The sequence below is a fragment of the Mesorhizobium sp. WSM2561 genome, assembly GCF_000513915.1.
Taxonomy (GTDB): domain Bacteria; phylum Pseudomonadota; class Alphaproteobacteria; order Rhizobiales; family Rhizobiaceae; genus Mesorhizobium; species Mesorhizobium muleiense.
The window spans coordinates 1-54,401 of record NZ_AZUX01000042.1 but is presented as its reverse complement, the minus strand read 5'-3'; the positions used below and the strand labels follow the sequence as shown (position 1 = coordinate 54,401).

Annotated in this window: 50 protein-coding genes and 9 pseudogenes; 44 read left to right on the top strand and 15 right to left on the bottom strand. The window is 62.8% G+C overall.

Features of this window, described 5'->3' with window-relative positions:
• Positions 1-608, top strand: a 608-nt coding sequence (locus tag M727_RS37620) for a CBS domain-containing protein (protein ID WP_036263606.1), incomplete at its 5' end; no start/stop codon positions are given.
• 485 nt (positions 609-1,093) lie between these two features.
• On the opposite strand, the gene M727_RS37615 is transcribed toward M727_RS37620, so the two are convergent.
• Both M727_RS37615 and M727_RS43255 read right to left on the bottom strand, forming a co-directional pair.
• Complete coding sequence (locus tag M727_RS37615; RefSeq protein ID WP_036263604.1) at positions 1,094-1,303, bottom strand: cold-shock protein; 210 nt, start codon at positions 1,301-1,303, stop codon at positions 1,094-1,096.
• 498 nt (positions 1,304-1,801) lie between these two features.
• Positions 1,802-2,179 carry a hypothetical protein gene (locus M727_RS43255; protein WP_027155237.1) on the bottom strand — a complete coding sequence of 126 codons (378 nt, stop codon included), beginning with the start codon at positions 2,177-2,179 and terminating at the stop codon, positions 1,802-1,804.
• A 518-nt stretch (positions 2,180-2,697) separates the two neighbouring features.
• Between M727_RS43255 and M727_RS41810 the strand changes: the two genes are divergently transcribed.
• Positions 2,698-2,811: a DUF1419 domain-containing protein gene (locus tag M727_RS41810; protein WP_245269017.1), complete on the top strand. Its 114-nt coding sequence runs from the start codon at positions 2,698-2,700 to the stop codon at positions 2,809-2,811.
• Here the strand turns inward: M727_RS41810 and M727_RS0126945 are convergent.
• Both M727_RS0126945 and M727_RS0126940 read right to left on the bottom strand, forming a co-directional pair.
• Entirely contained in the window at positions 2,780-3,079 is a 300-nt protein-coding gene (locus M727_RS0126945) for a hypothetical protein (protein ID WP_027155236.1), read from the bottom strand. The genes M727_RS41810 and M727_RS0126945 overlap by 32 nt on opposite strands.
• A complete protein-coding gene (locus M727_RS0126940) occupies positions 3,076-3,738 on the bottom strand; it encodes a hypothetical protein (RefSeq protein ID WP_027155235.1) in 663 nt (220 codons plus the stop codon). The genes M727_RS0126945 and M727_RS0126940 overlap by 4 nt, the downstream gene beginning before the upstream one ends.
• A 1,403-nt stretch (positions 3,739-5,141) precedes the next feature.
• Here M727_RS0126940 and M727_RS43250 point away from each other — a divergent pair.
• The 20 genes and pseudogenes from M727_RS43250 to M727_RS37600 all read left to right on the top strand — a co-directional run bounded on the left by M727_RS43250 (position 5,142) and on the right by M727_RS37600 (position 28,249).
• On the top strand, positions 5,142-5,366 hold the full coding sequence (locus M727_RS43250; RefSeq protein WP_245269016.1) for a hypothetical protein: 225 nt from the start codon (positions 5,142-5,144) through the stop codon (positions 5,364-5,366).
• Positions 5,367-5,528: 162 nt separating this feature from the next.
• Entirely contained in the window at positions 5,529-6,578 is a 1,050-nt protein-coding gene (locus tag M727_RS0126925; protein WP_027155234.1) for a class I SAM-dependent methyltransferase, read from the top strand.
• Between the two features lie 627 nt (positions 6,579-7,205).
• Entirely contained in the window at positions 7,206-8,378 is a 1,173-nt protein-coding gene (gene ssuD / locus M727_RS0126915; protein ID WP_027155233.1) for an FMNH2-dependent alkanesulfonate monooxygenase, read from the top strand.
• A complete protein-coding gene (locus M727_RS0126910; protein ID WP_027155232.1) occupies positions 8,375-9,793 on the top strand; it encodes an FAD/NAD(P)-binding protein in 1,419 nt (472 codons plus the stop codon). The genes ssuD and M727_RS0126910 overlap by 4 nt, the downstream gene beginning before the upstream one ends.
• Positions 9,794-9,953: 160 nt before the next feature.
• Positions 9,954-11,057, top strand: a complete 1,104-nt coding sequence (gene sfnG, locus M727_RS0126905; RefSeq protein WP_027155231.1) for a dimethylsulfone monooxygenase SfnG — start codon at positions 9,954-9,956, stop codon at positions 11,055-11,057.
• Between the two features lie 114 nt (positions 11,058-11,171).
• A complete protein-coding gene (locus M727_RS0126900) occupies positions 11,172-12,107 on the top strand; it encodes an ABC transporter ATP-binding protein (protein WP_027155230.1) in 936 nt (311 codons plus the stop codon).
• Positions 12,107-13,003, top strand: a complete 897-nt coding sequence (locus tag M727_RS0126895; RefSeq protein WP_027155229.1) for a branched-chain amino acid ABC transporter permease — start codon at positions 12,107-12,109, stop codon at positions 13,001-13,003. The genes M727_RS0126900 and M727_RS0126895 overlap by 1 nt, the downstream gene beginning before the upstream one ends.
• A 3-nt stretch (positions 13,004-13,006) precedes the next feature.
• The gene (locus tag M727_RS0126890; RefSeq protein WP_027155228.1) at positions 13,007-14,047 is read left to right on the top strand and encodes a branched-chain amino acid ABC transporter permease; all 1,041 of its coding nucleotides are present in this window, start codon (positions 13,007-13,009) and stop codon (positions 14,045-14,047) included.
• 91 nt (positions 14,048-14,138) lie between these two features.
• The gene (locus M727_RS0126885; protein WP_027155227.1) at positions 14,139-15,476 is read left to right on the top strand and encodes an ABC transporter substrate-binding protein; all 1,338 of its coding nucleotides are present in this window, start codon (positions 14,139-14,141) and stop codon (positions 15,474-15,476) included.
• Between the two features lie 73 nt (positions 15,477-15,549).
• Positions 15,550-16,341 (top strand): ABC transporter ATP-binding protein, encoded by a 792-nt coding sequence (locus M727_RS0126880; protein WP_027155226.1) that lies wholly within the window; start codon positions 15,550-15,552, stop codon positions 16,339-16,341.
• Between the two features lie 23 nt (positions 16,342-16,364).
• Entirely contained in the window at positions 16,365-17,612 is a 1,248-nt protein-coding gene (locus tag M727_RS0126875; protein WP_027155225.1) for an SfnB family sulfur acquisition oxidoreductase, read from the top strand.
• Positions 17,613-17,712: 100 nt separating this feature from the next.
• The gene (gene msuE / locus M727_RS0126870; protein WP_027155224.1) at positions 17,713-18,273 is read left to right on the top strand and encodes an FMN reductase; all 561 of its coding nucleotides are present in this window, start codon (positions 17,713-17,715) and stop codon (positions 18,271-18,273) included.
• A gap of 88 nt (positions 18,274-18,361) precedes the next feature.
• Positions 18,362-18,739 (top strand): annotated as a pseudogene (locus tag M727_RS41800) (ATP-binding cassette domain-containing protein); the annotation flags it as partial.
• 574 nt (positions 18,740-19,313) lie between these two features.
• Complete coding sequence (locus M727_RS0126855) at positions 19,314-19,604, top strand: DUF982 domain-containing protein (RefSeq protein ID WP_027155223.1); 291 nt, start codon at positions 19,314-19,316, stop codon at positions 19,602-19,604.
• A gap of 302 nt (positions 19,605-19,906) precedes the next feature.
• Positions 19,907-20,068, top strand: a complete 162-nt coding sequence (locus M727_RS41790; protein ID WP_156941642.1) for a hypothetical protein — start codon at positions 19,907-19,909, stop codon at positions 20,066-20,068.
• A gap of 411 nt (positions 20,069-20,479) precedes the next feature.
• Entirely contained in the window at positions 20,480-20,662 is a 183-nt protein-coding gene (locus M727_RS0126850; RefSeq protein ID WP_027155222.1) for a hypothetical protein, read from the top strand.
• Between the two features lie 295 nt (positions 20,663-20,957).
• On the top strand, positions 20,958-21,920 hold the full coding sequence (locus M727_RS0126845; protein ID WP_027155221.1) for a DUF3991 and toprim domain-containing protein: 963 nt from the start codon (positions 20,958-20,960) through the stop codon (positions 21,918-21,920).
• 143 nt (positions 21,921-22,063) lie between these two features.
• Complete coding sequence (locus tag M727_RS0126840) at positions 22,064-22,666, top strand: DUF1419 domain-containing protein (protein ID WP_027155220.1); 603 nt, start codon at positions 22,064-22,066, stop codon at positions 22,664-22,666.
• Positions 22,667-22,676: 10 nt separating this feature from the next.
• The gene (locus M727_RS0126835; RefSeq protein WP_027155219.1) at positions 22,677-23,075 is read left to right on the top strand and encodes a DUF3085 domain-containing protein; all 399 of its coding nucleotides are present in this window, start codon (positions 22,677-22,679) and stop codon (positions 23,073-23,075) included.
• A gap of 86 nt (positions 23,076-23,161) precedes the next feature.
• Positions 23,162-28,249 (top strand): annotated as a pseudogene (locus M727_RS37600) (DEAD/DEAH box helicase family protein).
• A 243-nt stretch (positions 28,250-28,492) separates the two neighbouring features.
• Here the strand turns inward: M727_RS37600 and M727_RS0126800 are convergent.
• Together M727_RS0126800 and M727_RS0126795 are read right to left on the bottom strand one after the other, a co-directional pair.
• Complete coding sequence (locus M727_RS0126800; protein WP_027155213.1) at positions 28,493-28,990, bottom strand: RES family NAD+ phosphorylase; 498 nt, start codon at positions 28,988-28,990, stop codon at positions 28,493-28,495.
• A gap of 8 nt (positions 28,991-28,998) precedes the next feature.
• Complete coding sequence (locus M727_RS0126795; protein WP_027155212.1) at positions 28,999-29,349, bottom strand: MbcA/ParS/Xre antitoxin family protein; 351 nt, start codon at positions 29,347-29,349, stop codon at positions 28,999-29,001.
• Positions 29,350-29,419: 70 nt separating this feature from the next.
• On the opposite strand from M727_RS0126795, the gene M727_RS41785 reads away from it, so the two are divergent.
• Positions 29,420-29,665 carry a hypothetical protein gene (locus M727_RS41785; protein ID WP_156941641.1) on the top strand — a complete coding sequence of 82 codons (246 nt, stop codon included), beginning with the start codon at positions 29,420-29,422 and terminating at the stop codon, positions 29,663-29,665.
• A gap of 442 nt (positions 29,666-30,107) precedes the next feature.
• On the opposite strand, the gene M727_RS0126790 is transcribed toward M727_RS41785, so the two are convergent.
• Complete coding sequence (locus M727_RS0126790; protein WP_027155211.1) at positions 30,108-30,311, bottom strand: hypothetical protein; 204 nt, start codon at positions 30,309-30,311, stop codon at positions 30,108-30,110.
• A 589-nt stretch (positions 30,312-30,900) separates the two neighbouring features.
• On the opposite strand from M727_RS0126790, the gene M727_RS0126785 reads away from it, so the two are divergent.
• The 7 genes and pseudogenes from M727_RS0126785 (at position 30,901) to M727_RS43850 (ending at position 37,377) form a co-directional block, all read left to right on the top strand.
• On the top strand, positions 30,901-32,601 hold the full coding sequence (locus tag M727_RS0126785; RefSeq protein WP_027155210.1) for a ParB N-terminal domain-containing protein: 1,701 nt from the start codon (positions 30,901-30,903) through the stop codon (positions 32,599-32,601).
• 81 nt (positions 32,602-32,682) lie between these two features.
• Positions 32,683-33,138: pseudogene (locus tag M727_RS40565) on the top strand (hypothetical protein); the annotation flags it as partial.
• 3 nt (positions 33,139-33,141) lie between these two features.
• Positions 33,142-34,029: a hypothetical protein gene (locus M727_RS0126780; RefSeq protein ID WP_027155209.1), complete on the top strand. Its 888-nt coding sequence runs from the start codon at positions 33,142-33,144 to the stop codon at positions 34,027-34,029.
• Positions 34,026-34,426, top strand: a pseudogene (locus tag M727_RS40560) (hypothetical protein). The gene M727_RS0126780 and the pseudogene M727_RS40560 overlap by 4 nt, the downstream one beginning before the upstream one ends.
• A gap of 401 nt (positions 34,427-34,827) precedes the next feature.
• Positions 34,828-35,415 (top strand): hypothetical protein, encoded by a 588-nt coding sequence (locus tag M727_RS0126770; RefSeq protein WP_027155208.1) that lies wholly within the window; start codon positions 34,828-34,830, stop codon positions 35,413-35,415.
• 309 nt (positions 35,416-35,724) lie between these two features.
• Positions 35,725-36,651 carry a zincin-like metallopeptidase domain-containing protein gene (locus tag M727_RS0126765; RefSeq protein WP_027155207.1) on the top strand — a complete coding sequence of 309 codons (927 nt, stop codon included), beginning with the start codon at positions 35,725-35,727 and terminating at the stop codon, positions 36,649-36,651.
• A 186-nt stretch (positions 36,652-36,837) separates the two neighbouring features.
• On the top strand, positions 36,838-37,377 hold the full coding sequence (locus M727_RS43850; RefSeq protein ID WP_198032704.1) for a cold shock protein: 540 nt from the start codon (positions 36,838-36,840) through the stop codon (positions 37,375-37,377).
• A 192-nt stretch (positions 37,378-37,569) separates the two neighbouring features.
• On the opposite strand, the gene M727_RS41780 is transcribed toward M727_RS43850, so the two are convergent.
• From M727_RS41780 to M727_RS0126740, 3 genes are all read right to left on the bottom strand, one after another.
• Positions 37,570-37,773, bottom strand: a complete 204-nt coding sequence (locus M727_RS41780) for a hypothetical protein (RefSeq protein WP_156941640.1) — start codon at positions 37,771-37,773, stop codon at positions 37,570-37,572.
• Positions 37,774-38,574: 801 nt separating this feature from the next.
• A complete protein-coding gene (locus M727_RS42505) occupies positions 38,575-38,751 on the bottom strand; it encodes a hypothetical protein (RefSeq protein WP_198032703.1) in 177 nt (58 codons plus the stop codon).
• A 521-nt stretch (positions 38,752-39,272) separates the two neighbouring features.
• On the bottom strand, positions 39,273-39,674 hold the full coding sequence (locus tag M727_RS0126740; protein ID WP_036263598.1) for a hypothetical protein: 402 nt from the start codon (positions 39,672-39,674) through the stop codon (positions 39,273-39,275).
• 535 nt (positions 39,675-40,209) lie between these two features.
• Between M727_RS0126740 and M727_RS0126735 the strand changes: the two genes are divergently transcribed.
• The 5 genes and pseudogenes from M727_RS0126735 (at position 40,210) to M727_RS40540 (ending at position 42,545) form a co-directional block, all read left to right on the top strand.
• The gene (locus M727_RS0126735; RefSeq protein WP_027155204.1) at positions 40,210-40,506 is read left to right on the top strand and encodes a DUF736 domain-containing protein; all 297 of its coding nucleotides are present in this window, start codon (positions 40,210-40,212) and stop codon (positions 40,504-40,506) included.
• Positions 40,507-40,616: 110 nt separating this feature from the next.
• Positions 40,617-40,930 (top strand): annotated as a pseudogene (locus M727_RS40555) (DUF736 family protein).
• 157 nt (positions 40,931-41,087) lie between these two features.
• The gene (locus tag M727_RS43240; protein ID WP_245269015.1) at positions 41,088-41,495 is read left to right on the top strand and encodes a hypothetical protein; all 408 of its coding nucleotides are present in this window, start codon (positions 41,088-41,090) and stop codon (positions 41,493-41,495) included.
• A 453-nt stretch (positions 41,496-41,948) separates the two neighbouring features.
• Positions 41,949-42,256: pseudogene (locus tag M727_RS37585) on the top strand (type II toxin-antitoxin system RelB/DinJ family antitoxin).
• Positions 42,250-42,545, top strand: a pseudogene (locus M727_RS40540) (type II toxin-antitoxin system RelE/ParE family toxin). The pseudogenes M727_RS37585 and M727_RS40540 overlap by 7 nt, the downstream one beginning before the upstream one ends.
• A gap of 500 nt (positions 42,546-43,045) precedes the next feature.
• Here the strand turns inward: M727_RS40540 and M727_RS0126710 are convergent.
• Positions 43,046-43,300: a WGR domain-containing protein gene (locus tag M727_RS0126710; protein WP_027155202.1), complete on the bottom strand. Its 255-nt coding sequence runs from the start codon at positions 43,298-43,300 to the stop codon at positions 43,046-43,048.
• A 471-nt stretch (positions 43,301-43,771) separates the two neighbouring features.
• On the opposite strand from M727_RS0126710, the gene M727_RS0126705 reads away from it, so the two are divergent.
• Both M727_RS0126705 and M727_RS39310 read left to right on the top strand, forming a co-directional pair.
• The gene (locus tag M727_RS0126705) at positions 43,772-44,071 is read left to right on the top strand and encodes a DUF736 domain-containing protein (RefSeq protein ID WP_027155201.1); all 300 of its coding nucleotides are present in this window, start codon (positions 43,772-43,774) and stop codon (positions 44,069-44,071) included.
• 333 nt (positions 44,072-44,404) lie between these two features.
• Positions 44,405-45,190: a hypothetical protein gene (locus M727_RS39310; protein ID WP_156941639.1), complete on the top strand. Its 786-nt coding sequence runs from the start codon at positions 44,405-44,407 to the stop codon at positions 45,188-45,190.
• A 103-nt stretch (positions 45,191-45,293) separates the two neighbouring features.
• On the opposite strand, the gene M727_RS0126695 is transcribed toward M727_RS39310, so the two are convergent.
• On the bottom strand, positions 45,294-45,818 hold the full coding sequence (locus tag M727_RS0126695) for a helix-turn-helix transcriptional regulator (RefSeq protein WP_036263596.1): 525 nt from the start codon (positions 45,816-45,818) through the stop codon (positions 45,294-45,296).
• A 743-nt stretch (positions 45,819-46,561) separates the two neighbouring features.
• Here M727_RS0126695 and M727_RS0126685 point away from each other — a divergent pair.
• Together M727_RS0126685 and M727_RS39305 are read left to right on the top strand one after the other, a co-directional pair.
• Positions 46,562-46,876 carry a single-stranded DNA-binding protein gene (locus M727_RS0126685; protein ID WP_027155198.1) on the top strand — a complete coding sequence of 105 codons (315 nt, stop codon included), beginning with the start codon at positions 46,562-46,564 and terminating at the stop codon, positions 46,874-46,876.
• Positions 46,877-46,878: 2 nt separating this feature from the next.
• Positions 46,879-47,250: a hypothetical protein gene (locus M727_RS39305; protein ID WP_051505758.1), complete on the top strand. Its 372-nt coding sequence runs from the start codon at positions 46,879-46,881 to the stop codon at positions 47,248-47,250.
• A gap of 251 nt (positions 47,251-47,501) precedes the next feature.
• Here M727_RS39305 and M727_RS0126675 read toward each other — a convergent pair whose 3' ends face one another.
• On the bottom strand, positions 47,502-47,933 hold the full coding sequence (locus M727_RS0126675; protein ID WP_245269014.1) for a hypothetical protein: 432 nt from the start codon (positions 47,931-47,933) through the stop codon (positions 47,502-47,504).
• A 285-nt stretch (positions 47,934-48,218) separates the two neighbouring features.
• Between M727_RS0126675 and M727_RS0126665 the strand changes: the two genes are divergently transcribed.
• From M727_RS0126665 to M727_RS0126650, 4 genes are all read left to right on the top strand, one after another.
• A complete protein-coding gene (locus M727_RS0126665; protein ID WP_027155195.1) occupies positions 48,219-48,899 on the top strand; it encodes a ParA family protein in 681 nt (226 codons plus the stop codon).
• Entirely contained in the window at positions 48,896-49,306 is a 411-nt protein-coding gene (locus M727_RS0126660) for a hypothetical protein (RefSeq protein WP_027155194.1), read from the top strand. The genes M727_RS0126665 and M727_RS0126660 overlap by 4 nt, the downstream gene beginning before the upstream one ends.
• A 467-nt stretch (positions 49,307-49,773) precedes the next feature.
• Positions 49,774-50,187 (top strand): hypothetical protein, encoded by a 414-nt coding sequence (locus tag M727_RS0126655; RefSeq protein WP_156941638.1) that lies wholly within the window; start codon positions 49,774-49,776, stop codon positions 50,185-50,187.
• A gap of 524 nt (positions 50,188-50,711) precedes the next feature.
• Positions 50,712-52,433: a relaxase/mobilization nuclease domain-containing protein gene (locus tag M727_RS0126650; protein ID WP_198032702.1), complete on the top strand. Its 1,722-nt coding sequence runs from the start codon at positions 50,712-50,714 to the stop codon at positions 52,431-52,433.
• A gap of 577 nt (positions 52,434-53,010) precedes the next feature.
• Here M727_RS0126650 and M727_RS43230 read toward each other — a convergent pair.
• Positions 53,011-53,178, bottom strand: a pseudogene (locus tag M727_RS43230) (TrbI/VirB10 family protein); the annotation flags it as partial.
• Positions 53,178-53,669, bottom strand: a complete 492-nt coding sequence (locus M727_RS37570; RefSeq protein WP_245269013.1) for a Mu transposase C-terminal domain-containing protein — start codon at positions 53,667-53,669, stop codon at positions 53,178-53,180. The gene M727_RS37570 and the pseudogene M727_RS43230, both read right to left, overlap by 1 nt.
• Before the next feature lie 464 nt (positions 53,670-54,133).
• Between M727_RS37570 and M727_RS37565 the strand changes: the two are divergent.
• Positions 54,134-54,401 (top strand): annotated as a pseudogene (locus M727_RS37565) (IS110 family transposase); the annotation flags it as partial.

The window sequence follows — 54,401 nt, the reverse complement described above, 5'->3', positions numbered from 1 at the left end:
TTATTTTTCACGTTCTGTCACGGCGCAACTATCCGCATTTCCACGTGGCCGCCGCAAACAGTCACGGCACCGCGGACCGGCGCCCGGTAGAGCGCGTCGGATTCTGGCCCGAAGATGTCGATGCTGCGCTTTCCGCGTTGGACGAGACTTTCGATATCGGCCGCGACGACCTCGAAAGACTACTGCGCCAGGTCGAGCTGCAGGCGGCGGCGCGCTCGCAGCGAACGCTGCTTTGCCAGGACATCATGTCCCGCGACGTAGTTTCGGCCTCCGAAAATGCCTCGGCCGATGAGGCCAGAAAGCAGCTGCTCGATCACAACATCCGCACCTTGCCGGTGACCGACGCCGAAGGCCGGCTGGTGGGTGCGGTTGGCCTGCGCGAGCTGACGAAGGCAACCGATACGGTGAAGGGCATGATGTCGAAGGCTGACACCGCCTCTCCCGACAAGCCGGCGATGCGCCTGCTTCCCGTGCTCACCGACGGCCGCAGCCATGCCGTGGTCATCGTCGATGCCGAGCGCCGCATCCTTGGCCTGATCACCCAAACCGACCTGCTGGCGGCGGCAGCGCGCGTGCACATGGCAGACACAACGCTGTCAGCGGCGTAAAATAGTGCTCTGATTTGCTCATTCCGGGAGCCTTTCGCTGACAAACGCATCCAATGCATGAAAGACCGTCTGGTCGCAGGGCCGCGGTGAAGAAGCCAGCAACGCAAGTCGTGCGCTCCCGCCGCCGACACGATTGCGACCGCGGCTCGAGGTGCCGGACTGAGGAGTTCGCGCAGGAACTCCTGCATCCAAATGAGTACGGCGGAGGGCCTGCGCGAAGGTTCTCGCGGATTGCCTCGCCGTGCTTGGGGCGGCAATCAGTCGGCGCAACACCTTTTTGATACGCTGCCGTTCGTCCTCTTGGGTAGCGCGCCCTGAGTCCAGTTTGGAACTGGCACAGGTCACTGTGGCACTGCCGCCCTTGGCTTGGCTGCGAGAACGGGATCGCAACTGGGGTTGGCGCCGGCCTGGATACTCAGCCGCCTACCGGCGCGGAGGTTGATAATGCAAATGCCGCCTGCAAATTGTGTGCGGCCTTGAACAACTCAGATCGCCCGGAGAGTGCCAGCAGACGATTTGCCAGTGCGCCGGTCCTGTTCGACCTCATAGCTGACCTTTTGGCCATCGGCGAGGCTCCTTAACCCGGCACGTTCAACGGCAGATATATGAACGAAAACGTCCGCTCCGCCGGCGTCCGGTTGGATGAACCCAAAGCCTTTTGTTGCATTAAACCACTTCACCGTACCTGTAGCCACGCGCCATTCCTTATCTTGACAAGGCGGGCAATCCTCACCCGCGCGGAGGCAATCTAGCCATGACCCTGAACACGTCAATGACTGTTGTCTTCCTCAACCTCTCGCCGATGCCATCTCGGCCGAGGCGTGGCCGAGCTGCTTCTGGAGTGGCGCTCTTCGGGCGACCAGGCGAGGCATGACCGTAGCGAGTGGCCGGCGGACTGCTCTCCCGTTCGCCCTCGGCCCGGATGCACCGTAGCCTCTCATGGCAGTTGTCACCCGTGAGATGCGCGCGCAATTTCGAGGAGTGCATACGCTATCTCGTCATTGGTCCACCCGGCCGTCGCGGCGCTCTCACCAATTCCTGGACAGCCGGTTCCAGCGCGCGTTGGCAATGAAGCCCGCGATCCGGATGATCAGCCGCGCAGCCTGGTTCCGCGATTGTGATCGATCGCTTCATCGCAGGCCAGGGGCTTTTGCCCATCTCCTTCAGGCACACCAGGCGTACGAGCTCACGAATCATTGGCGCTTGGGATTACGCTGAATGCGGTCAACAAGCTGTTCCAGCGAACCCGCGCGCTGCAGCTCCTTGAAAAAATGGTGTGGCGCGACGCTCCCGAGCCGGTGCGTCTCAGCCAGGCTCCACACGAACGGATAGGCCGCCATGAAATCGGATCGTGGCTGGGCCTCAGACAGTTCGGCCTTGGTCACGATACCCCCGCCCACGAGCCGATCGGCCTTTTCGATGATCTGGCGCGCCCTTGTTTTCGAAAGACGATGTTCCTGCGCCAACTCGGCAATGGTTTTGCCATTCAGAAAGCCGTCCACCAGGGCGACATTTCGATCGACATTCGGACTGAAGCCCCAGCAGGCCCGCAGCCGGTCCAGTATCGTCATCGCACCACTTCCCTCAACGATCCCGCTTTGAGATAGATCCCATGATCCGCGACAGCTACCTGCACCGATCACCTCCCAAAAATGGCGGGCGGGCCCCGGAATCGAGCCGCCGTCGCGAGATTTCCGCGGCCGCGGCGGCTTCGCTGTCTGCTGCCCGCAGGGCGAAGCGCGCAGCAGATGAGAGCCCGTGGTGTCGCGATGTGCGTGCGCCATGCCCTGATTTGCCGGGGGCGAGTGTTGTCCAAAACGGTCTTTACCGCAACAGCGACAATCGAGGCATGCCGAGGCTCACCATTTTTCGGCAGGCCGGCAGCACGAAATTACAGTTCGCGTTTGCGACCTGCGAACCAAACTTGCTGCTGCGTTCTGAGAGACGCGGACCTTGAACAGATCCGCCTCCGCCGCAACCCGCAGCGCGGGCTTGGCTTTGCAGTGCAGCTCTTGCCCGACCTGCGCGGCAGGACCTATGAACTCATCGCCGCTGCGCAGTAGTTGGCGGCACCGGATGGAGAAGGGGTATGGACCCCCATCGCTGGCAGAACGACGACAGCGCGCTGTTCGCCGGCGAATGGTTCGAGATCGCCCGGCCCGAGCACGACCCTAGTCGTAGAGGCGCAACGCCGCTTCGTTGACGTTGAGAAAGATGCCGGTCGACTGGCTGCGCACGAACATCGGTACCGGATTATCGTCGAAAAGAGAACGGAACAGGGTCTCGCGCGCCTTCAGGTCGCGAATGTCGGTCAGCGTGACCGCCAGCACGCCGCCGGCGATGTCGACGCCGACCTGCAAAGCGACCCTGTGCGGTCCCAGCCGGTAGGCGAGCTCGAAGCTCGATATGCGCCCCCCGGAACCGGCGTGCAGCAGCTCCTGTGGTATCTCGCTTATGCCGACCTTGGTCAACGCGTCCGAGAGCGGGTGAACTGGAGGCTGTCGATGCTCGATCCGAGGAAGCCCGCCGCGGCCTCGTTGATGCTCAATATGTAGAAGTCAGACGTTGCGCCATGCCCATGATCGATCGGGCTCAGCCCGATGATGGCTTCCTGAGTGGAGTTGATGAGCAGACTGGCAAGGTCGACCTGGCTCGCGCGCGGGCGAAGGAATAGAAGGAAGTATTCGCCCGGCCAGCGGCACGACAACGGCAGCGCGATGATCTCGATCGTGGAAACCTTGCCGTCGACGACCAAGTGGCAAACTGTGAGCCGCGGCTCGCCTGCGGAGCAGGCCTCGTCGATGGCGGAGCCGATCGCCAGATTGAAGGCATATGGCAGTTCCTCGAGGCTGCGCGCGGACTCCGCAAAGCCCACGATCGCGCGGAAGCGCTGGCCGCAGCGCAACAGGAAAGGTGGCTCGTCCCCCAAACGACTGACGACAGCGATCTGATCCGAGAAGCGGCCGACGCTGCCCAACGCGATCTCCTCATAGGGCGGCAGCGTGCCTGCGCCGCAGGCGGATTGCCAGCGGCGCAGGATGAGCCTCACGTAGTCGAACTCCGTTTGGGCCGCTACGCTCTGCCCCGAAGGGTCGACCGTGCCGAGGCCCGTATGATCCAGCCCGACCATCGAGTTTGCCCTCGCCTTGGCAGGGAAAGGTTTCTGAGAGCCGCAATCATCCTCGCATCTCGCCGGTCCGCAGGTCCAATCGGGTCGAAGGCGAAGAGCCTCGGCCGGTTAACAAGCAATCTGAGGAGCGCAGCTCCGGTCGTCCGCAGCATCCGGCATTCTAGGCGAGCCCGTAGATCTGACGGTCTACCGCGGTGCGGCCGCGCGCCTGTCCGATCCCGTGCCCACCCGTCGCGGAACCTATGGCGAGGACCCTTAACGTTCGACTAAACGAAGCGTCACGATCCTGTTACATCGAGTTGCCGCGCAGAGGCATTTGGTTCGTCGGCCTGCTCGTCGACATCTCGCCCTGGGACGCCACAGAAAGCCTGTCCCGAGTGCGCTCACAACCTAAGGGCCCGCATGATTGTGAAGCCTGCTAACCGCGCGACGAGGCGGCCGAATAAGTCTCATACGAGGAAAAACGAAAAGTCGCCAACAAACAAGGGCCGCATCCGCGGCCCTTGTTTGGTTTGACAATATTTTGTCGTTCCCTTTGCTCTCCAAGGCAGGAGCAAAGAGAAACGCCGCCTTCTCTTAGGACGGGCTAGATCGTGAGCTGTGACGCATTTTGGAGCGCGTCGATTGTCGGTTCGGGACCAAAAAGGTCGGCAAATTGTCAATGCCGACGGTCAGACAACGCGCAAAATCAGTAATTTCAGGTTGGTACGCCACTTGCTTGTTCACGGTATCATAACCAGAGCGTGACGGGTGCTTGGCAACATTGAGCAAGGTGGGAAATTAGCTATGCCGCGAGAACGGCCGTTTAGCGCAACAAAACGCAACGGCATCGAAGTTGACCCAATGGAGATGCTGCCGCTCTGGCGCGGTGACTACCTCCAACACCGCTACAAGCCGGCGTCTGCCCCGTGGCCGCTGGCTATGATGTGGGACCAGTTATGCGCGAGATGTTGCGCTATCACAAGGCGCGTGCTCGGACTTTTCAATCGTCACGGCACTTCGATGAAGGGGGAGCCGACCGCGAAGGCCTTGACCGGGCGCGCGCGTACGCGGAAGGAGAAGCTTAGGGTCGCCACCAAAGATGATGCAATCGCCTTGCCGGAGGGCTATCAAACGACGATCGCCTATATTTTCAGGCTTCCTCGTAAATATGCGCCAGGGACGCTTACAATTGGTGACGCCGGTACCGGGCGACGAACGGTGGCATCTCGGGTACCGCATCGTGGGTCAACGTTTCTTCAGGATGCCTGCCGAGTTCCAGGAGGCGCTGCAGAGCTGATGGAGATCAGCATTTGCTCGAGAGCCCAGCCTCCGACCCGCCGATCCGCCGCTTCCGCAGAGAGCTGCAATACAACGCAGGGAACGGGTACTTCGATCTCCGCTCGCGAAGCATGGCACACCGGATGCTCGACGACGTCGCTCCGATATCCACTGACCATCTAATCGCATGCGGCAACAGCACAGCTGCGGAGCTGGTTACGCAAATCACGACAGACGGGACGAGCGTCCTTGCAGTCGCCGACCTGCTCGATCAGTTATACGCGGCCGGGGTGATCGAAGAGGAAGTCGATGACAGCGTCGCTTGGCAGAGCAGCGACGGGATGAAGAGCCGGGTCAAAGGGGTGTGACTGGTGGACTGCTGCCACGTGGATCAAGACCAGCGGAGGATCGATCCTGTAGCGCATCGAGTGTTTCCGCCCATTCGCTCGATGCGTTCGCCTCTGTCACATTCACCGGGCCCAGAGGTCCCTTGCACTGACGCGGCAAGACGCCGTAGGAGGAATCCCGACATGCCACAACTCGACGAAGCAACACTCAATGAGCTCGTGGACCGCGTCCTTAGCGACGTAGGAGGAGCAGTCAGCGTTCCGCTCGTGCGGATTGGAGACGCGCTGGGCCTGTACAAGACCCTCAAGAAAATTGGGCCGGCGACACCCGACGAGCTTGCCGCCGCCGCCGAATGCGCGCCGCGCTACGTGCGCGAATGGCTATCGGCTCAGGCGGCCTCCGGCTACGTACATCATGATGGTGGCCAGTTCTCGCTGACGCCCGAGCAGGCATTTATCTTTGCGGAGCCCGACAGCCCAGTTCATCTGATCGGCGCCTTCGACACAGCGGCAGCGATGGTCGAGAACCAACAGAAGGTTCAGGTGTCGTTCAAGACCGGCAAGGGCGTTGCCTGGGGAGACCAGGCTGGGTGTATGTTCTGCGCCGTGGCGCGGCTGTTCCGGCCAGGCTATGTCAACGCGCTGGTGCAGGATTGGCTGCCGGCGCTCGAAGGAGTGACGGAAAAACTGAATGCGGGCGCAAAGGTGGCCGACGTCGGCTGCGGACACGGGCTGTCGACGATCCTCATGGCGCAGGCGTTCCCCAAGTCCCGCTTTACCGGCTTCGACTTCCACCCAGCTTCGATCGCTGCAGCAACCGCGCATTCGCGGGCGCACGACGTAACGAACGTGACTTTCGAGGTCGGTCGGGCGCAGGACTTCGCGGGGCGGGATTTCGACTTGATCACCTGCTTCGACTGCCTTCACGACATGGGGGACCCGGAGGCCGCCGCGGTGCATATCCGCAAGGCGCTAAAGGACGACGGAACCTGGATGGTGGTCGAACCCATCGCGGGGGACACACTGGAAGAGAACATCAACCCGGTCGGACGATTGTACTACTCAGCCTCGACGATGATCTGCGTGCCGACCTCGCTAGCGCAGGAGGCCGGGCTCGCGCTTGGCGCACAAGCCGGAGAAAAGCGGCTGGCCCAGGTAATCCGCTCAGGCGGCTTCCAGCATGTCCGGCGAGCGGCCCAGACCCCGCTCAACATGGTGCTCGAAGCGACCTAGCAGACAAATGGCGGCGCCCGTGTTGCAGCTGGCGAAGCCTTGTTGCTCGGGCCCGTGAGCGCGCCGTCGGCGGCGCGCGAAGCGCGCTGCCACGATCGCGCACGGGCGAGCATGGGCTGTCCGCTTCGCACCATTGGAGCGCTACCGGTCTCGCAGGGGAGCAGCCTGGCTCTGGAACGAGTTGCCGTCCTCCCATTTGCCGTGGAATCCAACCGCGTGCCCCGACAGAACAACTTGATCGGGCGCTTTGGTACTCTCGCTACTCTCTATAATCAGACTAGGCGCGGCCTGCATCCAACGAATCAGATGATTTCGCCAAATTCATTTGGATGACCTTTGAAAAAGGAAGATTCTCCGATGCCAGTGAACGTGAGACTGGCCAGGGTCGCCGAAGGACTCTGGCCGGATTGAAACCCGCGAGAAAACCAAGAGATGCTTTATCCCGCAAAGCGAAGTTAGGAGCCAAACAAGCCTAGAAAGCGCCCGCTTCCTTTTAGCACGAATTTCCAAAGCCAGGCCCCGAATTAAAACAAAACAATCTCTACAGGGTTAGTAGAATAATGTTTCGTGGCATGGTTCGTGCCGTCACGCGTGAACGCAATCTGGCCTTCCCAGGGACAAACAGGCATGGCTCACGATATTCCCGACCAAATTAAGGTGCTGTGGTTCCTGCCGACCCATGGCGACAGCCGCTATCTCGGCACATCGGAAGGGGGCAGGGCGGTCGACCTGCCTTATTTGACGCAGGTGGCGCAGGCTGCCGACATGCTCGGCTACTACGGCGTGCTCTTGCCGACCGGCAGGTCGTGCGAGGATTCCTGGGTGATCGCGTCGGCGCTGGCGCCGCTGACCGAACGGTTGCGGTTCCTGGTTGCGGTACGGCCAGGTCTGCAGTCGCCGACGCTCGCAGCGCGCATGACGGCGACGCTTGACCGTATCTCCAACGGTCGGCTGCTGATCAATGTCGTCACCGGCGGCGACCCGCTGGAAAATAAGGGCGATGGCATTTTCCTTTCGCATGCCGAGCGCTACGAGGTGACGCAGGAGTTCCTGCAGGTCTACAAGCGGCTGCTGGGCGGCGAGACGGTCGAGCATCAAGGCAGGCATTTCCGCATCGAGGACGGCCGGCTGCTGTTCCCGCCGGTGCAGACGCCTCATCCGCAACTCTATTTCGGCGGCTCGTCCGACGCGGGGTCGGCTGTGGCGGCGCAGGAGATCGACAAATACCTGACCTGGGGCGAGCCGCCGGCCGATGTCGAGCGCAAGCTCGACGGCGTGCGCGAACTCGCGGAGAAGGCCGGCCGCAAGCTCTCCTTCGGCATCCGCCTGCATGTCATCGCCCGCGAAACCACAGAGGAGGCCTGGGCGGCCGCCGACAGGCTGATCAGCCGGCTCGGCGACAAGACCATCGCCTCGGCGCAGAAGGTATTTGCCCGTATGGACTCGGTCGGCCAGGCGCGCATGAGCGCGCTGCATGGCGGTGACCGGTCGAAACTCGAGATTGCTCCGAACCTCTGGGCCGGCGTCGGCCTGGTGCGCGGCGGTGCCGGCACCGCGCTGGTCGGGGATCCGGCCACGATTGCCGAACGCATCGACGAATACCGGCGGCTCGGCATCGATACCTTCATCCTCTCAGGCTATCCGCATCTCGAGGAGGCCTACCGCTTCGGCGAGCTTGTGCTGCCGCATCTGCCGACCGACCATCCGGTCAAGGTTGCAGGCTCGTCCGTCAATACCGGACCATTCGGCGAGACCATCGCCGGCGACCATCGGCCGAAATCGCTCGCCAGCGCTTCGTGAACGCGCTGCCGCCCCGGCCACGCAGCCACGTCGTCATTCTCGGCGGCGGCTTCACCGGAGCCGCCTTGGCCTGGCAGCTTGCCCGTCAGCCTGCGCGGCCCTCCATCACCGTCGTCGAGCCGCGTCCGTTCCTGGGCGGCGGGCTGGCCTACTCGAGCGAGGAGCCGTCGCATCGCGTCAACGTCCCAGCGGCCCGGATGAACCTGGCACCGGACGAGCCCGAGCATTTTTCGCGCTGGCTGGCCGCCAGCGGAGAGATCGAGCGCGATCCGGACGCCGTTTGGCGCAACGGCGATATTTTTCCGAGGCGGCGGGTATTCGGCCGCTACGTCGCCGAACAACTGAGGCCGCATCTCGAAAGTGGAGCGATCCGTCATATCCGAGGCCAGGCTCACGAGGTGAGGCGCAACGGCGACGGTTGGATCGTGGCCACGTCCGGTCAGCCGATCGCCGCCGACGCGGTCGTTCTCGCTATGACGCATCCGTCGCCCGATGTTCCATCCGCGCTCACACCGATCGCCGAAGCGCATGGCTTCGTTGCCGATGTCTGCGCCGCGGATGCGCTCGGTCCCATTGCTCCAGAAGCATCGGTGCTGATCGTCGGCTCTGGGCTCACATCGGCCGACACCGTCGCCGAACTCGACCGCCGTGGCCATCGCGGCCGCATCCTGGCGGTGTCGCGTCATGGGCTTCGCTCGCGTGGGCACCCGGAGGTGCGCGGCGCGCCCTTCGGCGATTTCGTCTCTATGCCGGCCGCGACCGCGCTTCGCCTGCTGGAGCGCGTTCGTTCGACACTGGCCGCGGCGGACGCCGAGGGCGTCAACTGGCAGTCGGTCTTCGACCAGCTGCGGCTGCAAGGAGCGGTGTTATGGTCCGCGCTATCCCATAATGAGCGCACACGGCTGGTGCGGCGGCTGCGTGTCTTCTGGGACGTGCATCGCTTCAGGATCGCGCCGCAGGTCGAGGCTGTGCTTGATCGGCGCCGCGCCGAAGGCACGTTCGACAACATTGCGGCAAGCCTGGTGGACTCGCGCCGCGCTGGAAATCGCCTGGCTGTCCGCCTGCGGCGACGCGGACGGAAGCAGATCGAAACGCTGCATTTCGATACGGTGATCAACACCACGGGACCGGCGCATGGCAAGGCGCTTCGGACCAATCCGGCACTGCGCTCGCTTGCCGATGCTGGCCTAATCCGGATCGATGCGCATGGGCTCGGAATAGCAACTGGCCTGGACAGCCGCGCCGTCGGCCCGGATGGCGGGCCAGTACCCGGGCTGTTCGTTGCCGGCCCGTTGGCGAGGGGCACGTTTGGGGAGCTCATGGGCCTGCCAGAGGTCGCCCGCCACGCTCAGGCAGTCACCTCGGAGATAGAGAGCCAGCTTGGCGCCCAGCCGGCGGTCGTAGTCGCGCGCTGAAAATCCGCAACGAATCCGGGCACGCGAAATTGGTATTTCCGTCCGGGCTCCGAAAATGGAATATTCTACTTTGTATATGTAATCAGTAGACTAATAATTAGCGACAGATTCCGGCCACGGCCGGATCGATCGTTGGGACAGGCCAAGCCGGGAGATTTCCATGCCAAAGATTGATCGCGACGCAGTCAAATTCGCCTATTGGGTGCCGAACGTCTCGGGCGGGCTGGTCATCTCGAATATCGAGCAGAGGACCAATCATTCGGCGGAGTACAATCGCAAGCTGGCGCAGATCGCTGAAAAGGCCGGCTTCGACTACGCGCTGAGCCAGATCCGCTTCACCGCCGGCTACGGTGCCGACGAGCAGCACGAGTCGGTGTCGTTCAGCCACGACCTGCTTGCCGCCACCACGACCCTCAAGGTCATCGCGGCGATCCTGCCCGGGCCATGGAACCCGGCGCTCGCCGCCAAGCAGATTGCCACCATTAGCTACCTCACCAACGGCCGAGTCGCGATCAACCTCGTTTCCGGCTGGTTCCGCGGCGAGTTCCACGCCATCGGCGAGCACTGGCTCGACCATGACGAGCGTTATCGCCGGTCGGAAGAATTCATTCGCGCGCTACGCGGAATCTGGACCGAAGACAGCTTCACGTTCCGCGGCGATTTCTACCGCTTCAACCAGTATTCGCTGAAGCCGAAGCCACTCAAGCCGCTGCCCGAGATCTTCCAAGGGGGCTCGTCCCGCGCCGCACGCGACATGGCTTCGCGTGTTTCGGACTGGTACTTCACCAACGGCAACACGCCGGCCGAAATCGCCAGGCAGGTCGATGACATCCAGGCCAAGGCCAGAGCCAACAACCATTCGGTCAAAGTCGGCGTCAATGCCTTCGCCATCGTGCGCGAAACCGAGGAAGAAGCAAAGGCCGTCCTTGCCGAGATCATCGCCAAGGCCAATCCGGAGGCAGTCAACGCCTTCGGCCACGAGGTCAAGAACGCCGGCAAGGCCTCGCCGGAAGGCGAAGGCAACTGGGCGAAGTCGTCCTTTGACGATCTGGTGCAATACAACGACGGCTTCCGCTCAAACCTGATCGGTACGCCGCTGCAGGTCGCCGAGCGCATCGTCAACCTGAAGCGCGCCGGTGCCGATCTGATCCTGCTCGGCTTCCTGCACTTCCAGGAAGAGGTCGAGTATTTCGGCAAGCATGTCATCCCGCTCGTTCGCGAGTTGGAAGCCGCGCAGACCGAAACGGTTCTCGCCGCCGAATAATCAATCGTCACTGGCCGGAAAGACCGGCCCGCGAAATCGCGATTGCCCTGCGCGCTAGAGCCTACGGGCGGCAACGGGACTTTGCGCGCCAACGAACCATCGAGGACGCCCGGAATGCCGTTGGCCAGTTCTGCCTTGGGAGCCATGGAGGCCTCTGTTTACGCGCCAGAAGTCTTTGCACGGGGCTTGCTGGCAAGCCTGCGGTCGGAGCAGTCGTCCGAAGATCCTGATACGCGGAGAGGCCGGGTCGCGGCGGCAGCCGTACCGCTTCTTTCGCTCAAAGCCATCGGCCTATCGTTTGGCGGCGTCGTCGCGCTGGCAGATGTCGATCTGTCGGTCTTACCCGGCGAGATACGTGCGATCATCGGGCCGAACGGCGCCGGCAAGAGCTCGTTGATCAACGTCATAAGCGGCGTTTATCGGGCCGACCGCGGTCTTGTCCTGCTCGACGGCGTCAGCTATGCCCAGGTGCCGACGCAGCGGCTGGCGCATCTTGGCGTCGCCAGGACATTCCAGAATCTTGCTCTGTTCAAGGGCCTCAGCGTCATCGACAATGTCGCGTCCGGCCTCGCCTACAGGGTCCGCTCCAACTTTGCCGGCCAGGTGCTTGGCATCGGCCGCTCGCGCGCAGAGCAGCGCCAATCCCTGAGCCGCGCCGACCAGATCCTGGAATTTCTCGACCTCACCGCCGTTCGCGATCGTCTTGCCGGCACGTTGCCCTACGGGCTTCAGAAACGGGTCGAACTCGCCCGGGCGCTGGTGGCGCAACCGCGCCTGCTGCTGCTCGACGAACCGATGGCCGGCATGACATCAGGTGAGAAAAGCGAGATGGCTGATTTCGTGCGCGCCGCGCGCGACCGCTTTGCCACTACAGTCGTCCTGATCGAGCATGATGTCGGCGTCGTCATGGGCCTGTCCGACCGCATCGCCGTCCTCGATTATGGCCGCAAGATCGCCGACGCCACGCCCGACGAGGTCCGCAACGACCAGCGCGTCATCGATGCCTATCTCGGCGTCGCCTCCGACAATGAGGACGGGGCGGGTATATGATCACCGATTTTGACTACCAGTTCTTCATCGAGGTGCTCGTCGGCGGACTGCTCTCCGGTGTCATGTATTCGCTGGTCGCGATCGGCTTCGTGCTGATCTACAAGACCTCGGGCGTGCTCAATTTCGCGCAAGGCGCGCTGCTCCTGTTCGCGGCACTCACCTTCGTCAGTCTCATCGAGCGCGGCGTTCCGTTCGCGCTGGCCCTGGTGATCACCTTCGCCATCATGGTGGCGATCGGCGTCGCTATCGAGCGCACGGTGCTGCGGCCGCTGACCAACAAGCCGCCGATCACGCTGTTCATGGCGACGCTTGGCCTGTCCTACATCATCGAGGGTGCCGCGCAGCTGATCTGGGGCACGCAGGTCCACGGCCTCGATCTCGGCATCGAGGATGTGCCGCTCGAAGTCGGTGGCGTGCTAATCAGCCAGTTCGACATTTTTGCAGCGGCGGTTGCCGCCGCCATGGTTCTCCTTTTGTCGATGTTCTTCCGCTACACCCGCATCGGCCTCAGTTTCCGCGCCGTCGCCGACGATCAGTTCGCGGCGCTCGCGGTCGGCCTCAGGCTGCCGCTGATCTGGGCGACCGTCTGGGCGGCCGCAGGTCTCGTCGCCCTGGTGGCGGGGCTGTTGTGGGGTGCCCGCCTTGGCGTCCAGTTTTCGCTGTCCCTGGTGGTGCTCAAGGCGCTGCCGGTGCTGGTGCTCGGCGGCTTCGATTCTATCCTCGGCGCAATTGTCGGCGGGCTTTTGATCGGCGCCAGCGAGAAGTTGGCCGAGGTCTATATCGGCGACTATTTCGGTGGCGGCATCGAGAGCTGGTTCGCCTACGTCGTCGCGCTCGTTTTCCTCTTGATCCGCCCCTCCGGCCTGTTCGGCCAGAAGCTCGTGGAGAGGGTCTGAACCATGGTCGCGATTACAAGCGATTTCTCCGCCGCGCCAGTGCTGCCGAAATGGGTGGTGCCCGTCCTGCTGCTTGCCTTCGCCTATGGCGTCGTGCCGGTGATCGGATCGAGCTACCTGTTCGAGGCCATCCTGCTGCCGTTCCTGGCGCTCAGCCTTGCCGGCGTCGGCCTCAACATCCTGACCGGCTATGCCGGCCAGGTTTCGCTGGGCAGCGCCGCCTTCATGGCGGCAGGCGCCTTTGCCGCCTACAATTTCAACCTGCGCGTCGAAGGCCTGCCGCTGGTCGGCAGCATCGTGCTTGCCGGCCTGGTCGCGGCTGGGATCGGCCTCATCTTCGGCCTGCCGAGCCTGCGGCTGAAGGGTTTCTATCTCGCGGTCTCCACGCTTGCCGCGCAGTTCTTCGTGCAATGGGCGCTGACCAAGTTCAGCTGGTTCTCCAACGACTCGGCATCGGGCGTCATCGACGCGCCGAAGCTCTTCATCGCCGGCTTCGAGTTCGACGGGGGGGTGGGGCGCTATCTCTTCGCGCTCACCGTCGTAGTCATCCTGACCTTTCTCGCCCACCGGCTGGTTTCGTCGCAGACCGGGCGCAACTTCATCGCCATCCGTGACAACGAGACGGCCGCGCGAATCATCGGCATCCCGGTGCTGAAGACGAAGCTGCTCGCCTTCGCCATCTCGTCCTTCATCATCGGCGTCGCAGGCGTCATCTGGGCATTCGCCTATCTCAGGACCGTCGAGCCGGCCGGCTTCGATCTCGACCGCTCGTTCCAGATCCTGTTCATCATCATCATCGGCGGGCTCGCCTCGATCCGTGGTGCCTTCCTAGGTGCTGCACTCATCGTCGTCTTTCCGCTCGCGCTGTCGCGCCTTGGCAATTTCCTGCTCGGCGACGTGTTCGATTCCGGCGTGCTCGACATGAGCCAGCGCATCGTGCTCGGCGCCCTCATCATCCTCTTTCTGATCCTGGAACCGGACGGGCTGGTCGCCCTGTGGGACAGGATCCGAAGACGGCTCTCGCTCGCCTGGCAATCGAGCTGAGCCGGTTTCGGGGCAATACGCTCCCAACCCATCAAAGCATCGGAAAATGAACCAGGGCAAAATCCAAGCCCATACTGGAGTACCTCGAACCATGATCTTCCTCAGCACAGTCAAGGCGGTCGCGCTGTCGGCGGCGCTGGCCGTGTCGGTGGCCTTGCCGGCCGCCCACGCCGACGAGCAGTATTTCCCGCTGCAGAGCTACCGCGTCGGGCCTTATGCGGCCGGCGGCACCGGCTTCTTCGGCGGCTTCATCGACTATCTCAATCTCACCAACATCCGCGACGGCGGCGTCAACGGCGTCAAGTTGACCTCGGACGAATGCGAGACCCAATATGAGGTCGAGCGCGGTGTCGAATGCTACGAGCGGCAAAAGAGCCATGCGGGCGCCGCCGCCTGGAATCCGCTTTCGGTCGGCATCGCCTACGCCATGATCGACCGCATCACCTCCGACAAGGTGCCGCTGATCACGGTCAACCACGGCCGCACCGATTCCACCGACGGGCGGGTGTTCCCTTACGTCTTCCCGCTGCTGCTCAATCCCTACAGCGAGACCTCCGGCATCGTGAACTACATCGCGACCAAGGAAGGCGGCATCGACAAGCTGAAGGGCAAGAAGATCGTCGTGCTCTATCACGGCTCGCCCTACGGCAAGGAGACGATCCCGATCTATGAACTGCTGGCGCAGAAATACGGCTTCACCGTGCAGCAGATCGAGGTGCCGCATCCTGGCAACGAGCAGCAGTCGCAGTGGCTGACGATCCGCCGCGCCAAACCGGACTTCGTCGTGCTGCGCGGCTGGGGCGTGATGAACCCGGTGGCGCTGAAAACGGCGGTGAAGGTTGGCTATCCCGTCGAACACATCATCGGCAATGTCTGGTCGAATTCGGAAGAGGACGTCATTCCCGCAGGCGATGCGGCCAAGGGCTACACCGCCATCACCACCCAGGCTTCGGGCAACTCCTATCCGGTGGTGCAGGAGATCGTGAAGACAGTCTATGACGCCGGCAAGGGCAATCTCGAGGACAAGTCGCGCATCGGCTCGGTCTACCATAACCTCGGTATCGTCAACGGCATCCTCAACGTCGAGGCCATCCGCATCGCGCAGGAGAAGTTCGGCCACCGCACGCTGACCGGCGACGAGGTCCGCTGGGGCTTCGAGCATCTCAAGCTCGACCCGGCCAAGGTCGAAGCGCTCGGCGCCAAGGACCTGTTCCATTCCATCAATGTCAGCTGGGACAACCACGAGGGCGAAGGCTACGTGACCTTCCAGCAGTGGGACGGCAAGAAGTGGAACGTCGTCTCCGACTGGATCGCGCCGGACTGGGCGCTGCTGCGGCCGATCATCGAGAAATCAGCCGAAGCCTATGCCAAGGAGAAGGGCATCAAGCTGCGCACCGCCGATGATGCCAACGCCGTGACCACCAATTGATCGCAAGGCCGGGCGTCGCGGAAGCCTCCGCAGCGCCCGGCTTGTTCAGTTCCGAGAAATACGGAAAACAGTCATGCCAGACACCGAAATCATCCTTGCCGTCGACGCGATTCACGCCACCTACAACCACGCCATCACGGCGTTGCATGGCGTCAGCTTCGAGATCCGGCGCGGCGAAATCCTGGCGCTGCTCGGCGCCAATGGCGCGGGCAAGACCACCACGCTGAAAGCGGTCTCCAACCTGCTGCCGGCCGAACGCGGCCAGATCAATGCCGGCACCATCCGCTTCGATGGCTCGGATGTTTCGCGCCGCAAGCCGGGCGATCTCGTGCGCGCCGGTCTGGTCCAGGTGCTGGAGGGCCGCCATTGCTTCAAGAGCCTCACCGTCGAGGAGAACCTGGTTTCGGGCGGCATCGGCCGCAGCGGTCGCCGTGCCGAGATCAACCGGGATCTTCAGCGGATCTACGATTTCTTCCCGCGGCTGGCCGAAAAGCGCCGCACGCTTGCCGGCCTGACCTCGGGCGGCGAGCAGCAGATGACCGCGATCGGCCGGGCGCTGATGTCGCGTCCCCGCCTGCTGGTGCTCGACGAGCCGTCGATGGGGCTTGCCCCGCTGGTCGTCCAGGACATCTTCCTGGCGCTAAAGAAGCTCAACCAGGAGACAAGCCTGTCGATCCTGGTCGCCGAGCAGAACGCGGCCGTGGCGCTGAAATATGCCGACCACGCCACCGTGCTCGAGAACGGGGTCTCCGTCCTCTCTGGGCCGGCGGCGGAACTGCGCCGGCGTGAGGACGTGCGCGCCTTCTATCTCGGACAGCAGGCTTCGCCCGCCGCGCCGCCCGTCCATCTTCATGCCGTCGCCTGAACCGAAATCCGAAGGAGAGTGAAATGACTGTATCCAACGTCAAGACCGACAAGGCCGCCGCCGCCGTGCCGCCGGTCGTGCGGCCCGCCGAGCCGGCGCACATCATCAAGGACGACGCCGAGGCCATCGCGGTCGCCCAAAGGTTGGCCGCCGAATTCGTCAAGGACTCCTCCCGGCGCGACCGCGATCGGGTCTGGCCCGTGGCCGAGCTCGATCAATTCTCGCAGAGCGGCTTGTGGTCGATCAACATGCCCAAGGCGTTCGGCGGGCCGGAAGTGTCCTATGCAACGCTCGCCAAGGTGATCGAGATCATCGCGGCGGCCGATTCCTCGATCGGCCAGATCGCGCAGAACCATCTCGGCGTCGTCGCGGCCATCCGCACCGTCTCCGACAAGGACCAGCAGGCACTGCTCTTCGCCGAAGTGCTGAAAGGCACGCGCTTCGGCAACGCCTTTTCCGAATTCGGCTCCAAGCGCGCGGCCGATTTCGAAACGAAGTTCACCGACGCCGGCGACCATGTGATCGTCAATGGCCAGAAATTCTATTCGTCCGGCGCGCTGCTCGCCCATCTGGTGCCGATCGTGGCGCTCGATGACGAGGGCCGCGCCTGGTACGCGATTGCCGACCGCGCGGCGCCGGGCCTGACGGTCATCGACGACTGGTCGAGCTTCGGTCAGCGCACGACACTGTCGGGCACGGTCATCATCGACAACGTCAAGGTGCCGAAGACGCATCTGGTGCCTGGCTACAAAGGTTACGACAAGCCGACCGCCGACGGCGCCATCTTCCAGATTATCCAGGTGGCGGTCGACACCGGCATAGCGCAGGCGGCGATCGACGAGACGGTTCAGTTCGTGCGGACCAAGAGCCGCGCCTGGATCGACAGCGGCGTCGACAATGCCTGGGACGATCCTTACACGATCCAGGCCATCGGCGACCTGACGCTTCGGCTGCACGCCGCGCAGGCGCTGCTGGAAAAGGCCGGCCTGGCAATCGACCGGGCCGTCACCGAGCCGACCGCCGAGACGGTGGCGCACGCCCAGATCGTCACGGCGGAAGCGAAGATCCTGTCGACGGAGATCGCGATTGCGGCGACCAACAAGCTGTTCGAACTCGCCGGAACACGTTCGACGCTTGCCGAGCACAATCTCGACCGGCACTGGCGCAATGCCCGTACCCATACGCTGCACGATCCGGTGCGGTGGAAATACGCAATCCTCGGCAAGTACTTCCTCAACGGCGAGAAGCCGCCGCTGCACGCCTGGAGCTGATCGCGTTGTTCTGTCGAGGCGGCCTCGACCGCTTCGCCAAGTCGCGGCCCCGACCGGGCCGCCGGTCTCTCAATCCTGGAGCCACCCCGGAGCCCGCCCCATGTCAAATCCAGCAATCGTAGGCTTTTCCGGCAATCTCACCCGCCCGTCGAAGACACGCGCCTTCGTCGACCTAATCGTGCAGGATATCGCCAACCGCCATGGCCTGTCCTCCCGAACCTATGACATCGATGACGTCGGCCCGTCTCTCGGCGCCGCCAAATGGGCACGCGACCTCGACGCGCGGGCGCAAGCGATTCTCTCGGACGTCCTCGCCGCGGACGTGCTCGTTGTCGGTTCGCCGACCTACAAAGGCAGCTACACCGGACTGTTCAAGCATTTCTTCGACCTGATCGATCCGACGGCCCTCAAGGGCAAGCCTGTGCTGCTGACTGCGACCGGAGGCGGCGAGCGCCATGCCTTGATCGTCGAGCACCAGCTCAGGCCACTGTTCGGTTTCTTCGAAGCCTTCACGCTTCCCACTGCGATTTACGCCACCGACAAGGACTTCAGCGAAGGCGTGCTTCGGTCTGAACCGATCCTGAAACGGGCGGCGCAGGCTGTTAGCGAAGCTGGACTTCTGCTCTCGGGTAAACGAGGTATTCGCTTGGCCGCCGAGTGATCTCGCGGCCCGCGGCCATTCGGTGCCCTCACAAGCAATCACTCACGATTCACACGTGGTGTTGAAAGCTCCCCGCCAACGTTGATGTTTCTTTCCGCGGCTTGCCGAAAAACCCAGCACGCTTGCCGGCCTCACATCGGGCGGCGAGCAGCAGATGACAGCGATTGGCCGGGCGTTGATGTCGCGTCCACGCCTGCTCGTCCTCGACGAACCTTCGATGAGGTTCGCTCTGCTGGTCGTCCAGGACGTCTTCCTGGCGCTGAAGAAGCTCAATCGGGAGACGGGCCTGTCGATCCTCATCGCGGCCGTCGCGCTGAAATATGCCGACCACGCCACCGTGCTTGAGAACGGCCGTCCTGTCCGGACGGCTGCGGAGCTTCGCCAGCGCGAGGACGTCCGCGCTTTCTTTGTTGGGCAGCCGGCTTCGCCCGCCACCCAGCCTCCTCACCTGCATGCCGTCGCCTAACAACTCCGAAGGAGCCATGAAATGACCGCCTCCAACGTCAAGATCGACAAGGCCGTCGCCGCCGGTTCCCCGCCCCACCGAACCCGCTCATATTGTGAAAGACGACGCCGAGGCGATTGCGTTTGCCCACCGCTTGGCGGCCGACTTCGTCAAGGATTCTTCCAAGCGCCATCGCGAGCGGGTCTGGCCGGTATGGCAGTGACAAGCAATCGGTAAGCGGGATGGCACGGCGGGCCAAACATGATCGCGCGCACTGGCCATTGCGAGGTTCGCCGGCCCAGACCTGCTGCTAAGGGTAGTTGCCACTAGGAATCCGAACGGGGCGCACTCAGTCCGGGCAGTAAGCAGCGCCGACACGTCCTGCACCGTATCACTTCGCCAAGGCCATCCGACTTGCGGATATCCGACGACATCATCATCGAGCAGGCAGATGCGATCCGGACGAGCTTCCGGATGTCGATGGTGGCTTCCCATTCTTCCGCGCCCCCTTGAACACCCATGGCCGCGACAACACATTGTGCGACGGTCGGCGGGCAATGCGGACGGTTCTGCGCAAAACGAGTAGGAGAGACGGATGAACGCGGAGGATTTCAGCAGCCCCGTTTTCGTGAGGCGTTCCGTGTACATCGTTCAAGAGATTGCCAATCTTGCGGACGCTATCGACTTCCTCAATGACTGGCCCGAAGATCAGCAAGACCTGACTCACCTGGCCGCGCTCCGGGCGTGCCTTGATGCATGCGATGGGCAGAAACCGTTGAGCGCGGCACGCCACGCGTTTCTCGACTTTGCCAAGCGCTGCGAGATTTTGGAAGATCCGATGTCCGCCATGAAGTGGATCGCAGCCTGCAAAAAGGCGCGCGCTTAGAAATTTCTCTAGCTGTGTCAGATTACCGTGGGCTGAGCGTGGCATCATGAGGCCCGGAAGAAGAGCCGTTTTTATCCGTTGCAGGCAGCAGCTTCAGCGAGGAACGGGGCAAGGCGCTCCTACGGATTGAATCGATTGCCGGCGGCGGCGGTCCCGCTGCTGAGGGGGCGCCACGGCGGCTCCGGCTGATGAAACAGGCGTGACCGCGAGTGGTATATCAGTTCAAAATGCGAAAGCGCCTAGTACATTTGCGCTGGGCGAAGACGCCTATATTCTTCCAGAAAGTATGACGGGAGAAAGCGATGACGATTTCTGGTATCCTGATCGCATTCGGCTTCCTTTTATCGATCTGCATTATTGTTAAAGCTTTTTGGGCCGCCAACAGTGCAAAGCCGAAAGAACAGCCGGACAATCGGCCACTTCCCGCGGTGATCCGCTTCGCCTCGGTTTTGATTCCAGTATAGGTGACAGCAGGGCGGCCAAGCGGAACGCTGCAGCGACAATGGCGCCGCCTTGCTGGGGCGCCCGGTTCGCACGATTAAAGGCCCATAGGCATCCCCGATCGGTTCAGCCTTTCGTTTACGACCGGTGATCGGCTCCCAATGCCTTGCGGGATTTCCTCGGCCGACCCTGGTACCGGGACGGGAACGGGCGCGTGGAAAATCGGCTGACCAACGTGAACAAGCCCAACCCTGCTCTTTTGTGACGGCTTTCCTGGTCCTGTTCCGGATCTTCCACGATCAACCCTCAAGGGGTCCGCTACGCGAGCGTGCGGCCGCTTGGCTAAAGCCTGCGCGGTGATCGCGACCGGACCACGACACTGACGGGAGCCATCGAGCGGGGGTTGGCCTCGCTCAAAGATGGAAGGCCTTCAAATGTCGCACGATCTTGCCCTGGCTCAACACCACGCCCTGGACCTCGCTCGCACCCTGATGGTTCCAGTCACCCTGTTCGAGGTCGACGGGCTGATCGGCGTCTTACCGAGCGACGAACTGGGCGATGCGGACGTCGAGATTCTTCAGGAATATGACCCTTTCCAGATAGGGTCGGCTCATTGAGCCGGCTTCGGACTCGGTGGTCCGCCCCGTCAGAAAAGGCCGGGTTACGCCGACTGCGATCCTGCCGCCTGCCGATTGCCGTGCCGATGCGCCGTGATGGTGCCGCTTGAAGCGAGCGGCGGCAAGGGAGGCTGCGCCGCGGCCCGGGAATCACATCGACCACGCGGAATTCCCTAGTTGCCAGCCGCGCCCTTGCCCCCTTCGCTCTTCGCGGCGGTGGGGTCTGGTCCCGCGGGATTCGAGGGAAAGGAAACCGAACAGGAAAGGCCGGAACCTGATGGGCGCCGGGAGTGCAATGGAGAAGAGTAATGTCGAGGAACTCAGGAGCGGCGTGCTGTGTGCCGCGGTGCTGGAGCAGGCGGGCTTCGCGGTCGATGCGAAGGAGAGCACCAAACGCGCCGTAAAATTCCGGCGCGGCGACGAAATCATCATCGTCATCCATGACGGCAAGGGCTGGTTCGATCCGCTGTCGGAGGCCAAGGGAGACGTCTTCCGCCTGGTCGAGCACCTCAAGGGCGTCCGCTTTGTGGAAGCGCTCGACCATGTGGCGGATCTGATCGGGTTCGTCGCCAGCGACCCCGGCTGGACGCGCGTTCCTCGCAAGCAACGGCCGGACCTTTCCATTTCGGCGCGCTGGCAAAGCCGCCGCGGGCCGTGGCCCGGCTCCATGACGTGGCGCTATCTCCGCGACGAGCGCCGTCTTCCCGAGACGATCATCCGCGCGGCAATCCGCCAGGACCGGCTCCGCGAGGGTCCGCGCGGCAGCATGTGGGCCGCGCACACCGATGAGACCGGCGCGGTCACCGGCTGGGAGGAGCGCGGTCCTGAATGGCGTGGGTTTGCGACCGGAGGCGCCAAGGTCCTGTTCCGTTTTGGCCCTGTGGACGCGATCCGTTTCTGCGTCACTGAAGCGGCCATCGATGCCATGAGCCTCGCCGGGTTCGAGAAGGCGCGGCCCGGCAGCGTCTATCTGAGCACCGGCGGCGGCTGGGCGCCGGCGACCGTGGCGGCGATCCGCAGGCTTGCGGCGCGCAAGGGCGCGCTTCTTGTCGCCGCCACCGACAACAATATCCAGGGCGACATCTATGCCTGCCGGCTCGAGGCGGTCGCGGCGGCGGCGGGGTGCGGTTTCGAGCGGCTGCGCCCTGCGGCCGACGACTGGAACGAGGATCTGCGTGCGATGAAGGAATCGGCGAAGGAGAAAAGGAGGGAGAGAAAAGACCGGCTGCCGCATGCCCGCCGGCCGCGTCAAGGGTGAAGCTTCGCCCGGCTGACGCCGGCCCTTGACCCGACCGGACGGAGAGGCGGCCGCGGGGAGGGGTCAGGAAGGGCTGAAGACGATGGCGATCCAGGAGGATGAGCCGCGCTCCGGCCCGACAACGCTGAGAAGGAGCCCCCCTCATGAACCCCACCTCTCCAATCCGCAAGATCTACCAGGGCATGGCCGACCGCGGGCAGATGTTTCGTCTGTTCGACCGCCATGCGCAGCGCCCCGATCGCTGGCAGAACGATGACAGCGCGCTGTTGGCCGGCGAATGGTTCGAGATCGCCCAGCCCGGGCACGACTACATGCTCGGCATCTTGCCGCCGCTCTGGATGCGCGCGGAGATGTTCGCGCTCAGCGAATTCCTCACCGGCAGCGTAACCAGCGTGTTCTTCCGGCTCAGCATTGACGGCTGCATCCGCTATTTCCACGGCTATTGCGATCTTTCCGACCGGGGCTCGCCCGAGCGCATGCGGGCCGCGATGGTGGAACGGGAGTCCTGGCCGGTGAAGGCGATCACGCATGAAGAGCGCCTCGAGCATATCTGGTCGAGCACGCATGATGACTATCGCGGCTATGCCGGCGAGCTCTGGCTGCCCGAGCATCGGGGGAAGCGCACCGTGCTGGTCTATGACCGCGGGCGCACCGTGCTTAAGCTGCTCGATGATCTGACCAACGAGGAGATCGCCGCCAAGCTGCCCGTGCACCTCAGGCATCTCCCCACCAACGTGGCCGCGTGAGGTGCGGGTGATGTTCACATTTCCAATTGTGGCGGTCCGCAAGGTGATCGATCACGGTATTGCCGACGCCGCCGCCAATGGCGGCTTCCGCAATCCGTATTTCGGCGCAAGGCCCGGCGAAGGCGAGAAGCCCGGTGTCTGGCTCGTTGGCGACCAGGGCGTCTATCTATGCTCCAACGGCAAGCTCGCCGAGGGTGCCCGTCCCCTCGTCGTCTATTCGGAGCAATGCCATCCAGACGGCAATCCAGACTGGTGGGACTACAAGCGCCGGCATTTCGGCGCCGATGACGGCATTGAGTTCATCGAGTCCGAACGGCTGGTTCCGCTCGTTGACCGCCACCACCGCGCAACGCATCTCAACATCGAGCTCACCGAGACCGAGATCGCGCTCTCGCTGATCACTCGCTGACCTTCAAAAACCCGCGCCGCTCTTCGCCCGGCCAGCCCTCTTCGGCCGGGGTTCGCGCGCGCTTTCGAAAACAGGAGACATTTCCAATGGCGCATGACGACCCCTTCACCATCGACCTCTTCGGCAACACGTCGCTCTCGTCAGCCTCGGCCTCGGGGTGACCGCCTTTTCGGCCGCATTCGACGCCGATCCGGACCGGGATGACGATCGACCGCTATCCGTGCCGGCGCCGGCCATGCCGGTTACGACCGCCGCACGCCCGCCGGCGCGGGAGCGGCGAGAACGGGGCGCGAACTTTCATCTCATTGGTGAGCGTGGACTTTCGCGCGGCTGGAAGGAGCGGGCCCGCGACAGCATCGCGGCGATCCGGCTGGCGGCCGAGATCGAGGCCGCGGAACGGCCGGCCACGCGCGAGGAACAGCAAAGGCTGATCCGCTTCACGGGATTCGGCGCGTCCGACCTCGCCAACGGCATCTTTCGCCGCCCGGGCGAGATCGACTTCCGCGACGGCTGGCAGGAGATCGGCGCCCAACTGGAGGATACGGTCGGCGAGGCTGACTACGCCTCGCTGGCCCGCTGCACGCAATATGCGCATTTCACGCCGGAGTTCATTGTTCGCGCCATCTGGGCGGGCTTGCTGCGGCTCGTTGGCGCGGCGGCCGCATTCTTGAGCCCGGCATTGGAACGGGCCTCTTTGCGGCTTTGATGCCGGCCGAGCTGCAGGACCGTTCCCATGTCACCGGCGTCGAGCTCGATCCAGTCACGGCGCGCATCGCCCGGCTGCTCCAGCCGCGGGCGCGCATCCTCAACGCCGACTTCGCCCGCACCGACCTGCCGGCTTCGTTCGACCTCGCTATCGGCAATCCTCCCTTCTCGGATCGCACCGTGCGCTCCGATCGTGCGTACCGATCGCTCGGCCTGCGCCTGCACGACTACTTCATCGTGAAGGCGCTTCGATTGCTCAAGCCTGGGGCTCTCGCCGCCTTCGTGACCAGCCACGGGACCATGGACAAGGTGGACGCCACGGCGCGCGAGCAGATCGCGAAGTCGGCCGATCTGATCGCGGCCTTCCGTCTGCCCGAGGGCAGCTTTCGCGCCGATGCCGGAACGGATGTCGTCGTCGATATCCTGTTCTTCCGCAAGCGCAAGGCTGGCGAGCCCGAAGGCGACATTTCGTGGCTCGATCTCGAGGAGGTCCGGCCAGCGACAGAAGACGAGGGCGCCATCCGCGTCAATCGCTGGTTCGCGCGGTATCAGGATTTCGTGCTCGGCGCCCACGCGTTGAGGCGCAGCATCTACGGCCCCGACGAGACCTATACTTGCCTGCCGCCGCCTGCCGTCGATCTCGAAGAAGCACTAATGGCTGCGATCTCTCTGCTTCCGGAAGCGCTTTATGATGGCGAGCCGGACGCAATCGGCATCGATGGCGAGGACGAGGATGACGCGCCGGCTGACGGCCTGCGTCGCGGCGACAGGCATCTTCGCGAAGGCAGCTTCTTCGTCGACCACCGGCATGGGCTGATGCAGGTCGTCGACGGCGAGCCGGTACCGGTCAGGATCCGCAAGGGCCGCGCCAGCGACGGCATCCCGGAAAAGCATGTCCGGATCATTCAGAAACTGGTCCCCATCCGCGATGCCGTGCGCGAGGTGCTGAAGGCACAGGAGCTCGACCGGCCGTGGCGGCAGGCGCAGGTCAGGCTGCGTATCGCCTGGTCGAACTTCGTCCGCGTCTTCGGCCCGATCAACACCACCGTGGTCTCGACCACGCAGGATGAGGAAACCGCCGAGGTGCGCGAGACGCATCGCCGGCCGAACCTGCAGCCGTTTCTGGATGACCCGGATTGCTGGCTCGTCGCCTCTGTCGAGGACTACGACCTCGAATCCGATACGGCGAACCCCGGTCCGGTCTTCACCGAGCGCGTGATTGCTCCGCCATTGCCGCCTGTCATAAGCTCGGCCGCGGATGCGCTCGCCGTGGTCCTCAACGAACGCGGCTGCGTCGACATCGACCACATCGCCGAGCTCTCGCTGAACTCGGCAGCGCCATTTTTCGCGATCCGGCCAACGGTTCCTGGCAGACCGCCGACGCCTATCTGTCGGGAGCGGTTCGCGACAAGCTGAAGACCGCTGAGGCCGCAGCTGGGCTCGATCCCGGCTATCAACGCAATGTCGCTGCGCTCAAGGAGGTGCAACCCGCCGATCTCAGCCCCTACGACATCACCGCGCGTCTCGGGGCTCCATGGATACCCGCGTCCGATATCGTCGCCTTCGTGAAGGAAACCATGAGCGCCGAGATTAAGATCCATCACATGCCCGAGCTTGCCTCATGGACCGTCGAGGCCCGTCAGCTTGGATGGACTGCCGCCGGAACGTCGGAATGGGGTACCGAGCGCCGCCACGCCGGCGGACTGCTCGCCGATGCACTCAACAGCCGTGTCCCCCAAGATATTCGACACCATTAGGGATGGCGAAGCCGAGCGCCGCGTCCTCAATGTTGTCGACACGGAGGCGGCGAAGGAGAAGCTCCAGAAGATCAAGACCGCCTTCCAGAACTGGGTCTGGTCCGATCCGGACCGCACCGACCGCCTGGCCCGTATCTACAATGACCGTTTCAACAACATCGTGCCCCGAAGGTTCAACGGCGATCATCTACAACTTCCGGGCGCCTCTGGCGCCTTTTCTCTTTATGCGCATCAGAAGCGGGGCATCTGGCGTATCGTCTCGGCCGGCTCGACCTATCTCGCCCACGCCGTCGGCGCGGGCAAGACGATGACGATTGCCGCCGCGATCATGGAGCAGAAGCGCCTGGGGCTCATTGCCAAGGCCATGCTGGTCGTGCCCGGCCACTGCCTCGCGCAGGCCGCGAGAGAATTCCTCGCGCTTTATCCCAATGCCCGCATTCTGGTCGCCGACGAGACGAATTTTTCAAAGGAGAAGCGGCACCGCTTCCTGTCTCGCGCCGCGACGGCCAATTGGGACGCCATCATCATCACGCATTCGGCATTCCGCTTCATCGGCATCCCGTCCGCCTTCGAGCAGCAGATGATCCATGACGAGCTGGAGCTCTACGAGACGCTGGTCACCAAAGTCAAGAGCGACGATCGCGTTTCGCGCAAGCGCCTCGAGCGGTTGAAGGACGGGCTGAAGGAACGGCTCGAAAGTCTCGCCACGCGCAAGGACGATCTTCTGACCATCTCCGAGGTCGGTGTCGATCAGATCATCGTCGACGAAGCGCAAGAATTCCGCAAGGTCTCCTTTGCGACCAACATGTCGACGCTCAAGGGTGTCGATCTCAACGGCTCGCAGCGCGCCTGGGACCTCTATGTGAAGTCTCGGCTTCTCGAGACGAAGAACCCGGGCAGGGCGCTCGTGCTCGCTTCGGGCACACCGATTACGAACACGCTTGGCGAGATGTTTTCCATGCAGCGCTATCTCGGCCATGGCGCACTGCTCGAGCGCGGCCTGCACGAGTTCGATGCCTGGGCATCCACCTTCGGCGACGTCACCACCGAACTGGAGCTTCAGCCCTCCGGCAAATACAAGCCGGTGACGCGCTTCGCCAGCTTCGTCAATGTCCCGGAGCTGATCGCGATGTTCCGGAGTTTTGCCGATGTCGTGATGCCGCAGGACCTGCACGAATATGTCAAGGTGCCCGCGATCTCGACCGGCCGGCGCCAGATCCTGACGGCCAAGCCCACGCCTGCCTTCAAGGACTATCAGCTGGTTCTCGCCGAACGCATCAAGGCGATCGAGATGCGCGACCGCCCGCCGGAGCCTGGCGACGACATTCTTCTCTCGGTGATCACCGATGGTCGCCATGCCGCAATCGACCTGCGGCTGGTTGATCCTGATAATGACAACGAAGCCGACAACAAGCTCAATCTTCTTGTCTCGAACGCCTTCGCATCTGGCTTGAAACGGCGGATAACACCTACGTCCGTCCCGACGGCAAGCCCTACGAGCTTTCCGGCGCCGCGCAGATGATCTTTTCCGATCTCGGGACGATCAACGTTGAAAAGACAAGGGGGTTCTCGGCCTATCGCTGGATTCGCGACGAGCTGATCCGCCTGGGCGTTCCCGCCTCGGAGATCGCCTTCATGCAGGACTACAAGAAGTCGGAAGCCAAGCAGCGGCTGTTCGGCGATGTCCGTGCCGGCAAGGTGCGGTTCCTCATCGGCTCCTCGGAGACGATGGGCACCGGCGTAAACGCCCAGCTTCGTTTGAAGGCACTCCATCACCTGGACGTGCCCTGGCTCCCCTCGCAGATCGAGCAGCGCGAGGGCCGCATCGTCCGACAGGATAACCAGCACGACGAGGTCGAGATCTTCGCCTATGCGACCGAAAGCTCGCTCGACGCCACCATGTGGCAGAACAATGAGCGGAAAGCCCGTTTCATCGCCGCGGCATTGTCTGGCGACACCTCCATTCGACGGCTTGAAGATCTTGGCGAAGGGCAGGCCAATCAGTTCGCCATGGCCAAGGCGATTGCATCGGGTGACCAGCGGCTGATGCAGAAAGCCGGACTTGAGGCTGACATCGCACGGCTCGAGCGACTGCGCGCCGCCCATATCGACGACCAGCACGCCGTGCGTCGGCAGATCCGCGACGCCGAGCGTGACATCGAGTATTCAACCCGGCGTATTGGCGAGATTGGACAAGACATCGAGCGGCTCGTCACGACCAATGGCGATGCCTTCGCCATGACCGTGACCAAAAAATCCTACGCCGAGCGCAAGGAGGCCGGCCGGGCGCTGATGAAGGAGATTCTCACCCTGGTCCAGCTTCAGCAGCAGGGCGAGACCGTCATCGCGTCGATCGGCGGGTTCGACCTCGAATATTCCGGCGAGCGCTTCGGGCAAGATGGCTATCGCTACACCACCGTGCTCCTGCTCACCGGGGCGGATCATGAGATCGAGCTGCCTGTCACGGTGACGCCGCTCGGCGCCGTCGCGAGATTGGAGCATGCGCTGTCCGGTTTCGGGGAGGAGCAGGAACGGTATCGGCAGCGTCTCGCCGACGCCCGGCGGCGGCTCGCCTCCTACCAGTGTCGCGACGGCGGCGAATTCGCCTTTGCCGGCGAACTGGCCGACAAGCGCCGCGCGCTGCGGGAGGTCGAAGACGCCCTGGCAGCGGAGGTGCGGAACGACGCAGCATCGGCCGCGCAAGCGGCGTGACGACAAGACCTGCTCAAAGCGAACTGGGCTTTGAACGCAATGCAACACACGCATGGCTGCATTGCACAATAGAGAGTTTGCGTTTGGTCAAAACGCGGGCATCCTGCACGCAGCTGATGCACATGGCGGTCTTCTCCTCCCAGTGCCGCCGCACCGGCTGTTCCCCTCTGGAGGTATTTGACCTTCAAGACTTTATGGGCCGGCATTCGCTGGCCCATTTTTTTTGGACTAGCCTTAGGACCGCTATCGCGACAGGCGGTGCTCGTCGTCGATCAGAATAAGACGGGCCGGCGGAATGTCGGCCCATCTCCACAGCACGAGGTTCATGTCCTCGGCGGTCGAACCCGCGGCAAAGCTTCGAACGAGCAGACCGTCATATCCGGCGCCATGCAGGCGCCTGGCAAAGGCCTGCGTCTTCGCCTCGCCGCTCGCTTTCATCTGATCGCGCCATGTCATGTCTGCAAGGGCCGCGCCATCCATTCCTTCGGCCGCCACCGCTGCCGCGTCTCGGCAATCGAAAACGTTGTCGAGCTTCGCGTCGTAGGAGACGAGCGTGGTCGGCTGAAGGTTGCCGACCTGGTTGGCTTCCCGCAGTGCCGTCATGACAGACAGGGATGTGTAGAGCGCCGGCACGCCCTTGGGATTGAACCGGCCACCATAGAGCTCTGCGCCACGCCCCGACAGCGGCTCGCGGGCATAAAGGGGGTTCAAGGCCCGATAGAGGTTGCCCTCATACCGCATGCGAGCGGTCAGGCGTGCACGCCGGCATCGACTGCATCGATATAGTCGAGCACGTCGTCGGCCCGGCCGCTGCGCACGAGCTGCATCGCCGTCTGACCTGAAAACCCTGGCAGCGGCTCCGAGCGATACCAGGCATAGGCCATCAGTACCGAACCGAAGCGCGGCTCGACCTTGTTGATGACCTCGATCATCTCGCGCAGGCGCCGCTGCGTCTTGTCCGACCGGACCCGATCCTTGCGCTGGATCGCGTCCTTGCCCAGTCCGGCCGTGCGAGCGATTTCCTCGCTCGTCGTCCGCAACGCTTCCGCGATCCGGCGCGGCGCGAAAACACCATTATCCGCATATTGAGCGAGCCCCATGGCGCAGCCATCCTGATCCCGTTGCCATCTGTACTGACGTAACATAACGTCAGAATGCGCGGAGTTCAAGATGAACCCTGCGCCGGCGGAATGCCGGCCAGCAGTTAGCAATTGCCCTGATGTCTCGATCGCCTGCCGATCCGGCTTTCCATCGAATGGGTGGCTGGAGACTATCTTCTCGATTCTAACCGATGAAGACGTGGCGATCGTTTCGATGCTTCACGGTCAACAGCAACCGTTGACTCCAGAAATCGAGGACGATTTCGATTACGAAGATGCCGCGAAGCCATCCGGCCCAAGGCGTGGATGGGCTTGACCTTTGCCGCCCGCGACCGGCTTCTGGGCGACCCTCAAGACCAAAGGTTTTAGTGGGGGTAGCTACCGGATGGCGGTCAATCGCTCCTTCAGGCCCGACCTTTCACATCCGTGCTGAATGCTCCCCTATCCTCGTGATCTCTGTTTCCAAATCTGGCGAACACCCATTGGACGAAGACAGCCCGTATCGTGAAGCCTAACGCCCGGAGCGACTGTTAAATGGCAATGCCACGCCGATTGCTATCTTCTATTCGGCGAAGGAGGCGCTGACGGTCATCCCCAGCCTGGATGAGGGCTACCGGCTAATGCCGGGCGCAGGCAGATATGGCCCAATAAGGTTTCATCCAAACGTCATGATGACGCCGCGCATTAGCGAGGTCGAATACGTTGATCCGATCGGCTCCTAACAAAGACCTCCTGCCCGGTTTCGACCGGGCATTTTTTTAACCTTCGACGAGTGCCAGCTTCGATCGGATAGCGCCAATCGCGTTCACGATCGCATCGGCGGCGTGAAGATCGAGCGCGATATCCAGGATTCCTTCGGTCGTCTCAATTGACAGGATGCCGAGAGCGCCCTTGTCATCCTTCACGGTGCCGACGTGGATTTCGGTTGGCACAAAAGGCGACGCCTTGTCCCTGCGGTTCATCGTCCACCTATGTTAAGGGCGAATGACAATCGCGCAAACCGGGCGCCTGTTCAAGCGGGCTTAGGTTCTATCGCGTGCTATCGGCCACACGCTATTGGCAGGTCCGCGCACAGTCCGTTTCGGCTTCCTTGGGTTTCATCAGGGCGTCGATGTTTGGGTTCCCCTCAAGCTTGTCCGTCCCGGCAGCGCCTTCCGGTGCAGCCTTGGCCGCGCCGATCTTCTTGTGCGCCCGGGCAATTCTGAAGGCGGGCGCTACTCCTTCAAGACGGGGTGGCAGCGCGCACTACGCGCAGGCCACGGCGCCGGACTGTACGCGCTGGCTAATCCAGCGAGGAAGGAATCTGGGAAAGGGAGGAAGGCTGCTCGCTGATCGGGCTGGCCGCCGACGCTTACGCTCAACCGCGCCGCTCGCGATCCCGGCCCGTCGTCCTGCGCAGGGCTGAAAGCCCCGCTGGTCCGGCCAGGCAGGGATGCTCGGCCGCAGTTGCACCGGCCCGTCCGCTCCGCGGTGCCGGGGGATGTCTTCGGGAAGAAGACGGAAAAGGACCCGGCGATGGGCCGTGTCCGCAATCCCCAAAGGAGCATCTCCATGGAACTGAAATTTGTCGATCCGCGCTCGCTCAAGGATAATCCCGACAAGGCGCGCCGTTCCAAGTCCAGCCCGCAGGCTGACGCCCTGCTGCTGGCGACGATCAAGGCTGTCGGCATCGTGCAGCCCCCTGTCGTCGCCGCCGAAGCAGACGGTGGCAACGGCTTCGTCATCGACGAGGGCCACCGTCGCGTCAAGCAGGCAATCGCCGCCGGCCTCGAGGAGATCGCGGTTCTGGTCGTTCCCCGGGCTGAGGATGGCGGCGCCATGCGCTCGTTGGTCACGACGATCGCGCATGAGCAGCTCAATCCCGTCGACCAGTGGCGGGCCATCGAGCGTCTCGTCGCGCTCGGCTGGACCGAGGAGGCGATCGGCATCGCGCTTGCCCAGTCGGTACGCCAGATCAAGAAGCTGAGGCTGCTCGCCAATGTGCTGCCGGCGATGCTGGACCATATGGCCAAGGGCGACATGCCCGACGAGCGCCAGCTCCGCACCATCGCGGCCGCCGCGCTCGAGGAGCAGAGGCAAGTCTGGAAGGCACACAAGCCGACAAAGGGCGATCCGCAGGTTTCCTGGTGGGCCGTCGCCAATGGTCTGGCCAAGACCCGCATGTACGCGCGTGATGCCAGCTTCGGCGACGATCTGCGAGAGGCCTATGGCGTAGCCTGGGTTGAAGACCTGTTCGCGCCGGCCGACCAGGACAGCCGTTACACGACGGATGTCGATGCGTTTCTCGGTGCGCAGCAGGAATGGATGACGCAGAACCTGCCCAAGAAGGGCGTCATCGCTGAGGCGAACACCTACGGCGAGGTGAAGCTGCCGCCCAAGGNAAGCCAAGTCTATGGTGCACCGAAGAAGTCGGATCACATCGCGATGTATCTCGACCGTGAGGGAAAGGTGAAGACGGTCCACTTCCGCATGCCCGAGGCAAAAAAGAAGGACAAGGGCACGGATGACGCCGGCGGGGCGGACGACGCCGGCGGGGCGGACGACGCGATCATCGTCTCCAAGCCCCGTCCCGACGTGACGCGCAAGGGCATCGAGATGATCGGCGACCTGCGCACCGATGCCCTGCATGAGGCGCTGTCACGCGCGCCCATCGAGGACGACACCCTGCTTGCGCTGCTTGTTCTGGCCTTCTCCGGTCAGAATCTCAGCATCGCATCTGGCGCCCGCGACATCTCGTATTTTGGATCCGCAAGCCTCGGGGAACACGCGGCGCGATTGTTCAATCCGGAGGGCGTCTTCAAGTTCGACATGGACACGCTGCGCTCTGCGGTGCGGTCCGTGCTGATCGACGTGCTCTCCTGCCGCGAGAACAGGTCGAACAGCGGCATTGTCGCGCGCGTGGCCGGCGATGCGATCGGCGCGGACAATTTTCTGCCCAACATGGGCAGCGAAGAATTCCTGTCCTGCCTGTCGCGGCCGGCACTGGAAGACTCCTGCAAGGAAACGCCGGTCCTGCCGCGACAGAAGGTCAAGGACACCCGCGCCGCGCTCGTCGAGCACTTCAGGGAAGGGCGCTTCATTCATCCGGCCGCCCTGTTCGAGCCGGACCAGGCGAAACTTTCGTCCTGGCTGACCAGCAAGGCCGCCAGCGGGGAAGACGATCCCGACGACCAGGTCGAGGATCCGCAGACGGCTGACGATGCTGGCGGCGCTGAGCTCCTCGAGGAGACCTTCCGCGAGGCCGCCGAATAGCGGTCCCACATCTTTCGCCATCCCGCCGCCGGCAAACGCTGGCGGCGGTCCTGTTTGACAATCAGCACAAGGAGGACATGAATGTCCGCGCATCTCATCTTTCAGGCACCCATCGCTTCCCTCATCGCCTGGTCCGACGGCACACCTCGGCCGCCGGAACGGCACCGCAAGAAGCTGTCTCAATGGCAGACCAGTAACAGCAGGGGTCGCCTCATCCGAAAACAGGGCGAACGAGCCGTCGGCAACGTCGGCCTGCCGGCGTGCTTCACGCTGCATGAGGCGGATTACGGTGCCGGCGGTGTCGTCGCTGTCCGGATCTATCGGACCTTCTCGCTTGATTGCCGACTGGGCTTCACCGTTCTCGAACGCCCGGCCATCGGCGCGGTCCGCGTGCTCGACCGGCCCGGCGAGAACGCCGAATTGGTCCATCTCGCCCGAAATCGCGCCGATGCCGAAGAATGGCTGATCCGGCACAGTTACCCGAACGCCGTGCTCGATCAGGTCACGGCGGACGAGATTGCGGCCGATCATCTCGACGTGATGACGCATGCTTCCGCAAATTCAAATGCCAACTCCATATCCGGATTTCCGGAGGTGGAGTTCGGCCGCAGCGCTGACGGCTTCTTCGTCGCCCGCGCCGGTGATACGGCGTTTGCGATGCTGCCCGCGAGCGACGGGCGGCACTATCTGGCAACCAGCTGGCGTATCCGGCGTCCTATCGCCGAGTGGACGCGCTCGGATTTTTACGGCCATTGCGGCGAGCTCGCCGACGAGGCTGCGTTCCGGGCAAAGGTCGAGGAGAACGCCGAGGATCAACGCGAAAAGCGCGCGCTCGCGCGACGGGAGGTCAGGTCCACGGCGAATACGCCATGGGGGCCATCGCAGGGCGCCACCCTCTTCGCGGAAGGGGTGACCTGTCATTCGACCGCTGGACATGGCGGGCTCCATCTCTCGCCAGAACGCAACGGCAAGGTCCACGCCCGGCTGCGCGCTGCCGATGGATTCTACGAGGAAGACGAGTGTTGGGCGATCGTCGCCTTCACCTTCCCCCATCTCTTCACGAGCTTCGAGCGCCGAAGCGCGGAACGCATCGTGAAGGACAGCTTTCCGGATGCTTGGGAAGCGATCACCGGCAACGTGCTTGCAGCCGGCCAATCCCGCGAGAAAGATCGACGCGCCTTCGAGGCGGAACACGCCGCCGACTGGATCGTGATCTCCGCAATCACGTCGGACCATGAAAAGGGCTTCGTCGAATGCATTGCCACACCAGGTGGCAGGCGTGGCGTCGGCACCGAGGAACGCCGCTTCCTCGTCCCCGCAGATGAGTACGAGATCGGCCGCTTTGGCTTCGTCATCGATCCGGATCGCCACGTCGTCCATGGCGGCCCGTCGAGCTTCGTCGGTTGGCAGGGGAGAGGCAGATCATGACGTTGTCGCCTAAGCGCCGCGCCGAGCTCTTGCGCAGTGAGGAAGCCCGCCGTCAGATCCAGCGACAGCTCGACATGATCGACCAGCAGATCACACACCGCATGACGGCGCTGATCCCGCAATTGCAGCCGCGCCAGTCGGGCTATCGTCGCGGGAGGGCGCCGGACGCGAGCGCCTTCTTCGAGCGCTATCGGTCATACTTGCCGGCCTGGCCGCGGAGCGCCAGCCGGAGATCGATGCCCTCTCCCGAAAGCTGGCACGCCAGGATCTTGCGATCGCCAGGTTCCTCGAGCGGCATGGCGGTTGTCTCCATGGACACCAGTGTGACGATCAGCCTGCCAGCCGCAGGGCAGGCAGGGGCCTTGTCCTGGGCGGTCAGCCGAACTGTCGGGCATAAGCCGGTTCATCCGGTGGTGATACAAGCGGTCCAAATACAATCGGCCTGCTCTTAACGGCGGTTGGTCACGGCAACCTGTCCTTACGGTCCTCATGTCGATGGTCAGGCCCTTGCCCGGCCTCCCTTCGTTCGGTGTGCGGTCCTAAACCGGCGGCCGTGCGCTTCAAGGCCGCGTTCCGCGCCGCGGGGCGGCCGGTAGAGCCGCTCTCGGCACGGCGGGCCCGCGTCCCGCGCGAGGGCTGGTAAGCCCTGCTTGGACGCAAACCCACCCTGCTCGATCTGGCCCTCCCGGACCCTGAAGCGCCCGTCTTTCCGCCGGTTTTGTCTGGACCTCGCCCGAAGGGAGGGCCGGCCAAGGAGCCGGTCCAGGCCTTCGGCGGAACCGAAGCAAAGGAAATCCCATGACCAAGACCGCCCGCACTCCCCGCCAGTCCGCCCGCGTTGTCCCGCTCCGCAAGGGCACCACAATCGAAATGGTCCGGCTCTGTTGCCCGGACGCCAGCCAGGCCAGTCTCATCTCCGAAAGCTTCGGACTGCCCCTTCTCGACAGTGATGGCATTCGCGATCTTCACGACAAGCTGATCATCGAGACGGCCGATGCCTTGGGCGAGGGGCTGGGCGAACGGGCGATGCAGATCCACCTGCAGCGGATCGTTGGCGCCTTCGTCGGATCGGCGCACGGCGCCGGCCAGTTCTACAGCCGCGCAGTCACCGAAGCGCGCGATGCGACGGCCAAGTCCGCCAACGACGCCCGCGACGAAGACCTCGACGGGCCGGTCGGTTTCGACAGCGTCGCCCAGCGCAAGCGCGAGTTCGCCGCCGATATGGCGCTCCAGTCCCATGCGCTTCGCATGGCGGCCGAGGGCGCGGTCGCGGCCTACGAGCAGGTCGTCGGCGAGACGTGGAAGCCCTTCGAGCGTGCGATCGAAAACCCCGGCCAGAGCGTCGACCGCAAGGCGGCGGATTTGCAGATGGCGGCTCTCGGTTGAGCCGTCGCTCGGGCGAGGCTTCTGCGTCGCCCGTCACCTCGCTGATGAGGCCGGTCCTGCGATGGACCGGCCTTTTTCGCATCGCGCCGGTCCGGAGAAAAGAAAGGAGAAAAAAGAATGAAGGGAGCACCCGCGCCTTCGTGTCCCGTCCCGGATGGCGGTCCTGCCGGGCCCGGTGGGTCGCGCAACGGCTTCGCCGTCCTCCTCTTCGTTTCGGTCCTGCGGATGCGCGCCCCACCGATCGCCTGACGACGGACGCCTGTGACGGGCCGCGATGAACGCAGCCCCAAAATCGAGAGGATTGAGGACATGAAAGCCAGGGAAATCGGATCACGCGCCGATATCTATGCCGGGATCACCGACAAGATCGTGGCCGATCTGGAAAAGGGGGTTCGTCCATGGGTCCAGCCATGGAGTAGGCGCAACACGGTTGGCCGGATTACCCGGCCGCTGCGCCACAATGGCGAGGCCTACACAGGAGTGAATGTGCTCCTTCTCTGGTCGGAGGGAATGGCGCGCGGCTTTTCTTCCTCAATCTGGATGACATTGCGGCAGGCGAACGAACTCGGCGCCCATATCCGAAAGGGTGAAAGTGGCGCGACCATCGTCTATGCCAGCCGCTTCACCAAGACTGAAACGGATGCAGGCGGCGGCGAAGTCGAACGCGAGATCCCGTTCCTGAAGGCGTATACTGTGTTCAACTGTGATCAGATCGAAGGCTTGGCTGACCATTGTTATCGGCATGCGGACCCGGTCCCCAATCAAATCGAGCGGATCGAACACGCCGAGCGGTTCTTCGACAACACAGGCGCGACGGTGCGCTATGGCGGCGACCAGGCATATTACTCACCGGTCACTGACCACGTGCAGCTGCCTTTTCCAGACCGATTTCGGGACGTCGCGTCGCTGATCGCAGTGCGAGGACATGAGACTCTGCATTGGACATCAGCTCCTCATCGACTGAACCGCGACCTGAGCCGATACCATCAGGACAAGACCGATCGTGCGCGCGAAGAACTTTTGGTCGAAATTGGCGCCAGTTTCATTTGCGCCGATCTCGGCATCGTGCCGGAGATGGAGCCGCGACCCGATCATGCCTCGTATATCCAGAGCTGGGCCACAATCCTCGGCTCCGACAAGCGGGCGATCTTCCAGGCTGCAGCCCATGCGCAGCGCGCGGTGGCCTATCTGCACAGCCTTCAGCCGCAAGAGGATACGGAGCAGGAGGCCGCCTGAGGCTTCCGCTCCGCTCGCAGCCGGGGCGCACCTCACGCCGATCCGCGTGCAAGCGGATGCCGGTCACCCGTGATCACGGAGCGGCTTTACTTAGGAGACACTGTATAAAAACGACGTTGATCGGCCGTCGGTCCCACCTTATTCCAGGCAAGCACAGTGCCTTCTCCTATGCCCAGCCGAGACAAAATGAGCAGATACAAAGACCACCGCAAGCCACGTCGGCATCGAGATGAGGACGGGCCGCCTTTTGCAGAAGTGGGTTTCGTGCCCAGTTTCTTTCAGAGCCCATCACCTGCGATCGCAGCGCCTGTCCAGGCGCAGGTGAAGTGGTTCGACGCAGGCAAAGGATTTGGGTTCGTCAAAGTCTCGGACGGCAGGGAAGCCTATCTGCCGCTCCGGGTCTTGGAGGCGATCGGGAACAACGGTGTCGCCGAAGGAGCCCTTCTCAAGGTCCTTCTGGAAGAAACGCGAAAGGGGCATCAGGTTGCGCAGGTGCTGGAGATCGAAGACGGGAGTAAGACTTCGCCACACGCGACTGTTGGTGAAGCGTCCGTCGTTGGACCGGAGGTGCGGCCGGAAACCGCCGGCACCGTGAAGTGGTACAATGTCGAAAAGGGCTTCGGCTTCATCGCTCCTGAAACCGGAGGAAAGGACGTCTTCGTGCATGCCTCCGCGCTGACCCGCTCTGGGCGACTTACCGGGAGTTGCTCTCAGCCTTCTTCGTGAACCCATGAATAGAGATTGGTGGGAAAGGCGGCGCGCGCGCCAGGGTCACCCTAGGCTGGCCGGCGGCCGACGCATACTCTCGCGGGGGCGGGGGGTACATGAAAGCGTCGGTCGCCGCCACTAGGCCGCGCGTCAACAATGACGCTCGGGCAGGTTAGGCTGCGGAGGGGCACCTTCAGTAAGAATGCCTGATCATGGTAAAGAAGTTGTTACAACCCACAGGCTATCCGATCTGGAGACGATCTTTGGTCTGAGCTGACCTTGGGATTTCTGCAGCCGCGAACCTTCTTTCCAGTTGAGGCTGAAAGGGGGGTCCGGAATGAAAAACGACTCCAGGAGCCCGTCGAGTTCGCGCTGCTGTGCATCAATGTTGCCAGCCAGGCTGGCGACCTTCACCTCATGTTTTGCCCGGACCCGGGCGGCATCGACTCCCCGGGCGTCGGGCTGACATGCGGCTGCGGATGATCGTGGGCCAGAAACAACCTACGTTAGCGCAGCAGCTTTTATCTGCTGTGCCCATCACCTGATGGGCATTGGACATCAAATTTGCCAATCTGGCGGAGAGTTCGTAGCGGCGGCGCTATTCCAGGACCAGCGCGCCATTTTTGGAGTCGCGCAATTGCGCAGTGCTGCCGCTCGTCGCCGGACCGCATCATGCCATCGTCCTCGTTCGGCCGGTCGACCCTCCCGATCGCCAGGCTCAGTGATGTTCCTCTGGAGAACTGTTTCCTGTCGTTCGTGACCTGTCCTACGCGCCGTCACCCTGTTTAGACTGGCCATTCCGTCGAACGAGAGCGCTCCCTTACGGGTCGCGACTCTTACTGCTGTGCACGAAGCTCCATTGTGGGCAGTCTTTTCTGGCCTCGCGGTCACCTGGTGCCATTCTACCCTTCGATGCCTCTTGCGAATGCGACAAGCGGACCAAAAATATCCATTTGAGGCTAATAACTTTGCGGCATGCTCCGAAAAAAGGAAACGGAGCCTCTTTTGCGTAGAAATGGCTGGACCGAACGGGCAGCAGTCGACCCGGATCGCGTCGGGCTTCCCGGATGTCGCATGGTGACAAACGGGCAGATCTCCACGCGGCAGATCTCCACGCGGCAGATCTCCACGCGGCAGATGCCCAGTGCGCTGCTGCCTATCTCCAGCCTGCAGCAAGCCAGGACCCTGGCAGGCGTCGCGGTCGATCGCGTTTAATCAGCGCTGCCCGCTATCCTCGATGGCGGCTGGCTCGTTTTGCGGCCCCGTTGCCACCGGCAGATCGTCATCGGTTCTCAAGTCCAGCTTTCCCCAGATCGACGTCTTTTGGGGGCTGGATTTCGGCTTCCGCGACGGCTTGATCTCAACGATGAACGGCTTTGTCTGCTTGTGCATAGATCCTCCAGGCGAATCGCGGGGCAACGATACTTCGGCTATCGGCAGAGGCAACTGTGCCGCCGGCAATAATCGAAACGCTGGGATACCGAACCTTGCGTCATCGAGTTCGAAAATGGGCTCATTGCGAGACTGTCTTCGGAAATGCGGACGAACCGAGCGCGACCGCCATTACAGATCCTATGCGACTTTCGCCGGCGCTCCATCTGCGGGCTCGATGAGGCATGTCTGACCGGAGAACGGCCTCGATCGTCCTCCCGCAACGGCTTCGTGGCCACGGCGCCGCCCGGCGAGTTGATCCGCCGGCTGGCCGGCGACAGGCTCGTCCCGGAACCCTGGTCTCAGTTTTTCACAGGCTACGCGTTCTTGTGCGTTGGATGGTCGGCGAGGGAATGCGCAGCTTCTCGGCTCTCGACCACGTAGCTGCTGAACGCTTACAGTATCGCTGTCCGCAAAAGTCATCGCGGCACTGCCATCTCGGCGACGCCCCGTCATTCCTACGCCAACACACTTCTGTTGCTCTACCTGCAACGCCGTAAGCTTGACAACTTGCCGAGCGAACATCCTTTCGCCACCGAGCGCGCAAGCGTGTATTCCGGATTCAGCCGCCACACCGCCAGGCGCTTGCCCTTTACACCCGACGCGATCGCCGTTCCGGCGGGCGTCGGCCGAACACTATCTATGCCAATCATCGCGGGATCCTCGACGAGCTCATCCGAGCCCGCCAGCGTCAGCGCGTGCCCGACCGGATCACCACCAGCGAACACAAGATCACCGAACAGCGCAGCGTGATCGAAGACATGCAACAGCGGATTCGACAGCTCGCGACCGAGAATGCCGGACTCATGCGGCGCCATCGGGGCGGAACGTCGCGCCGACAGGGCCGAACGCCGCAGTGCGCAGTTGACGAAGGAGGTCGACACTCTCCGCCGCCCGACGCTGCGATCGCCAGATGGCGATACGGCGCGACGCTGAACGGTGACACTCACCACCCGTGCCACGCGGCCCATCGCCATGCGCCGTTAAGCTGATCCCCCAGGAGCGAAGTGGCGAGGCTCGCCTTACTTCTGGTCGCAGTCAGCGCCTAGCGCGAAGCAAGGTTGCGCCTGATCTCCGGCATGTGGTCGTCGTTCGGATTTCGGCGTCATGAGCCTGGGATGTCTCCTCCATGAAGCTGCCCGAGGTGCGTCCACTGCGGCCTTTCTTGCTGGCGTATCTCACACCGGGTTCGCCTGCGAAGCAGCCCGACCTCGATCCCGCAACAGCGCGATGCCGACCTTCTTCCCCGCCGTGCTCGGCTGACGCCTGCGCGCGGCTTCCTCGCGCTACCAAGAAGCTCGGCCCTGCGCCGCCCTCCATTTCATTTCAGCCCTTCGGGTGCGGGTCGGTCGCCCGGTGTTCTCCGATCGCCATCAAGGCCGCGATGGTCGCGACCTGATACAGCAAAGGAGAAGACAAATGGCTCAGATCGGCACTTTCACTCGCAATGAAGACGGCTCGTTTGCCGGAGTGATCAAGACGCTCAACCTCAACATCAAGGCCCGCCTTGTGGTGGCCGAGAAAGAAAGCGACAAGTCGCCGGACCTTCGCGCCCTCGCAGGTCCCATCGAGATCGGTGCTGGCTGGAAGAAGACCGCCAAGGAGACGGGCCGGGAATATCACTCGATCAAGCTCGACGATCCGAGCTTCCCCGCTCCGATCTACGCCAGCCTCGTCGAGAACGAGGACGCATACGCCCTCATCTGGTCGCGCTGAGGCGGCAACCCCACGGACGCGGCGCTCCACCTCGGGGCGCCGCGATTCAGCAAAAGGACACCTTAAAGTCTCTTCCAGCGAATGACGAAGCCAGATCAACAGCTTACGCTCTGAATGACAGCCGACGTCTGACTTAGGGCGGCTACAAGGGCCAGCTCAAGACACTCAGCGTCCGCGCCGACGTCGACATCGTGCCCAATCAGGCCAAGAGCGCCGACACCCGTCCCGACTTCCGAGTGCTGACCCAAGGCGTCGAGGTCGGCGCCGGCTGGATCAGGATCAGCGAGGCATCCGGCAAGGATTATGTGAGCCTGTCGATGCCGCACCCGAGTTTGGCCCGCGCAAGCTCTACGCCAATCTCGGCCGCGCCGCCGGCCAGGATGACGACGACACCTACGCCATCATCTGGAACCCGGTCGACTGACCGGCAAAGCCCAAGAGCCTCCGCGCCGTGAGCTGGCGCGGGGGCTCGCCCATCTCAAGGGGAGGCGAAAACTCCCATCCGACTCTTCGCCCGTTCCGCAGGAGCTCTCGCTCGCCGATCATCGCGTCGCTTTTTCCTGAACTACGCGAGGATCATCATGGACGACGAAAACGAGCGCGCCGCCCGCGCCACGAAGGGCAGCCCGTTCCTCAACACCGCACAGGCCGCGTTCTATAATGCGGCTCAAGGGCCTTGCCGCAATTCCGCAAGGACGGCACGCTTCATCGCTACCATATCGAGGAGCTGGACGACGGGTCGAAAGGCCGCCCGCAGACCCGGCAACCCGATGATGGTCAAGACAGCTCCGAAACGGAGACCGGTCATGATCGGGCGGCCATCTCTCCATCTGATCGGCGGCCGCTTGCGCGCACACAAGACGCTCGCCGCCGCAGCCACCGGCCTTGGCCTGATCGGCTTCACGCGTTCGCCAACCTATCACCCTACCGCGTCGGCTCCGCTGCGCGGCGAGCCGGTGATCTCGTGCTCGTCCGCATTGCAGGCTTAGCCGACGATCTTCGTCAGGCTATGGGATCGAGTGGGCGGAGGACCTGTGTGGTCCGGCCGCCGTGGACAAGAGGTTCCCGCTGTTCGAAAACGCATAAGCAGGCAGGATTGCCTCTCCTGCTGCGCCGGCACGGTTATCTCGAACCAAGAAAAGCGCCTGCGTGGGCTGCCCTTCCACGAAAACGCGCACTGGCGCCAAATGCGCGACCACGACTCGGAAGCCTGGGCCGATGCTGTCGCGGTCGACCTGCATCTTCGCACCGGACTGCCCAGAATGCGTGGCGAGGTCTTCCTGCACCGCTCCTGTGTCCCGCTCGACCGGCCGATCTGTCGACCGCCGCCGATCACGGCCAGCTCGATCTGTGGCCGAACGAATGCGAGGGGATGTGCGGGCTGTAATGGGACTAGCGCACGTCATTCAATTGCATTACATTAAGTGCAGTGGGAGGTGGTCATGGTGGCAAACGCGCTGGTTCAGACACGGATCGATGCCGATGTTCGGGACCGAGCATCCGCCGTTCTGGAAAACATGGGCCTGACGGTTTCGGACGCGGTCCGGATTATGCTCACCCGCACCGCGAATGAAGGTGCGCTCCCCTCGAGCTGGTGACCAGCAGCGAGGCACACGATGCCTGGTTCCGGGCCAAGGTACGCGAGGCGTTGGACGATACCCGGCCCGACATCCCTGACGATCAGGTTGAAGCCCATTTCGCCGAGCGACGCGCCGCTGCCCGGCGCAGGACCGGCGACCTGAAATCGTAAAGCTAGCCTGGTCGGCCTTAGCGCTTTCGGATCGCGACGGCATTTCACGCATATCGAGGCCGACAATCCTGCGGCCGCCATCGCAATCGACGAGCGGATCGTGGCCGCGACCCGCCGTCTTCGCGACTTTCCCGAGAGCGGCAGGCCCGGCCGCGTATCAGGAACTCGCGAACTCGTCATTGCCGGCATGCCTTCCATTGCCGCCTATCGTGTGGTCGGTGAAACGATTCGAATCCTCCGCGTACTGCATGGCGCACAACAGTGGCCGAACGACCACCCGGAGAGCTGATAATCGCCTTTCGCCATCGCGCCGGGCCTGACCCGCGAGGCCGCCACCTCGGCGGCGGGATCGTGGACGGTTAGCACAGCCTATACGTGCTGCAGGCGGTTCCAAGATAAGGGCATGATCTCCCTCAGCCTGCGCGAGATCTGAGCCGGATAATGGGGGCGTGCAGCCGATCGGTGGCGTAGGTGAGGATGCAGGCACCTAGTCATTCGCAAGACTCCGGCCCCGGCCGTCGCCGGCTGGGGACCACCCGACGCAGGAGTAACTGCCGAACTGCGGAACGTAGTCTACGCCGATGAGCGCGGGCGCAAAAGCCGGCGTCTCGAGGCCGCGCTTTTGTCTCGCTGCCCGTCACCCGATGGCGGCACTCGTGCCTGAACCTTGCTGAAGCCGGGTCTCGTCGCCGTCTCGGCGGTGTGCTTGAATACGCTGTCGACCTTCGCCTTTGTCTGGCCGGCTCGCCGGTGATCTTTTGCGCAATCTCGCTATGCTGTCGCCCGCCCTCAGGCCGGATCGCAGGGGCGATATCCGCGCCGGCGCTTGGCATGCTGAAGCTTCATTGACGCGGTGGCCGCACCGTCTTCTCTATCGAAGGTTTCCATCATCGACTGGCCGCTGGTCCCGATCCGGCCCCAGTTACGGATGACCGACGCGCCGCCGAACAAGGTCGGTTGGATCGCAAGCGTATAGAAGCGCCGCATGTTCTGCGAGGGGTCGATGCGCCGAAGATGAACCGGGCCTATCCCCTCGTTTTCCATGGCCGCAGTCTCACTTCCTTTGGAAGGGGCGTCCAACGAGTTCTTTGAATCCAACCGGCCCGACCGATTCATTGCGGTTATGGGTCGGCGGCGCTTGCGCTGCCATGTTGGATGCCGGGCATGGACAGCCATGAATGCCTGCGGAGTGATGATAAACGACGGCATCGGGCATGGCGTGTGCTGAGAAGGTGCCTGCGGCCAGCACCGTGCTCTGACGACAATGCCGGGGACGCCCCAACGCGGCCTTTTCTCGGGGCTGGTCTGACGCCGGACCTGCCTTGACCTGCAACGGCTCCGCCGACCTTCTTCCCCTGCGGCTCACGCCGCATTCCTCGCGAGGCAACAAGCCCGGCTGCCGCCGTCCTGCGCTGTCGCTTCGGTCCTCTCGGATGCAGTCGGCCGGACCTGCGTCCATCGACCACCATCGAGGCCGCATGGGGCGGCTTCCGACAAACAGTAGGAGATACGAAAATGGCTCAGATCGGCACCTTCACCCGCGACGAAGACGGCGCCTATGCCGGGACCATCAGAACTCTCGCCCTCAGCGTCAAGGCCACCATCAAGCCCTGCGACCGTGACAATGACAAGGCCCCCGATTACCGCATCACCGCAAATGGTGTCGAGTTCGGTGCAGGCTGGAGCAAAACCGCCAAGGAAACCGGCGCCGAGTACCTTTCGGTTAAGCTCGACGACCCGTCCTTCACGGCTCCTGTCTACGCCTCCCTCGTCCAGGGCGACAAAGGCGAGCACAAGCTCATCTGGTCGCGATGACCAACGAGGGCGCTCCGCTCACAGCGGAGCGCCCGCTCCGTACCTGCGGTATTAAGCCGAACTGGGCGCCCCTGGCAAAAGACCTTTAACGAGGCCGCGACTAGCTCGGTCAAGTCGGGCGGCCATCTTCAGGATGGAATTTTGATACTTTACTTTGGATGTCGCGCCTTGCAATCATGCCAAGCGAGTCTGAACGGAGGGTACAACCAAGCACAAAAAAACCGGCGCGGAGGCCGGCTTTTCTAGGGAATAGGCTACAGGAGTTGGCGCTCCCGATCTCGCCCGACGATTATGCGAGACCGTAGCCGGTCCTTCCCGACATTGCAAGAGAAATTGCGCTTCCGCGCCACGGCTTTGTACGGCCTGGCGAAGAGGAAAGAGATGGATCTGTATTCAACGTTGAGCCTATGGCTCACGAACATCCGGTCATTGGTCGAGTTGGACGATTTTTGCCGCCAGCTATGGAAGCTCTACGGCGAGGACTCGTTGGGCGAGCATGATGCGGAGCGGCTTTGCGAGAAGGCTGACCAGCACCGCGCCAACCTCAAGAAGGCCCGCGCGGATGGTTGCGCGCTCCCTCGCTCATATTATCCGCAACGGCCCCGCAGCGAGCGAAGCCGGCGCGAGGCTGGCCGCGGCGTACGAGATCCTGTGCGATGGGCGCGCAAGCGGCGTCTCGCCCGCATGCAGGCTGTCCGGCCCGAGTTCGCCGGCGAGTTCACCGAAGGGGAGAGCGCGGCGCTCTACATCGTCATGTCGGACTGCCGACAGCACGGCAAATGCGACCGATCGGTGAAGGAGATCGGCGATCGCGCCGGCGTTGGGCCGACCACCGTACGCAATGCGCTGCGCAAAGCCAGCACGCTCGGCTTGCTGCGCGTCACCGAGCGCAGGCAATGGCGAGCCAGGAACCTTCCCAATCATATCGTTGTCGTGCATCGTCGTCAGATCGACTGGATTGCAAAATTTCGGCCCAATCTCGGCCTGAAGTTTTATCCGACAGGCTTCAAAAAAGCGGCGTCCACAGGAACCTACCGCAATAAATATAGCGGCCGACCGTTTAGCCCCCGATCCGACGGCCCTTCCGGCGGCTTGGAGCCATTCTCTAGTCACGATTGATCGACCGGCTGAGGTCCGCGGCCGCAAAAACCGCGACAGCAGAGCAACCCGAAAAGTCGCAAGAGGCTGTTGAAAGGCAGCCTTGACGACTGGCCGTGTCAAATCAGGCCGGTTGGTGCTGGCTGTCGGATTCCTGAAACAGGAAGGTCGCTGGATCGCGACCGAGCGCCTCGCCAACGGCGGCAATCGTATCGACGCTGACATTGCCGGTCGCGCGCTCGAGCTTGGTGAAAGTGATCTCCGAGATACCCAGAAGCTCCGCCATTTGATAGCGGAGCAGATTGCGGCGCTCACGCTCGCTGTTGATGATGGCGGCCAAGCGCGTGCGAATCGATTTTTCGGTGAGCTTGTGCGCCGACGGTTCCACCTCAGCGCCGCCGACCAGAAGTGTCGCGATCGAAACCTGGAGCGCCTGGGCCATGTTTTCGAGGGTGCGCAGCGTCACGTTGTTTCGCTTTTTTGTGGTCCGAATGTAGGTGCGGTACGCAAGCCCTTGACCGGGTGACGTTTTGAACAGTTCCGCCATGTCTTGATGGCGATGCTTTCGCTTACGGCGCTCGGTTTCAAGGAACGCCGCGATATTGTCTCGAAGGGGGTTGTTCACCTCGCCCGCTTCATTTGGCTGCATAAACCTATGTATTCGCACGAGCCCGCCTGTTCGGCCCGCCCTTTTCCTGGGCCGAAATCCATAGTAAAGTGTCAAAAATTGCCACAGGGAAAACAGAAAAAGGGCCACGACCGTGCTGAAAAATCTCGTTCTGGGCGCTGCCGCTGTCGCGGGCGCCGCGTCTCTTCCGTCCCAAGCGCTCGCATCCGAGTGGGGGTGCCAGGTCCTCCTTTGTCTGTCTGGTGACTGGCAGGGCACGCCCTCTTGTCATCCACCAATAGATCGGCTGATCGAAGCCATGGGATTGCCGGGCTTTTCGTGGCCGACTTGCCCGCAGGCCAACTCGTCTGGCGCCCGCCACGAGCCATACGAGGACTGCCCGCAGGGGTGGATGCCATATGCGCCGGCTACCGACCGGCCGGGACAGGGCCAAACGAGCATGTGCCGAATCGCGGCGGGCAATCTCGGTCAGCTTGCCAGCCTTGGAATGCAGCATGGACAAGCCGACGGAAGCCCGACGGGAACCATCAAGCTCGGCGATCGCACGGTGGAGGTCCGACTTACCTATGTTTCCAGCGGAGCGCATAACGATCGAACGACCACCTATTACGAATTTCAACGCCAGTGCCGCGCAAAGCCTTACTACATCGATTACGACGACGGGAATGGGCTGCGGCAGCGCACTTGGTTCAACCTTAGCAGACCATAATCTTGAGTCACCCCGGACGGCTAAATTAGGTGTATGAAAAGAGGCAGTTACTCCGATGAAAAGCGTCAACAGGTTTACCATTCATGGCAATGTCGGGTCGGTAGCGCCCTTCGACAAAAGCACCAGGGTCAACATTGCCACCAATCGCAATTGGCGCGACGAACAAGGCCAACCAAAGGAAGCCACTGATTGGGTCCAGGTAACGGTCCTGGAGGAGAAGCAAGCCGCCTGGGTGGCAGAGAATGCCAAGCCCGGCGATGTCGTCTTCGTCGAAGGCCGTATCAGCAACAACTCTTTCAAACGCAACGGTGAGACGGTCTATACGACGGACCTTATCGCCTCGACTTTCAACCTTTTTCCGAAGCCGTAATCATGTTCAATGCGGGGGCCCTTGTCATGGCGGCGGCGTCCGGAACATTGGTCGGCATAGGCGGCACGCTGGCTCTTTATCCCACACAAGACCAGCTCTCCGCGGCGATTGCGCCCGAGCCGGCGCTGTGTGCGAAATTGGCCGCAGCCGGCCTTCAGATTCCATCCCCGGCCGAGGCTTTGGAAGCTTTCCGGCGAGCAAAGAATACTGATCAACCGACGCTGCGGCTGGGAGAGTGCTCGAAGAACACCATGGGTCCTGGCGTGCAGTGCGCCGTGAAGTACAAGCTTCGCACTGCATGGAAAGATGAGGGTGACGGCGTGGTCGCGTTCTCCAGGGGACCTGATGGCTGGCAAGCAGTGCAGCTTCAATGATTGTCTGCTTGCGAACATCTGGTTTCGGCATTTCCGCGATCTGTTAGTAGCCGTCCCGGCGAACGTCTTCGACCCGCAGTCCGGTCCGTCGAAGGTTCTTTTTCGTGCCTCCGCAATTCCCGTGCCCAAAGAGCCGGAGCCGGAGCGCGCCCCCACAGCGCCGTAGTGACGGCGGAGGCCAGAGATAATGGGCCTTTGGCTGTGGCTCTACAGGAGCCGTGCCGCGCTTGGCGCGTGCCCGGTCGCGGCGCTCACTTGTGCGGGGTGCAATAGACGCCTTGGGATTCCAAAAGGACGGCGCCACCCTTCAATTCCGTCAGGGCGCCGACCCAGGCTTCGGAATAGGTGCGACTGGCGTCTACCGCTGTCAGCCAGATGACCCGATTGTCGGCAAGTTCCACCTTGACCTCGCTTTGCAGAGGACTTGCCTGCACCGTTTGCTGATAATGCCGCTTGATGCGGACATCGCCGCTCGCAAACTCGATATTGTTGTTGTCGTAATTGAGCAGGAATCGAGCATCCCCTTTAGCGACCTTGCAGGAGCCGTCGCGTTCACACACAATTTTCGCCGCCGTCGCGCAATCCCATCGTAGTCCGGCGGGCCACATCGGATTGCTGCCGGCCCCTTTGGACTGATCGCCTTGAGCGGCGGCGGCGACGCTCGCAGCCGCGGCTGCGGCCACCAATATCTCCCTAACCATCCGCTCTGCACGCCTCGCTGTTAGGTACCATCAAAACCAGATCGCGCTGGCGCATCATGCCGACGGACGCGCAAGCCATCATGGCGGCCGCGGCATCAAGAGCGGCGTCGCCGCCGTCTCGCCTCGAGATCTCGGCTAAAGCTGCCCTGAAAATGGTTGTCCTGTCCGGTTGATCGCTCATAAATTGACACTACACTTTGGGTGCGGGTATGACAATTGCCGGGGAGGCGATTGACATAAAAGCGGTTCATCAAAGGTCCCCGAGCTATGATCATATCTGCCGCTATCGCCAAAGGTGGCACTGGCAAATCGACCCTGCTGCGTGCGCTCGCATCGGTCGCTCTTAAGCGCGGCTACGCGGTGACGCTCATCGACGGCGACGTTCGCCAGAACATGATCCGGTGGGCTCAGATGCTCAAGGAGGCAGGCAACCGTCCCGAGACACTCCAGCTCGTCAGCGCCGCGACGACGCGCGAGATCCTGGAGGCGGCCCAGTTGAACAATGGCGACCGTAGCGTGGTGCTGATCGACACCGAAGGCACCACGAACGACAATCTCATGGCCGGGCTATTCGCCGCCGATATCGTTGTGGTGCCGATCTTTTTTGCGCTCGACGACGTGACCGCCGCAATCCAGATCACCGATCACTACATTCCGCTCGCGGTCGAAACACGCGGGCGGGCGCTGCCAGCCGTGTTTGTCCTGACAAAACAGACCATCATCGATGCCAAGGCGAGAGCCTTGACAGAACTGCGCGCAATCATTCAGGCGAACGGCACGCCGATCGCCGAACATGCGCTGCAAAACCGTGTTGCCTATCGGGACCTGCAAAGCGGCCAGACACTCTACAGCCCAGACCGGCCTGATGCGAAGGCAATTGCCGAAAGCGAAGGGGTCTTTGATGACGTTCTCAAGACCTTCATCGAGGCAACGAGGAAGGCCGCATGACGGAGAAAAGCACCTTGGACGCACAAGACGATAAGAAAGCTCGCATGATGCGAGCGATCTCCACTCAGCCGCCGACGCTGCCGAGCATGTTCATCGCTCCGAAATCCGATCCCGCCCCTCAGCCGCTTGCCGTCGCATCAGCGGCGGCACCGGAGCCTGAAACTGCATCGGGGCCACCTGGCCCGGACTTCCGCAAGATGTTGCGACAGGGCCAGAAGAAGGATCCGGTTGCTGGCAAAAGGATTCGCGAAGAGGAAATGGTGCGCTGCGGCTATTACCTTACGGCCGGGGAACAGCGCCAATTCAAGCTGCTCGCGATCAGCAATGGCCACAGCATGACCGAGCTGCTGCGCAAGGCGGTACAGGACTATATCAAAGCCCATAAGCACAAGCTGCCAAACGACTAGGGCAGCCCGCCCTGCGGCGTCCTCCGTCGATAAGGGGTGCAGTGAACGCTCGGGCCACACCGGCGCAAATCAGCCGTGCTCGTCGGCCGCGGTCGCCCGGCTCAGCTTATCCACCTTGCCATGCCAACAGCAGTCGCCGCGATCTAGGGATCGTCACAAGCTGACGTCCCCTGCTCGTTGCGATTTGTCTCCATGTTAGCATGATGATTTCGCAGTAAGGCAACGTGTTGCGACAGAAACATGTCACGAAATTGGCTTGTCCATAAGTCGATGATGCAAAGCGTGTTGAGGAATCATGTTTCCTTGTCAACATGTGACGCTTATGTCTGAGATGAAAGCTATAATCAATTGCGGATTTGGCGATCTATTTTTGAGTGAGTGGTTTTTGTCTTTGGCAGGATAGCCTTTTTTGTGTTACACACGAAAAAGGTGGCGCGGCCCAAGGGCCTTAGCGCCCGCAAGCGGGCTTGAAGATGGGACCCAAAAACCACGAAACAGAAATCCACAACGCATCCCGGCGTTATGACGAAGTCCTGCACGTGCGGTTCTCAGCCGTGGAACTGGAGCGGCTGCGCGCCATGGCTGATCGGGAGTCGGTGACGGTCAGCGAAGTCGTTCGGCGCCTTGTTCGGACCGAGGCCGGCTTTCTTCCGGCTGCGACGGACGAACTGCGACCCTCCATTGAGGAGGCCACCGACCAGCTTCGCCGTGTCGGTGTGAATTTCAATCAGGCGGTCCGGGCCATGAACGAGGGCCGGGTGCCGTATGACGAAGACCTCGAGCGGGCCTTGATCGCCGTAGGCGAACTCGTGCGTCGGTTCCGCCAAGAATTAAAGGCGATGACTGCGAGGCCGCGCAAGCCGAGGCAGGTCGAGGTATGAACGGTCGCCTTGCGGGATATGCTGCCGAGATCGAACGCTATTTGCGCATACGGGGCGCTGGCGATCTCGAGGACCTTGATGATGAAAAGCTTTTGCAATCGGCTCGCCGGGAGACGGCCGATCGTCAAGCGATGAACATCCATGCGAGTGGCGTCGCCGCAGGCCGCTGGCCTCTGCCCCAGGCTGGTGGGAAATGGTCGACAGCGAGCGCAATTCACGCAGGAGCGAGCCCCGGCCTCGCAATGGCCCCTGTTTCGTCCGGAGGCAGAGGCGGACCGCTCAGCGCGATACCGCTGTCTGGCGCCAGCGGGAGCTTGCGTTCATCCAGCGACGCAAAAGCGGCGATCGCGATTTTCGACCTCGCACTCGGCGCTTTCGTCAAGGAAGAGGAAGAAGAATGGCGGCGCCGTGGCGGGGGCGGAAGGTCGGGCGCACTCCCGTCCGCTCGACACCTCGCTCGGTCGACGCGTCAGGCGAGGGCCGTTGCGGGGCGAGCGGCCTATGCCGCCGGCGCGCAGCCGGCGGTGTTCAAGGTCTTGTCGAGCGCAGCCAATGGTAAGCAGGCCGGCGCCCTGCTCGCCTATATCGGCACGCGCGAAACTGAATTCGGCGAGAAGCGTGACATCGAGATCTTCACCGATAGCGGACAGGCGCTTGCCAATGCGGAGGATCGCCGCGGGTTTCTGCATCAATTCACGCAGACATTCGAGCCGCAGCTTGAGAATACGAATTTCATCGAAGTGCGGTTCGAGTTCGCAGGCGACGTCACGGACGAAACGCTTTCCGCTGGCTTGAGTTCGGCCTTCGGATCAAAGCCGTTCGTCTATGCTCGCAACGGCAACAGCGTCGACATTTATGGCCACACGGAGGAACGCGCCGGACCGCTTGCCAAGATTCTAGCTGCCGGGCGTGCAAATTCGCGCAGCAAAGCGCTCGACAAGATCGAAGGCGGCTTGCGCGAAGCCATGGCCAAGGCCGGCATTCGCGCGGCGCCCGAAGTGACGGCGGCCGTCGGCAACGAGCGTAAGGCGCAATATTTTCTGCAAAAGTTTATTCGGGCGCACAAGCAGGTTCGCCAGCCGAACGGACAGGCGGTTTCCAGCAAACAGCCGATGAAGGCGGCCGCAGCGATCTATGAGCAATGGCGGCCGCAACTTTCCGGCCGGGAGCGCCGCAATGCCTATCACCTGCTTTTCTCTGCTCGAGCCGGTACGGACCCGCAAGCCATCATGGCGGCCGCGCGTGCCGTGCTCGAGGAGCGCGCGCCCGGGCACAAGTTCGTGCTCGCACACCATGCCGAGACGAAGCACGTCCATATCCACGCCATGGTGCAGGCGCGGTCGGCCGACGGCGAGCGGCTTACATTCTACAAGGCGGATCTCTATGCCTGGCGGGAAGCCTACGCGGAGCAGGCGCGCCAACACGGTATAGCGATGGTCGCAACCCGCCGATACGATCACGCAATGAGCCGACCGTACACGAAGGAACACGCAGGCGCGTACAAACGCGCGCAGAACGACCCGCGCTACCAAGTCAGTGACAAGACGGTCGCGCGCGTGGAGGATAAGCGGCAGCGTCGAATTGACCGCGGATTGCTCGTCGCCAATGGGGCGGCGATCGCCGGCGTGTGGGAGCAGACCGCCGCCGTGATGCGGGCGGCCGGCGTGACCGGTCAAGCCCTGACTGCAGCCCAGGCGATCGGCAACAATGTACTCCAGATTCATGCGCATAGGGCAGGCGAGAAGCCGGTCGCTACTGTCTCCAAGGGTGGCGGCGGACCGGGGCGGACCTCGTCGTTCTTGTCCCATCCCGGCATGAAAGAATTGACCAGGCTGATAGGAGCTACCGAAATGCCGCAGACACCTTTGGAAATGCGGCAGAAGATGGCGCGTGTGAACCAAGCGTTGGATCAAATGCGAGACACGCTCCCCAATGCCGAGCAAACGCGTTTCGAGCAATACCGTGATGGCGTGAACGACAAGATGCACGATCGTCTCGCTCGCCTCCAGTACGAGCAGCAAAAGGGCGCAGGCGGAGCCGGGGGCGCCGCGCCTGAAAGAGAGGCGCGCGGCCGCGATTTACCGGCTCGAGAAGATACGCGACAGCCCGAGACGCCACGCCGGCAGGGCGAGAAGGCACGACAACGCGTTCAGCAGCAGAAAGACTCAGCCAAGCAAAAGGGCCGGCAGGCCGACGAGCAGGACCGCAAGACACAGCGCAGCCAGGACAAAGAATACGAGCGCTAGCACGTCTGTCGAAAGGGGCCCCCTTTCGGAGCAAAGACATGCTTAAATTCGGTAATTTGCATATCAGGTTGCCCCAGCATGAGTCCGAAGTCGCTGTAGCATTTCAGGTTATTTCCGAGACGGCTGATCCCCGGAGCGTCGGAGCGTTCCGACTGGGAGACGTCCGGGAGGGCGAACTCCAGCGCTGTGGCACTTAGCACATCGGCTGGCGCAATCGTCGCAGCCGCCGTCCTGCGCCATCGGGCAGGTCTCTCATTCCGGTACCGGTAAGCGGCGCTCGCCGCCGCAGAGGTGACAGACGGTCATGACGGAAGCCCCGAGAGAATAGCGCGGCGGGCAGCGCGCTGGTTCCGTCGTTCCGTGAAGACTTAAAGAGGAGACACCGACCCACCAGTGCGAGGGGGGCGCGTAAGGCAATAATAATAATCCGATTTGCTCAAAGGCGCGCGGAAGCGCGGCATCTCACCCGAAGCCTTCGGAACTGAGGAGTCAAAGAAAAAAGCCGGGCTCGAACGGCCCGGCCAAGGGAAGGATTGACCTTCAGAGGAGCGGCGGACTGGCCGCTTGGCAAGTCCGATTTTTGCTGCCCGCGGGCGATCCCCGAACGATACTCGCCGGTCAGCCGGGAGCCCTCCGGAATCAGGATGCGGCGGCCGTCGAGCGAATAGACGTCTTCGCGCGCGACCGCGCGAACCATGCCAGGCAGATCGGTGTTGATGGCGGTTTCCAGAAATCCGCGGATCATCATATTTGCTCCAGCTCAATCTGTATCCTCCACAAGGGTACAGGTTTGCTGGAATCGACACCGCGGAGCGAGCCCCATCCCCGATCATCCACCTTCGATTTCGAAGAAGCCCTCCCGCGTCGTGCCGCTGCCGTCTTCTTGGTGGCAGTCTCGAGCAATTCCCGCTGCGTGATGGCGGTACGGACGATCGCGCGGGTGTCGACTTCTCGGCGGCCTTTCGCCAGCAGTGTGCGTCGCGCGGTCACCGCCTCGTGCAGGGTGATCGAAGGCAACGTCACGTCGGCATAGCGGGCGTCCACGAAGTTTCCTGAAGGCCGTCGAACGAAGATGCCGGCCATGTCGCGTGAATCGGATTTGACAAGCAGGCGCCGGCCAGAACGTCCGACGTCGGCGCTGAGCGCCGCCGACCAATAGCGCAGACCGAACAGATGAATGCCGGTCGGCCGCAAGGTGCGCTCCTGCTCGGGCAGGAACGTCAGCCAGAAGCGCATTCGATCTTGTGGCAGTCGAAGTGGAATCTCACCTTCATGGTCTCGCCAGGCAGCAATCGGCGGGCGTCCCAGCCCACCGTGGATCGATTGGTGATAGGAGCCGACGATGTCGAGTGCGATATACCGCTCAAGCTCACGTTGCAGATGTGCATTCGGTTGGCGGCGAGTTTCGTCTCCTTCGTAATGGCGTGTTGGTCAGCGCGACGACTGCGAGCGGGCAGGAGACCAGCTTTGTTGGCATCCACCGGGTTCAGAGCTCACCTTTGCCTGGTTCCCGCTGATGACGGGGACTGCCTATGCCCCGAGGTATTCGATCCGTCCATTTTGTAGGGAATTCGACAAAACTAACCTTACCCGCTCACCGCGAGACGGATCGTGTCCCAGGGAGTAGATGCTATGGGGCGAGCGGTGAGGGTGTGGCATCCTTCGGCGCTGTTGGATCCACCATCAGAAGGAGGCACCCGATGTCGCAGTCTTTTGACGCAAGCCGGTCCCTTACCGCTCTTGAACAGGATAACACGATCGTTGCCGTCATCGAAATGAGCAAGGCGAAGTGGCTGATTGCCGCGCTTGTTCCGGGTTTCAAGCGCCAGCCGCTGAAGAAGATTGATGCCGACGCGCCATCGTTGTTGAAGCTGCTGCAGCGCTGGCGCGACGAAGCCGGCCAGGCCGGGCATACGATCAAGCGGATCGCCGTCGCCTATGAGGCGGCCGGCGACGGCTTCTGGCTGG

Coding starts and splice junctions, on each gene's coding strand:
- M727_RS43255 (WP_027155237.1), bottom strand. CDS start 2,179: ATGACGATACTGGACCGGCTGCGGGCCTGCTGGGGCTTCAGTCCGAAT.
- M727_RS41810 (WP_245269017.1), top strand. CDS start 2,698: ATGGACCCCCATCGCTGGCAGAACGACGACAGCGCGCTGTTCGCCGGC.
- M727_RS0126940 (WP_027155235.1), bottom strand. CDS start 3,738: ATGGTCGGGCTGGATCATACGGGCCTCGGCACGGTCGACCCTTCGGGG.
- M727_RS43250 (WP_245269016.1), top strand. CDS start 5,142: ATGCTCGACGACGTCGCTCCGATATCCACTGACCATCTAATCGCATGC.
- M727_RS0126925 (WP_027155234.1), top strand. CDS start 5,529: ATGCCACAACTCGACGAAGCAACACTCAATGAGCTCGTGGACCGCGTC.
- ssuD (WP_027155233.1), top strand. CDS start 7,206: ATGGCTCACGATATTCCCGACCAAATTAAGGTGCTGTGGTTCCTGCCG.
- sfnG (WP_027155231.1), top strand. CDS start 9,954: ATGCCAAAGATTGATCGCGACGCAGTCAAATTCGCCTATTGGGTGCCG.
- M727_RS0126900 (WP_027155230.1), top strand. CDS start 11,172: ATGCCGTTGGCCAGTTCTGCCTTGGGAGCCATGGAGGCCTCTGTTTAC.
- M727_RS0126890 (WP_027155228.1), top strand. CDS start 13,007: ATGGTCGCGATTACAAGCGATTTCTCCGCCGCGCCAGTGCTGCCGAAA.
- M727_RS0126885 (WP_027155227.1), top strand. CDS start 14,139: ATGATCTTCCTCAGCACAGTCAAGGCGGTCGCGCTGTCGGCGGCGCTG.
- M727_RS0126880 (WP_027155226.1), top strand. CDS start 15,550: ATGCCAGACACCGAAATCATCCTTGCCGTCGACGCGATTCACGCCACC.
- M727_RS0126875 (WP_027155225.1), top strand. CDS start 16,365: ATGACTGTATCCAACGTCAAGACCGACAAGGCCGCCGCCGCCGTGCCG.
- msuE (WP_027155224.1), top strand. CDS start 17,713: ATGTCAAATCCAGCAATCGTAGGCTTTTCCGGCAATCTCACCCGCCCG.
- M727_RS0126855 (WP_027155223.1), top strand. CDS start 19,314: ATGAACGCGGAGGATTTCAGCAGCCCCGTTTTCGTGAGGCGTTCCGTG.
- M727_RS41790 (WP_156941642.1), top strand. CDS start 19,907: ATGACGATTTCTGGTATCCTGATCGCATTCGGCTTCCTTTTATCGATC.
- M727_RS0126850 (WP_027155222.1), top strand. CDS start 20,480: ATGTCGCACGATCTTGCCCTGGCTCAACACCACGCCCTGGACCTCGCT.
- M727_RS0126845 (WP_027155221.1), top strand. CDS start 20,958: ATGGAGAAGAGTAATGTCGAGGAACTCAGGAGCGGCGTGCTGTGTGCC.
- M727_RS0126840 (WP_027155220.1), top strand. CDS start 22,064: ATGAACCCCACCTCTCCAATCCGCAAGATCTACCAGGGCATGGCCGAC.
- M727_RS0126835 (WP_027155219.1), top strand. CDS start 22,677: ATGTTCACATTTCCAATTGTGGCGGTCCGCAAGGTGATCGATCACGGT.
- M727_RS0126800 (WP_027155213.1), bottom strand. CDS start 28,990: ATGCGGTATGAGGGCAACCTCTATCGGGCCTTGAACCCCCTTTATGCC.
- M727_RS0126795 (WP_027155212.1), bottom strand. CDS start 29,349: ATGGGGCTCGCTCAATATGCGGATAATGGTGTTTTCGCGCCGCGCCGG.
- M727_RS41785 (WP_156941641.1), top strand. CDS start 29,420: ATGAACCCTGCGCCGGCGGAATGCCGGCCAGCAGTTAGCAATTGCCCT.
- M727_RS0126790 (WP_027155211.1), bottom strand. CDS start 30,311: ATGAACCGCAGGGACAAGGCGTCGCCTTTTGTGCCAACCGAAATCCAC.
- M727_RS0126780 (WP_027155209.1), top strand. CDS start 33,142: ATGACGCATGCTTCCGCAAATTCAAATGCCAACTCCATATCCGGATTT.
- M727_RS0126770 (WP_027155208.1), top strand. CDS start 34,828: ATGACCAAGACCGCCCGCACTCCCCGCCAGTCCGCCCGCGTTGTCCCG.
- M727_RS0126765 (WP_027155207.1), top strand. CDS start 35,725: ATGAAAGCCAGGGAAATCGGATCACGCGCCGATATCTATGCCGGGATC.
- M727_RS43850 (WP_198032704.1), top strand. CDS start 36,838: ATGAGCAGATACAAAGACCACCGCAAGCCACGTCGGCATCGAGATGAG.
- M727_RS42505 (WP_198032703.1), bottom strand. CDS start 38,751: ATGCACAAGCAGACAAAGCCGTTCATCGTTGAGATCAAGCCGTCGCGG.
- M727_RS0126735 (WP_027155204.1), top strand. CDS start 40,210: ATGGCTCAGATCGGCACTTTCACTCGCAATGAAGACGGCTCGTTTGCC.
- M727_RS43240 (WP_245269015.1), top strand. CDS start 41,088: ATGGACGACGAAAACGAGCGCGCCGCCCGCGCCACGAAGGGCAGCCCG.
- M727_RS0126710 (WP_027155202.1), bottom strand. CDS start 43,300: ATGGAAAACGAGGGGATAGGCCCGGTTCATCTTCGGCGCATCGACCCC.
- M727_RS0126705 (WP_027155201.1), top strand. CDS start 43,772: ATGGCTCAGATCGGCACCTTCACCCGCGACGAAGACGGCGCCTATGCC.
- M727_RS0126695 (WP_036263596.1), bottom strand. CDS start 45,818: ATGCAGCCAAATGAAGCGGGCGAGGTGAACAACCCCCTTCGAGACAAT.
- M727_RS0126685 (WP_027155198.1), top strand. CDS start 46,562: ATGAAAAGCGTCAACAGGTTTACCATTCATGGCAATGTCGGGTCGGTA.
- M727_RS39305 (WP_051505758.1), top strand. CDS start 46,879: ATGTTCAATGCGGGGGCCCTTGTCATGGCGGCGGCGTCCGGAACATTG.
- M727_RS0126665 (WP_027155195.1), top strand. CDS start 48,219: ATGATCATATCTGCCGCTATCGCCAAAGGTGGCACTGGCAAATCGACC.
- M727_RS0126660 (WP_027155194.1), top strand. CDS start 48,896: ATGACGGAGAAAAGCACCTTGGACGCACAAGACGATAAGAAAGCTCGC.
- M727_RS37570 (WP_245269013.1), bottom strand. CDS start 53,669: ATGCGCTTCTGGCTGACGTTCCTGCCCGAGCAGGAGCGCACCTTGCGG.